The sequence below is a fragment of the Chryseobacterium sp. SN22 genome (assembly GCF_008329705.1).
GTDB lineage: Bacteria > Bacteroidota > Bacteroidia > Flavobacteriales > Weeksellaceae > Chryseobacterium.
In genome coordinates, this window is record NZ_VTSX01000007.1 from 1 (window position 1) to 57,671 (window position 57,671).

Annotated in this window: 49 protein-coding genes, 1 rRNA gene and 1 pseudogene (1 of these 51 running past the window's edge); 20 read left to right on the plus strand and 31 right to left on the minus strand. The window is 41.5% G+C overall.

Annotated elements, in window-relative coordinates; all coding sequences use genetic code 11:
- Nucleotides 1-168 precede the first annotated feature (168 nt).
- Nucleotides 169-277, plus strand: a 5S ribosomal RNA gene (rrf, locus tag FY557_RS05815).
- A gap of 183 nt (nucleotides 278-460) precedes the next feature.
- Here rrf and FY557_RS05820 read toward each other — a convergent pair.
- The 7 genes from FY557_RS05820 to FY557_RS05850 form a co-directional block, all read right to left on the minus strand.
- On the minus strand, nucleotides 461-907 hold the full coding sequence (locus FY557_RS05820) for a hypothetical protein (protein ID WP_149246355.1): 447 nt from the start codon (nucleotides 905-907) through the stop codon (nucleotides 461-463).
- A gap of 261 nt (nucleotides 908-1,168) precedes the next feature.
- A complete protein-coding gene (locus FY557_RS20310) occupies nucleotides 1,169-1,504 on the minus strand; it encodes a hypothetical protein (RefSeq protein ID WP_228451716.1) in 336 nt (111 codons plus the stop codon).
- A 2-nt stretch (nucleotides 1,505-1,506) separates the two neighbouring features.
- Complete coding sequence (locus tag FY557_RS05830; RefSeq protein WP_149246356.1) at nucleotides 1,507-2,490, minus strand: hypothetical protein; 984 nt, start codon at nucleotides 2,488-2,490, stop codon at nucleotides 1,507-1,509.
- Nucleotides 2,477-2,899 (minus strand): hypothetical protein, encoded by a 423-nt coding sequence (locus FY557_RS05835; RefSeq protein ID WP_149246357.1) that lies wholly within the window; start codon nucleotides 2,897-2,899, stop codon nucleotides 2,477-2,479. Before FY557_RS05835 ends, FY557_RS05830 begins: the two co-directional genes overlap by 14 nt.
- A gap of 86 nt (nucleotides 2,900-2,985) precedes the next feature.
- On the minus strand, nucleotides 2,986-3,474 hold the full coding sequence (locus FY557_RS05840) for a hypothetical protein (RefSeq protein WP_228451717.1): 489 nt from the start codon (nucleotides 3,472-3,474) through the stop codon (nucleotides 2,986-2,988).
- Between the two features lie 386 nt (nucleotides 3,475-3,860).
- On the minus strand, nucleotides 3,861-5,465 hold the full coding sequence (locus FY557_RS05845) for a hypothetical protein (protein ID WP_149246358.1): 1,605 nt from the start codon (nucleotides 5,463-5,465) through the stop codon (nucleotides 3,861-3,863).
- A 105-nt stretch (nucleotides 5,466-5,570) separates the two neighbouring features.
- A complete protein-coding gene (locus FY557_RS05850) occupies nucleotides 5,571-6,365 on the minus strand; it encodes an SDR family oxidoreductase (protein ID WP_149246359.1) in 795 nt (264 codons plus the stop codon).
- 227 nt (nucleotides 6,366-6,592) lie between these two features.
- On the opposite strand from FY557_RS05850, the gene FY557_RS05855 reads away from it, so the two are divergent.
- Nucleotides 6,593-6,898: an alkaline phosphatase gene (locus tag FY557_RS05855; RefSeq protein ID WP_262713528.1), complete on the plus strand. Its 306-nt coding sequence runs from the start codon at nucleotides 6,593-6,595 to the stop codon at nucleotides 6,896-6,898.
- A 103-nt stretch (nucleotides 6,899-7,001) separates the two neighbouring features.
- On the opposite strand, the gene FY557_RS05860 is transcribed toward FY557_RS05855, so the two are convergent.
- The 3 genes from FY557_RS05860 to FY557_RS05870 form a co-directional block, all read right to left on the minus strand.
- The gene (locus FY557_RS05860; protein WP_149246360.1) at nucleotides 7,002-8,234 is read right to left on the minus strand and encodes a 3-phosphoshikimate 1-carboxyvinyltransferase; all 1,233 of its coding nucleotides are present in this window, start codon (nucleotides 8,232-8,234) and stop codon (nucleotides 7,002-7,004) included.
- Nucleotides 8,235-8,286: 52 nt separating this feature from the next.
- Nucleotides 8,287-8,613, minus strand: coding sequence for a nucleotide pyrophosphohydrolase (locus FY557_RS05865; protein ID WP_149246361.1), 327 nt, complete (start codon nucleotides 8,611-8,613; stop codon nucleotides 8,287-8,289).
- A 202-nt stretch (nucleotides 8,614-8,815) separates the two neighbouring features.
- Nucleotides 8,816-10,228 (minus strand): hypothetical protein, encoded by a 1,413-nt coding sequence (locus FY557_RS05870; protein ID WP_149246362.1) that lies wholly within the window; start codon nucleotides 10,226-10,228, stop codon nucleotides 8,816-8,818.
- A gap of 180 nt (nucleotides 10,229-10,408) precedes the next feature.
- Here FY557_RS05870 and FY557_RS05875 point away from each other — a divergent pair, with 180 nt between their 5' ends.
- Together FY557_RS05875 and FY557_RS05880 are read left to right on the plus strand one after the other, a co-directional pair.
- Nucleotides 10,409-10,660: a type B 50S ribosomal protein L31 gene (locus FY557_RS05875; protein ID WP_146943240.1), complete on the plus strand. Its 252-nt coding sequence runs from the start codon at nucleotides 10,409-10,411 to the stop codon at nucleotides 10,658-10,660.
- 108 nt (nucleotides 10,661-10,768) lie between these two features.
- Nucleotides 10,769-11,929, plus strand: a complete 1,161-nt coding sequence (locus FY557_RS05880) for a GlmU family protein (protein ID WP_149246363.1) — start codon at nucleotides 10,769-10,771, stop codon at nucleotides 11,927-11,929.
- Between the two features lie 41 nt (nucleotides 11,930-11,970).
- Here the strand turns inward: FY557_RS05880 and FY557_RS05885 are convergent, their stop codons facing one another.
- Complete coding sequence (locus FY557_RS05885; RefSeq protein WP_149246364.1) at nucleotides 11,971-12,759, minus strand: DUF6438 domain-containing protein; 789 nt, start codon at nucleotides 12,757-12,759, stop codon at nucleotides 11,971-11,973.
- Nucleotides 12,760-12,779: 20 nt separating this feature from the next.
- The gene (locus FY557_RS05890; protein ID WP_149246365.1) at nucleotides 12,780-14,060 is read right to left on the minus strand and encodes a SprT-like domain-containing protein; all 1,281 of its coding nucleotides are present in this window, start codon (nucleotides 14,058-14,060) and stop codon (nucleotides 12,780-12,782) included.
- Between the two features lie 229 nt (nucleotides 14,061-14,289).
- Between FY557_RS05890 and FY557_RS20580 the strand changes: the two are divergent.
- The 8 genes and pseudogenes from FY557_RS20580 to FY557_RS05925 form a co-directional block, all read left to right on the plus strand.
- Nucleotides 14,290-14,337: pseudogene (locus tag FY557_RS20580) on the plus strand (hypothetical protein); the annotation flags it as partial.
- Nucleotides 14,338-14,355: 18 nt separating this feature from the next.
- Nucleotides 14,356-14,568: a hypothetical protein gene (locus FY557_RS20585; RefSeq protein ID WP_410495724.1), complete on the plus strand. Its 213-nt coding sequence runs from the start codon at nucleotides 14,356-14,358 to the stop codon at nucleotides 14,566-14,568.
- A gap of 84 nt (nucleotides 14,569-14,652) precedes the next feature.
- Nucleotides 14,653-15,162: an RNA polymerase sigma factor gene (locus FY557_RS05900; RefSeq protein WP_149246367.1), complete on the plus strand. Its 510-nt coding sequence runs from the start codon at nucleotides 14,653-14,655 to the stop codon at nucleotides 15,160-15,162.
- Entirely contained in the window at nucleotides 15,137-15,805 is a 669-nt protein-coding gene (locus tag FY557_RS05905; protein WP_149246368.1) for a hypothetical protein, read from the plus strand. Before FY557_RS05900 ends, FY557_RS05905 begins: the two co-directional genes overlap by 26 nt.
- A gap of 60 nt (nucleotides 15,806-15,865) precedes the next feature.
- Entirely contained in the window at nucleotides 15,866-17,134 is a 1,269-nt protein-coding gene (locus FY557_RS05910) for a DUF4252 domain-containing protein (protein WP_149246369.1), read from the plus strand.
- A 19-nt stretch (nucleotides 17,135-17,153) separates the two neighbouring features.
- Complete coding sequence (locus tag FY557_RS05915) at nucleotides 17,154-17,660, plus strand: DUF4252 domain-containing protein (RefSeq protein ID WP_149246370.1); 507 nt, start codon at nucleotides 17,154-17,156, stop codon at nucleotides 17,658-17,660.
- Between the two features lie 212 nt (nucleotides 17,661-17,872).
- Nucleotides 17,873-19,333 carry an IMP dehydrogenase gene (gene guaB, locus FY557_RS05920; RefSeq protein WP_149246371.1) on the plus strand — a complete coding sequence of 487 codons (1,461 nt, stop codon included), beginning with the start codon at nucleotides 17,873-17,875 and terminating at the stop codon, nucleotides 19,331-19,333.
- A gap of 305 nt (nucleotides 19,334-19,638) precedes the next feature.
- Nucleotides 19,639-21,519 (plus strand): GEVED domain-containing protein, encoded by a 1,881-nt coding sequence (locus FY557_RS05925; protein WP_149246372.1) that lies wholly within the window; start codon nucleotides 19,639-19,641, stop codon nucleotides 21,517-21,519.
- A 273-nt stretch (nucleotides 21,520-21,792) separates the two neighbouring features.
- On the opposite strand, the gene FY557_RS05930 is transcribed toward FY557_RS05925, so the two are convergent.
- Both FY557_RS05930 and FY557_RS05935 read right to left on the minus strand, forming a co-directional pair.
- On the minus strand, nucleotides 21,793-21,990 hold the full coding sequence (locus tag FY557_RS05930; RefSeq protein WP_149246373.1) for a KTSC domain-containing protein: 198 nt from the start codon (nucleotides 21,988-21,990) through the stop codon (nucleotides 21,793-21,795).
- Nucleotides 21,991-22,079: 89 nt separating this feature from the next.
- Nucleotides 22,080-23,150 (minus strand): DUF4407 domain-containing protein, encoded by a 1,071-nt coding sequence (locus tag FY557_RS05935; protein ID WP_149246374.1) that lies wholly within the window; start codon nucleotides 23,148-23,150, stop codon nucleotides 22,080-22,082.
- Between the two features lie 169 nt (nucleotides 23,151-23,319).
- On the opposite strand from FY557_RS05935, the gene FY557_RS05940 reads away from it, so the two are divergent.
- Entirely contained in the window at nucleotides 23,320-23,730 is a 411-nt protein-coding gene (locus FY557_RS05940) for a hypothetical protein (protein WP_149246375.1), read from the plus strand.
- Nucleotides 23,731-23,781: 51 nt separating this feature from the next.
- Here the strand turns inward: FY557_RS05940 and ruvC are convergent, their stop codons facing one another.
- The gene (ruvC, locus tag FY557_RS05945; RefSeq protein WP_149246376.1) at nucleotides 23,782-24,336 is read right to left on the minus strand and encodes a crossover junction endodeoxyribonuclease RuvC; all 555 of its coding nucleotides are present in this window, start codon (nucleotides 24,334-24,336) and stop codon (nucleotides 23,782-23,784) included.
- Between the two features lie 149 nt (nucleotides 24,337-24,485).
- Here ruvC and FY557_RS05950 point away from each other — a divergent pair, with 149 nt between their 5' ends.
- From FY557_RS05950 to FY557_RS05960, 3 genes are read left to right on the plus strand one after another with little or no spacing between them, the layout of a single operon-like run.
- On the plus strand, nucleotides 24,486-24,809 hold the full coding sequence (locus tag FY557_RS05950) for a PadR family transcriptional regulator (RefSeq protein WP_149246377.1): 324 nt from the start codon (nucleotides 24,486-24,488) through the stop codon (nucleotides 24,807-24,809).
- Nucleotides 24,806-25,423, plus strand: coding sequence for a hypothetical protein (locus FY557_RS05955; protein ID WP_149246378.1), 618 nt, complete (start codon nucleotides 24,806-24,808; stop codon nucleotides 25,421-25,423). The genes FY557_RS05950 and FY557_RS05955 overlap by 4 nt, the downstream gene beginning before the upstream one ends.
- Before the next feature lie 19 nt (nucleotides 25,424-25,442).
- Nucleotides 25,443-26,162 carry a hypothetical protein gene (locus FY557_RS05960; RefSeq protein WP_149246379.1) on the plus strand — a complete coding sequence of 240 codons (720 nt, stop codon included), beginning with the start codon at nucleotides 25,443-25,445 and terminating at the stop codon, nucleotides 26,160-26,162.
- 1 nt (nucleotide 26,163) lies between these two features.
- Here FY557_RS05960 and FY557_RS05965 read toward each other — a convergent pair whose 3' ends face one another.
- The 4 genes from FY557_RS05965 to FY557_RS05980 form a co-directional block, all read right to left on the minus strand.
- A complete protein-coding gene (locus tag FY557_RS05965; protein WP_228451718.1) occupies nucleotides 26,164-27,216 on the minus strand; it encodes a serine hydrolase domain-containing protein in 1,053 nt (350 codons plus the stop codon).
- Nucleotides 27,217-27,376: 160 nt separating this feature from the next.
- Nucleotides 27,377-28,087, minus strand: a complete 711-nt coding sequence (locus tag FY557_RS05970) for a diphthine--ammonia ligase (RefSeq protein WP_149246381.1) — start codon at nucleotides 28,085-28,087, stop codon at nucleotides 27,377-27,379.
- 74 nt (nucleotides 28,088-28,161) lie between these two features.
- Nucleotides 28,162-28,827 carry a hypothetical protein gene (locus FY557_RS05975; protein ID WP_149246382.1) on the minus strand — a complete coding sequence of 222 codons (666 nt, stop codon included), beginning with the start codon at nucleotides 28,825-28,827 and terminating at the stop codon, nucleotides 28,162-28,164.
- Nucleotides 28,828-28,992: 165 nt separating this feature from the next.
- Nucleotides 28,993-32,340, minus strand: a complete 3,348-nt coding sequence (locus FY557_RS05980) for a methylmalonyl-CoA mutase family protein (RefSeq protein WP_149246383.1) — start codon at nucleotides 32,338-32,340, stop codon at nucleotides 28,993-28,995.
- Between the two features lie 232 nt (nucleotides 32,341-32,572).
- On the opposite strand from FY557_RS05980, the gene FY557_RS05985 reads away from it, so the two are divergent.
- The 4 genes from FY557_RS05985 (at nucleotide 32,573) to rpsB (ending at nucleotide 34,953) form a co-directional block, all read left to right on the plus strand.
- Nucleotides 32,573-32,905, plus strand: coding sequence for a hypothetical protein (locus FY557_RS05985; RefSeq protein WP_149246384.1), 333 nt, complete (start codon nucleotides 32,573-32,575; stop codon nucleotides 32,903-32,905).
- 228 nt (nucleotides 32,906-33,133) lie between these two features.
- The gene (gene rplM, locus FY557_RS05990; RefSeq protein ID WP_056075141.1) at nucleotides 33,134-33,589 is read left to right on the plus strand and encodes a 50S ribosomal protein L13; all 456 of its coding nucleotides are present in this window, start codon (nucleotides 33,134-33,136) and stop codon (nucleotides 33,587-33,589) included.
- A gap of 7 nt (nucleotides 33,590-33,596) precedes the next feature.
- The gene (gene rpsI, locus FY557_RS05995; RefSeq protein ID WP_034678948.1) at nucleotides 33,597-33,983 is read left to right on the plus strand and encodes a 30S ribosomal protein S9; all 387 of its coding nucleotides are present in this window, start codon (nucleotides 33,597-33,599) and stop codon (nucleotides 33,981-33,983) included.
- A gap of 208 nt (nucleotides 33,984-34,191) precedes the next feature.
- Nucleotides 34,192-34,953, plus strand: a complete 762-nt coding sequence (rpsB, locus tag FY557_RS06000; RefSeq protein ID WP_040997639.1) for a 30S ribosomal protein S2 — start codon at nucleotides 34,192-34,194, stop codon at nucleotides 34,951-34,953.
- Between the two features lie 70 nt (nucleotides 34,954-35,023).
- On the opposite strand, the gene FY557_RS06005 is transcribed toward rpsB, so the two are convergent.
- From FY557_RS06005 to FY557_RS06060, 12 genes are all read right to left on the minus strand, one after another.
- On the minus strand, nucleotides 35,024-35,209 hold the full coding sequence (locus FY557_RS06005; protein WP_149246385.1) for a bacteriocin-like protein: 186 nt from the start codon (nucleotides 35,207-35,209) through the stop codon (nucleotides 35,024-35,026).
- A gap of 141 nt (nucleotides 35,210-35,350) precedes the next feature.
- Nucleotides 35,351-35,806, minus strand: coding sequence for a DUF6759 domain-containing protein (locus FY557_RS06010; protein ID WP_149246386.1), 456 nt, complete (start codon nucleotides 35,804-35,806; stop codon nucleotides 35,351-35,353).
- Between the two features lie 42 nt (nucleotides 35,807-35,848).
- Nucleotides 35,849-36,472 (minus strand): DUF6759 domain-containing protein, encoded by a 624-nt coding sequence (locus FY557_RS06015; RefSeq protein WP_185151664.1) that lies wholly within the window; start codon nucleotides 36,470-36,472, stop codon nucleotides 35,849-35,851.
- Nucleotides 36,473-36,633: 161 nt separating this feature from the next.
- Nucleotides 36,634-37,311 (minus strand): tRNA (guanosine(46)-N7)-methyltransferase TrmB, encoded by a 678-nt coding sequence (trmB, locus tag FY557_RS06020; protein ID WP_149246387.1) that lies wholly within the window; start codon nucleotides 37,309-37,311, stop codon nucleotides 36,634-36,636.
- Between the two features lie 83 nt (nucleotides 37,312-37,394).
- Nucleotides 37,395-38,177, minus strand: a complete 783-nt coding sequence (locus FY557_RS06025) for a DUF6759 domain-containing protein (protein ID WP_149246388.1) — start codon at nucleotides 38,175-38,177, stop codon at nucleotides 37,395-37,397.
- Between the two features lie 208 nt (nucleotides 38,178-38,385).
- Nucleotides 38,386-39,174: a hypothetical protein gene (locus tag FY557_RS06030; RefSeq protein WP_149246389.1), complete on the minus strand. Its 789-nt coding sequence runs from the start codon at nucleotides 39,172-39,174 to the stop codon at nucleotides 38,386-38,388.
- A gap of 159 nt (nucleotides 39,175-39,333) precedes the next feature.
- A complete protein-coding gene (locus FY557_RS06035; RefSeq protein WP_149246390.1) occupies nucleotides 39,334-42,735 on the minus strand; it encodes a T9SS type B sorting domain-containing protein in 3,402 nt (1,133 codons plus the stop codon).
- A 108-nt stretch (nucleotides 42,736-42,843) separates the two neighbouring features.
- A complete protein-coding gene (locus tag FY557_RS06040; protein WP_149246391.1) occupies nucleotides 42,844-45,684 on the minus strand; it encodes a T9SS type B sorting domain-containing protein in 2,841 nt (946 codons plus the stop codon).
- Between the two features lie 110 nt (nucleotides 45,685-45,794).
- Complete coding sequence (locus FY557_RS06045) at nucleotides 45,795-48,641, minus strand: T9SS type B sorting domain-containing protein (protein ID WP_149246392.1); 2,847 nt, start codon at nucleotides 48,639-48,641, stop codon at nucleotides 45,795-45,797.
- 134 nt (nucleotides 48,642-48,775) lie between these two features.
- Entirely contained in the window at nucleotides 48,776-51,868 is a 3,093-nt protein-coding gene (locus tag FY557_RS06050) for a gliding motility-associated C-terminal domain-containing protein (protein WP_149246393.1), read from the minus strand.
- A gap of 77 nt (nucleotides 51,869-51,945) precedes the next feature.
- A complete protein-coding gene (locus FY557_RS06055; protein ID WP_149246394.1) occupies nucleotides 51,946-56,049 on the minus strand; it encodes a T9SS type B sorting domain-containing protein in 4,104 nt (1,367 codons plus the stop codon).
- Nucleotides 56,050-56,246: 197 nt separating this feature from the next.
- Nucleotides 56,247-57,671 carry the final stretch of a T9SS type B sorting domain-containing protein gene (locus FY557_RS06060; protein WP_185151665.1) on the minus strand. It continues 2,613 nt past the right edge of the window, so only the last 1,425 of its 4,038 coding nucleotides appear in the window; its start codon lies beyond the right edge, outside the window; its stop codon occupies nucleotides 56,247-56,249.

Here is a 57,671-nt window from a genome sequence, read left to right on the forward strand (position 1 = left end):
AGATTTATTGCCTATTGGTTCTCAATAAAGCCTTATAAGTGCAACCAAGGTTTTGCCTTTGTGATGATATTTACCGATAAATTATGTAAAATGTACCAAAGTACAAGGTATCAAAGTAAAATACTTTGTACATCATACAACAGTACATCTTACATCATATAAAGCCTTTAGGGTGGTTTTAGCGGTGGGGCTCACCTGTTCCCATTCCGAACACAGAAGTTAAGCCCACCAGCGCCGATGGTACTGCGAATAGCGGGAGAGTAGGTCGCCGCCAGTTTTTATTTTAAACCTCATACAGTAAATGTGTGAGGTTTTTTTATATCCGTACTTCAAGGTTCAATATTCAAGGTTTAAGATTAAGGCCGGTTTTTAAAAGACACCCAAGGCTCTTTAAAAGCCCCCTGTCAACAGCCGTAATTTACCCCTTAGCTATTACCCATGACCGATTGCTCTTACTCATTCAAAGCGCGCTTATGGTAAACACGATGCGGCTGCTGTAGGTAGCGGAGGGAATGGTAACCGATACGCCAGTTAACTGCAGCTGTATTGGAATATTGGTATAGGCTGCTAATGCAAGAACTGCAGTAATCCGGAATAATTCTACATCGGTGGTTAAAGGAATATTGGTATAAGTGGTGCCTCCGGTGATCGTACAGGTTGTACAGGAAGTCGTTCCATTACCGGTACGTCTGGCGTTCAGAAGAAGGCTTGAATTCCATGTGGGATTGGCTTCATAGTGCATACTTACTTTTCCGTTTCCTAATAGCAAGGGAACAGTAGCACTTAACAAGATTTCATTTACAGCACTTTCATAAGTTCCTGCATAATTATTTCCGGCTTCTGTAAGAGCAGGAATGCTTACCACCCAGTTTGTCCCGCTGACAGTTAAGGTTCGTTGTGACTTCATTTCCCAACATATCAGCATATAAACGAATAGAATAATTTTTTTCACATATTTTATTAGAGGTATCTGCATATTATTCAGTTATGGTATAAGTAATAACAATCGGGCTATTGGTTCTGGCTGTTATATTAGCGTATGTATTGGTTGTCAGGGTAATCGAAACCAGATGGCCGTTATTGATACCGTTTCCCGTAAATGCTCCGCCGATACCGTTAATAATAGTCTGTGCCGTTGTCGTTAATGTAATTTGCGACGAAGGACTTCCTAAAATACCTCCGCCGGCTCCTGAAGCTGCAGCTGCCTGGATTCTGATATCGGTTCCCGGTATAACCTGGTTGATCGAAGCGGTAATTCTTTTTGAACTACGAAAGCAGTAATGGCTGAAGTATAATTAATCCATTTTGTCGTATTGGCTGTGGGAACTGCTACAGCATTTCCCGCTTCAGGTGGAGCTGTGTAATTTAAGCTGATCGTACCGGCAGGTTCCACATCCATTAAGGTTACTTCAGGAAGTGTAACTGTAACGGTTCTGTTTCCGGTGGTCTGTGAAAGGATATTGCAGGATAACAACAATCCGACTAGATAAATCAGTTTTATCATGCTTATTTTTGTTTTCTGTTTTGATTGTAACTTACCCGGACGGTTTCCTGCTGATACCTGACTTCGGTCTGTTGTTTTACGACATTGAATATAATCTTCTTGGTTTCAGAAGATTGTAGAAAAAGATCGAAATGCTCAATCGGGATTTTATATTTTTTATCAAGACCATTCCGGTAGATCTTTACTTTCCATTCGACGGGACGGAGATAGGTAAAATCAAAATATCCTCCCAAAGCTACTATTTTCCGGTAGGTATGTTCACCGTCTGATGTTTCTATAATAATATTTTCTTTTTTTCTTTTTTCTTTTGCAGCCGGCACCTGGGCAAAGCCTGTCTGACCGGTTTCAGAATAATCAATCATTCCATAAATTGTTGCAGCTTCCGTAAGTCCGAAATTGAATATATTTTCGTTATCGCATAAATACAGTGCAGCAGGAATCGTTACGTTGGCAATATCATTGATGTTGGTGGTGGATCGGTCAATGTCAAGGACATAATCACCGGGAACAATATTTTTAAATACAAAATTTCCGTGCAGGTCCGTTACCGATAAATGACTTCCCAACATTAGCCGGATGCCTTCCACCTTTTCAACGCCGAGATTACTGATGTTTCCATACAGACTGGTAAATTCTGCCTTTTTCTGGGTAGGTACATTTAAACGTAAGGTATACCGGAGAGAGAGAATGAAATCTTTGCTTCCCATTTCGCCACGCTGCAGGGCATACCTGCCTGAAAGATCAAATTCATGGCCGGGAAAAACCTGCTGGTGAAACAGCAGTTCAAACAGATTCCGGTCTGTATAATATTCTTCAGGCATATAATTATTCTGATAAAACAGGCTGAAACTGGTTTTATCAGAGAAGCGGCTCAGTATTCTTGCGCCATAATAAACCTGCTTCTGCTCCGGCATCTGATAACGTGAAGTAACAGCATAGCTTCCAAATAAATTGAATGTGGTCCTGAATTTCTCAAAACTGATCATCTGGTTTTATTTCTTCTACAGGTTCTACCATAATGACGCTCCAATAGCTTCCGGGACCGGGAATCTGATCCGGAACGGTAATTTCGTAAAAGATTTCTGTTTTTTCTTTCGCTTTAAGGCTCACCAGATTTGTATTCATTCTGATCCATCCGGCATTGGTCCTTATATGGGTGCCCTGCGGCGAATAGTGAATGGTTCCATCCGAGTGATAGGTGAAATCCTGAAGGAAAAGTTTGACGCTCTGCGGTTGTTTCCCGTTGTTTTCTATGGCAATTTTCCCACGGTAGACTTTTCCGTTTTCTACTGTATGGGTATGGGAAAGGCCGTTAAGAACGACAATTCCCGCCTGAAAAAAAGAAAGCGGAAAGAAAAAAATCAGCAACAGCAGGAGATGCTTTATCATATTCATGTAAAGTTGGGGTTTAAATGTTGGCAATAAAAATCCTGAAGAAGCCGGTGGGGCTTTTTCCTTATTCAATCTTAGCTAAAAGATAATTAATTGTCTGAAATAGTATAGGTAACTGTAGTAGCTACCGTCGTGGCCGTTGCCTGCAGATCGGCATAGACGGCAACCCCTCCGGGACCGCTTCCGGGAGCCAGGGAGTACGTAAGGTTGTGGCCGTTATTGGCACCGTTCCCCGTATAGGCACTTCCTATTCCTGAAATGATGGTCTGGTCGGCAGCACTTAGAGTCAACTGGGCTGCCGGAGTTCCTAAAGTCCGGCCTCCTGCGCCGGTAGCGGCAGCTGCTGTCACACGGATGTCCACTCCCGGAACAACGGCATTTAATTTTACGGAAACGTTACGGGTAGGGTCGGCAACGGATTTAATGGAGGAATAATTAAGCCACAGGGTGTTATTGGCAGCGTTTGCTACTACCGGATTACCGGCTTCCGTAGGGGCTGTGAACCCCAGGGTAATGTTTTTGGTGGCAGCTGGTTCTATGTCTACCAGCGCGGCTTCCGGAACGGAAATGGTAATCATGTGATTGTCTGTGTGTCTTGCGCGCTAGCATGGGCGGTTGCACTCAGCGAAAGACAAAGCTAGGGTGAGTTTAAATCTTTAAATTGTGAAATATTTATTGAAATGAAATTAATAAGATTTAGCATTGAAAAAAAGTTTTTTAACATTAAATTATCCTTATTATTTCTTTATCAGTAATATGATTCGAAATTTTATGAATATTACTAATGAATCAACTCATCAAATTATGACTGAAATCAATTGTAAAATGTTTTTCACAGTTTGATGTAAATTTAAGATCTTTTTACCGGATGATAGATCAGATTTTGTTTTCACTTATCAATCGTTCCGGTAAAATTCGGATCAAAAATTAATAATGAACAGGAAGGTTCACCATCAGGAGCCGGTTAAAACCGGCTTAGAATTCCCCAGTGGATTTTAATATCGTTGAATTTAAAAGGATTCCCGAATTCGTTTCCGTTGGATAGCTGGAAGCTCATCAGGCCGATCGGAATAAAGAAATTGAAGCCTAGCCCGACACTGTATAGCTTAGGTTTCACATTGAGCGATTTATTGTTAAGTTGGCCGTATTGCCCGAAAAGATCAAAGAAAGCCTGGCTGCCGATCAGGTACCGGTATTCCAGTCCTCCGTAATAATAGAAATCGGCAGCGAGGGAATTTTCATTGAAGCCCCGCATGGAATTCCATCCTCCGAAGCGGTAAAGCTCATTCGCAGAAAAATCGATTTTGGAATCCATCATGGCACCTTCCGCTTTGATATTGAGGAAATGGTTTCCGTTAATATGATAATTATGCTCCCCGAAAAAGTAAAACTGGTTCTGTGGAGCTTTGATATTATCTTTCGTATAAGTGGTCGTCAGGTAATCGTACCCTCCGTTAATCTTCGTTTTGTAAAGAAAAAGATCAATGTCGGTAGGTTCTACCATTTCAAACCAGATCCCGATTCCTTTTTTATTGTAATCTTTCCCCTGGACATACAAAGTATCGATAATGCTGGAACTTTCAAATGTTCCCCTGAAACCGATTTTGTTCCGGGAATTGATGTGGTAATAAAATGCAGGAAGTGCTTTTACATTGGCAAAGGTAGAATCCTGGCGGAAAATATTTACCTTCATATTCAGGCCGACATTCGATTTGAAAAGATAAGGAATATCCGTTTGCAGATCGAAGGTCTGCCCTTTGTCCGGGTTTCTTTGCCAGTATAAATTCACCGTTTCAAAACCGTTGAAAATATTCCTGAAATTTACATTCAGTGTACCGTTCAACGTGAATTTATCGGTCTTATCGTTTCCAAAACCGATTACCCCGTCGAAGCTGTTCGTTTTTTTCTTTTCCATGAAAAGATAGATGCTCGTAGAATCTTTGGTAAACAAAGTCTGCGGCGGTCGCTCCAGGGTTACAAACTGGTGGCTCTGGAAACTTTTATTAACAGCAATCAGGTTTTTATCGTCGTAGGTCTTTCCCTTGAATTCCTTTTCCAGATTTTTAATAAATCGTTTCGGAACGCTGGTGTACCCTTTTACTACGAAACCGTCGATCGTTCTTTTGTTGTTTTTATTAATGTCCAGCTCTACAATAGGATAGCCGTTTTTCTGGCCTTTGTATTTGGATTTGATCCTGCTGAAGGCAAAACCGTCATTAATGTAGCTTTTATTGATGCTCTTTTTGGTAGAGTCTAAATTTTTTGTGAAAAATTCTTTCTGAATCTTTGTTTTCTGTACAATGGAATCCGAAAGGCTGACATAGGTCTGGTTAAAATTCTTTCCTTTATCGTAAATAATTTCCGTGCTGTCACCTTTTTTACGGACCTCTTTAAGCTGTGTAAAAAAATAATTGGTCTGAGCCAGGGAATCCAGGAATTTCACAGCAGACGCAGAGTCTTTTACCTTCTTTTTTACTTTTGTTTCCAGATCGGTAAGGAAATAATGCTTCTTCTGCGCCTGAACGAAAACGCAAAACAGTACAAAAAATATTTTCAGAAACAGTTTCAAACTTTAAATTTTTAAACCATTAAGTTATTTCTGAGCATTAGTTAAACTTACCGGTAGCCTGATGGTTTAAAATCATTGGGATTATATTTGTTTAAATAACTGAATTTACACCAGTTTATTATATTTCTTCATTAAATTCTCATAAGTTTCCTGTGGAAGAATCCATTTCAGGGGAACGCCAATTTTCTGTGCGAATTTACCGAAATAATAATGGGCCTTCCAACTCTTCTTCGCTAAAAGCTGATCCACATATTCCGCCACTTCGAGGGGTTCTGTTCCATCGCCGACATGGGAGTTCATCAGGGCATATACTTTATCAAAAACGTTTTTATAGGGTTCGGAAACTTTCGTGCGCACCCGGTTTTCCGTGATATTGGTTTTAATATCGCCTAAGTGTAGTGAGCACACATGGATGTTCCACGGATAGACTTCATAACGCATGGCTTCCGTCACTTTATCCAATGCTGATTTCGAAGCTGAATAGAATCCTCGGAATGGCAGTCCCATTTCGCTTCCGATGCTGGAAACATTGATGATCTGTCCGAATTTATTTTCCCGCATTTTCGGCATCACGGCACTCATCATCTGCACCGCACCTACCAGATTCAGATTAAACAGTTTTAAAATATCCTCTTTCGAAGAATCTTCCACGGCACCTACCATCCCCATTCCGGCATTGTTGATCAGGACATCGATTCTGCTTTCTGATTCCAGCACTTCGGCAATGGCATGCTGTACGGCATCGTTATCCGTAACATCCGTCGGAATTGATGTGAAATGAGAACTTTCGGTGTGCTTTCTGCTCAGCCCGTAAACCTTATGGCCTTTCTTTCCGAAATATTCGGCCAGTACAAATCCGATTCCTGATGAAGTTCCTGTAATGATGATAGTCTTTGACATGATTAATTTAAATATTGATCTGAATAGGGATAAACGAATTGTTCCCGGTTTAAATTATTAATTATAAGCTGAATTCAAACAAAATCCAGATTTGGCAAATGTAAAAAAAGAAAACGGAACTCCTTCATTTATTAATCCTGAAATATTTTAGTCTAGATACTCGGTCGGATAATAACCTGAAAATAAATTGGATCTTGATGATTTGAAAACCAAAGAAAAAGGTTTTCATGATGGTTGAAGCTTCCAAGACCGACGGAGGCGGGCATAATAGCACCATCGGGCCGCTGATGACTGAATTGCAGGATTTCGATAAGATAGTCGGAAAGGCTATGAAATTCCCTGATGAAGATAAAGAAACTCTTGTAGCTGTGTTAGGTGATTATGAGACCAGGAAGCTCAGCCTGCTGGATGGAAGCCTGGAAGAAAGCGGGGTGTTCGGAATTTCGGCACCAATGTCCTTGTCATCCAGTTTTTTACTTATAGCCCAAATTCAAAACAATTTACAGGGTCTCTGGAAATACGAAAATTTTTAACAAATACTGGCGGCCTACGGTATTCAGAAATAGAAAGCTGATTATTTTTATAGGAAAGGCTGACTTGTGATGGGCAGCCTTTCATTTATTTTAATTCAGGATTTTAATTGTTGTGGCTGATCAGGATTTTTCCAAGATCCTCCCAGAATATCGGATACGATTTTTCCACAACATTCTCGTCTTCAATATTCAATTCTTTGATCAGGCAGAACGGTGCAAAACTCATTGCCATCCGGTGATCCTGATAGGTTTTGATGGAAATATTTTCCTGCGGCTCACCGAAGCCGACCGATTGAATGGTTGAATCGGTGATTTCGGTTTCCGTTCCCAGCTTTTGCAATTCGTTGTACAAAGCCAGCAGCCGGTCGGTTTCTTTTACCCTCAGGGTTCCGAGTCCTGAAATTTCAAAAGGGATCCTCAGAGCCGAAGCCGTTACACAAAGAGTTTGGGCAATGTCTGGACAGTTGTTCATGTCCAGAACGATTTTCTCCGGAAACCTGAAATCAGGATCAGGCTGAAGCGTAAGGGCATGCTGATCTTCGGTATAAGTTGTTTTAATCCCAAAAAATGTTTCATAGATCTGCACAATGGCAGAATCCCCCTGGGTAGATGCTTTATAAAAACTTTTCAGGTGCAGGGTTTTCCTTCCCAATGCGGCCAGCGAGTAGAAATAAGAGGCAGAACTCCAGTCGCTTTCCACTTCATAAGTGACGATTGACGACTGATGATCGGTAAATGGCTCAACCCTGATGGTATTTCCGGTAAAGCCGTTTTTAATTCCGAATTTCGTCAAAATATCCAACGTCATTTCGATATAGGATCTTGATGTAATTTCACCGACAAGATTAATCTCCAGTCCGTTTTCCAGCTTTCCGGCAATCAGCAGGAGAGAAGTAATAAACTGGCTTGAAATATTGGCCGGAACATCTACGCTTTTCTCCGTGATTTTCCTTCCTGTAATTTTCAAAGGCGGAAATCCTTCATTTTCCAGGTATTCGATTTCTACGCCCAGTTTTTGCAAAGCGGTAACCAGATTTTTGATCGGCCTTTCTTTCATTCTCTTAGATCCGGTAAGAACCGTTGTCTTTCCTTCCTGAATGGAATAATAAGACGTCAGGAACCGCATGGCCGTTCCTGCATGGTGAATATCCACGGTTTCAGTGTTTCCTGAAAGGGCCTTTTTCAATAACTGCGTATCCTGCGAATTGGAAAGGTTCCCGATCTGTATATTACTAAACAGGCTTTCCAAAATCAACAAACGATTCGAAATACTCTTCGAACCGCTGATCTGTATCGTCTGGTCTGCTTTTAATTCTGATTTTTTAAGCTTCTTCATTGTTCTTCTGGGTTGGAAGTTGGAAATTATTTACAGTATAAAACTTCCGGCATTATTTTAATTTCTCATTATTCTGATGGCGGTCTCTGTCGCGATCGGTTTTGATCTTCATCTTTTTATCGAAAGCTTCCTGGAGGTTCACTCCGGTCTGGTTGGCCAGACACAATGTCACAAACAGGACGTCGGCCAGCTCTTCTCCAAGATCCTTGGTTTTATCGCTTTCCTTTTCGCTCTGTTCACCGTATCTTCTGGCAATAATTCTCGCCACTTCGCCGACTTCTTCTGTCAGCATCGCCATATTGGTCAGTTCATTAAAATAACGGACGCCGATCGTACTGATCCATTCGTCCACTTGCTGCTGGAGATTTGTAATTTCCATTAAGGTTTATGTTTTAGCTGTTCTTCGAGAACAGCGACTTTAGATTTTAAAAGATTTAACTCGTTGTCCTGATGAGCTGTATTCCCAATATTTTCAGTAAAATCAGCAAATTTTTGAAAAGCTTTCTCACGATAAGGTATACTGCAACCAATATGATAAAAGCACCTGTTTTAAAAAGATCGAAATCCATTTTTATATGTTTTTAGAAATACTGATATGCCCCAAGGGTCGGATTAGATGTTCTAGAAACATTGGCAATATCCGTAGGAACAGTTACTGCAACCGTTGTACTTCCTTTACCAATGGCCGGGGAGTTCTGTTTCACCCGCATATTCATTTTCGCTGCAAAATAATTAACGAACAGCGGATCCTGGTTTTTAAGCGATTGAATGACATTGGTATTGGTATCGAAATTGAAACCGGCTTCCGAAGTTCCGGAATATTTGATCAGGCAGTTCTGGAGCGTAAAATTGAATTGCTGCCCCGGCGTCTGCTCAAAGCTCACCGAATTATCACGGTCCGAATACACGATGCTGTTCCTTACATTAAGAATCAGAGCGCCCTGTTCCTTCGTTCCGGATTCGTTGGTCCATTCGTTGCTGGCGTACAATCCGTTCCTGTTGTAGGAATGCAGCAGATCCGAATAATTGGCAACGGTACAATGCGTCAGGTCATAATTTCCTCCTTTAAAGATGCCGATTGCCGATTCGCCGCAGTTGTTCATCACTAAATTTTTGGCATTGATCGTCGAAGCCACCGAGTAGATCCCGTATTCCTGAAAGGTGTGGATGAAGGAATTGTTGATCGTAGCGTTGGTCTGCTTCAGCTCAAGACCTCTGGAACCCCCGAACAAACGGGTATAGTTCATATTTAAGGTAGATCCGGCACTCATTTTAATGGAATTCCAGTTTTTAGGAATCGTATCATACGCCGGATCGTTCCGGTCGCCACGAAGGGTCACATTATTGGCCAGGGTACCGTTGATATTCAGGGTTGCTCCGGAAAGCACCTTCATCCCGCTGTTTTTATGGAAATACACTTTTGTGCCCTGCTGGATATTCAAAACTGCATTCTGATCGATCGTAAGATCCCCATAAATAATTTTAGCCTTATTGCTGGTCCAGTTGGTCGTGGAAGTAAGGACGTTAGGGTTGGTTGGGGTCTTAATAAAGAACTCCGCATCCTGTACCACGGAGAATAAAACTACCTGCTGCTGCCCGGCCGGGCTCTGGAACAGGACCTTGTCTTCGGCAATTGCCTGCGGTCCCGCAGCTTCCGGTGCAATTTCTACGAAAATATACAGGCTGTCTTTTTTTCTTAAAGGGACATCTTTAAAATCGTAGCCCGGTTTTCCGTCTACATTGATCTTATATAAAGAGGTCGCGCCTTTTTCCAGATGAATTCTCGGGATCAGGATGTCCTTGTCTTCGTTATTATATACTTTTACGGCGTAGGTTTCGGAGCGGACCTGGTGATATACCGTATCACAGAAAACCGTGTCCCTTGAAAAGCTCAGCTCCTGCGACGGTGCATCGAAACTGATGTCGTCTTTATTACAAGAGACCGCCATGACAAGCATCCAGAAAGAAAAAGCCAGTAATAATTTGAATTTCATCGAAATTAAAGTTTAAATAGATTTCAAATTTAACGAAAATACTTTAAATTTCTTATGAAGAAAAAATTATTGCGTCTTATTTGCAATTTCAAAAAAATATTGTATTTTTGCACCCTAAAATTAGCAGAGAAATACCATTACTATTTCGAAAGCAAACTTTAATTTTTTAAAAATTGTATTATGAAAAAAGGAATCCACCCAGAAAATTATAGACTTGTTGTTTTCAAAGATATGAGTAACGACGAAGTATTTCTTTCAAAGTCTACAGCAGAAACAAAAGACACCATCGAGTACGAAGGACAAGAGTATCCTTTGATCAAAATGGAAATCTCCTCAACTTCTCACCCTTTCTACACTGGTAAAGTGAAGTTGGTGGACACTGCAGGTAGAGTTGATAAGTTCATGAACAAATACAAAAAATTCGCTAAGTAATTTTTTGAGATTAAATATAAAAAAGTCTTCCGGATTCCGGAAGACTTTTTTATTTGTATTTTTGTTACACCTTAAATTTGAATATTAAACTTTAAACTATACTGAACGATGCAATTGGTATTTTCAGACGCCCAATACTGGGAAGATTTTCTTCCGCTTACTTTTACCCGTCCCGTAGCAGAAATGCGTTGCGGAATCCTGACTTTTTCCGAAAGATGGCAGAAAATTTTAGAGAATACGGAGGTTTCTTTCTTTACGGAAATGTACCTGCAGGGAAAATTCCCGGAACCTGAAAAAAAAGAGAGCCTTTTCCTGGTCGCCAACTTTTTACCGAGTGAAACCGTTATTCAGCAGATCAAAGACCTGAAGCAAGGGGAAGCATTGGTCTATGAAGATGAACTGATTGCTGCCAGGATCAATATGGATGGTTTCTCCCTCCAGCAGATTGAAAAAATGACCGATATTAAAGAAGAACTGGTATTCTTTAAAAAGCCAACGGATTTATTTACCTATAACCAAAAAGCAATCGATTTCGATTTTGAACTGCTGACCAAAGGCAGAACTTCTCAGGAGCTTTCTTCCACCAACGGGTTTCTGGGAGATCAAAAAGACCTGTTCATCGAAGAAGGTGCACAAATTGAATTTTCTACCCTCAATACCAGAACCGGAAAGATCTATATCGGGAAAAATGCGGAGGTGATGGAAGGCTGTATGCTGCGGGGTCCGATTGCGCTTGGAGAATCGTCTAAATTCAATTTAGGATCAAAAATATATGGAGCCACGACCATCGGCCCCCATTGTAAAGTAGGCGGCGAGGTGAACAACATCATTATTTTCGGGTATTCCAATAAAGGACACGAAGGATTTATCGGAAATTCCGTAATCGGGGAGTGGTGCAATTTCGGGGCAGACTCCAATTCGTCCAATATGAAAAACAACTACGGAAACGTCAGGCTGTGGAACTACCGGACGAAAGCCTTTGAAGACACCGGCCTTCAGTTTGCCGGCCTGATCATGGGCGACCATTCTAAAACCGCGATCAATACCCAGCTTAATACCGGAACTGTCATTGGGGTTGCCTCCAATATTTTCAGAGAAGGTTTCCCGCCGAACCTCGTGGAAAACTTTTCCTGGGGCGGTTTCAAAGACGACGAAAAATTTAAACTGGATAAAGCCTATGAAGTAGCCGGAAGAGCCATGGCCAGAAGGAATGTGGTGCTACAGGAGGAGGATAAGGCGATTTTGAAGCATGTTTTTGATACGTATTAAAATATAAAACCTCAGTATTTTCTGAGGTTTTTAGTGAATTTCTAATATTCAATTTGTTTTTCTTTATCGGTTCGGATAAGCTCCGTCTTTTCCCCTATTTGGTATAACAGATTTATTAATTGTTGGCTGATAGCAGGAGGGAACATCGATTTGAAATATTTTCTTTTACCATTATAATAAATGATTAATGTTGTTGTGGGCGCATCATGGCCTTCTTTTTTTGGAAAAGTCCACATTTTCAAATTAGATGTTTGTAAAATCTTTATCAATTGATTATATGAGTTTTCAGAAAGTATTCCTGTGAAATTTCCGGAATTAATCTTATCGTTAAATAGCTCCCGATGTATAAAAATATTTCTATTCTTATCTATTTCTAAATTAATTACAGAACAATCACCATAGCATGGTGTGGTACGGTAGATTAACTTTTCAAACGAAATCGAGTTGTCCAGGTTAAATTCCTGTTTTGTAAAAATAATCTCCTTCCTATTTCTGAAAAAATCTTTAGATAATTCAGAGGTGGGAATAAGGGTCAATTTACTTTCTGTCATCTTTTTTATGTTAAAATTATATTCAGAAACATAAGTTTTATCAGAGCCAGCCTTGGTATATTGAGTATAAAAACTTAAAGAGTCTTTGGATATCTTTAAATTTAATTGCTCCTGAGTTTCATTAGTAGACAAAACATTAGATCTGTCTCCACCCTCATTTATTTTAATAACATCGTTGTTGTTTGAAATCCATATTCCCTGAAGATGCTTATTTTGTCCATGAATATGTATTGATAGGCACAATATGATTATGTAAATTATATAAATATGATTTTTCATTCTGATTTTATTATTAATTATCAAGGGCATTTGGTTCCTTTATGATTTCCTAAGGTAGTATTTTTTTCATTACTATTTAGTTGGTATTGTGCCTGTGTTGTTGTGGCGATGCCAGTTCTTGCCATTGCTACAACTACATCATGAGGAAGATTAGGGTTATATGCTGACAATATGTTTTGTAAGGTAGTAAGAAATGGGATAAGCTGTTGATGTCCATCAATATAGGTATATCTGTTAACAACAGTACCATCTGCAGTATAGTCATATCCAACAATGACACCAGGATACTGGTCTTGAAAGGCAGTGTCACCAAGTCTAAATTTTTCGTAATCTAAAAATGCATGGATAACTTCGTGATACATTGTCACTAAGATATATTCTTTAGTCGCATTTGTCAAAACTTGATCATTTAAGCTTATAATTGCTGTAAATCCTTCTGTATTACTATGAGAAGTAAAAGTTACACCATCTATATTACCCATATTACTTCTTGATCTAAATGTAATGTTATAGTTTTCATTATTTTGAAAAATTTGTCGCATTGCATTTGCTAATTCATTATCTAGATTAGGTAGTTGCTGAACTAAACTCTCAGCACATGGATAATTTTGTAATTGACTTATTATATTATCTTCCTCGTTATTTCCCTCATCCCCACCGCCGGAATAATCGTATCCTTCGTTTCCGCCTCCCATTTCGCAGACGCCGTTTGCATTCACTATGCCTACACAGTTGTCGATAAGCTGTATACATTTGATGTAGGATCTGGTGGACCAGTGGCCGGAACCCGACGAAGGATCAGGGCTGCTTTCATTATCCGGGATCCATACCGCGATCGACTGCCTGGTACAGGAGGTTCTTTCACTTTGGGCATAAGAAGCATCCGCTTTAGCCGCCTTTTTCGTCCTGGCAAAAACAAGTCCCTGGAAAAATTCAATGTCCTGCGGATCGTTGGTGTAATAGAAGTATACTTTCCGGCCATGTCTCGGTATCTTCAGTACGGAAGTTACCCTGTCGCCGCTTACGATGGGTACGGCTACAAAGCTTTCGTCAAAGCTTTCGGACGTAGTGGCATAGTTCCAGAGCGGGGTTCCGCCGGATTTCCTGATCTCATCCTCGTTCTCTGCATAGATTTTCATTACATTCTTGATGTATTTCTCATCCTGCTTCCAGAGCGAAAGGTTGGTATATTCGTTTGATACCGGTTGACCCGATGAAGACATCTCATCATGAACACAGGAATTAAGGGTAAAAAGAAAGACCGCCATACAGGCCAGCCATGAAACAATTTTTCTCGTCATAGTCATTTTGTTTTTAATGGGTTAAATATATAAATCTTTTAATTACTCAACAAAAGTGTGAAAAACAAATGGAGAAAATACAGTAAAAATTTACTGCTTTCCGTTCTTTTTTTCTAAAAGAATTTTTTATGTACTTTTGAAGGAAATACTTTTATGCTATGACGTTAGGTGAAAAATAAAAAAAGCAAGACTTGGTAAAAACTTCACGCAGGAATACCTTGCCGAAGTCCTGCATGTTTCCCAGAAAACCTATTCCAATTTTGAGAATGATAAAACCAAACCGGATTTTCATCAGGTGGAGGATATTGCAAAGACACTTGAAATAAGTGTTCTTGATTTTTTAAGCGGAGATAGTATAACTATTAATCAGAATAACAATGAAATTGCCGTAGCTCAGAATTATGCGCCCATCACATTATCTGAAAAACTTATCGAACAATACGAGCAAAGGCTGAAGGATAAAGACACGGAGATCGAATTCCTCAAGCTGCTTCTCGGTAAAAAATAGAAACTTCAAAAATTTTGAAGTTTTTTTGTTTTTTCATGTAATGAAATGTAAAAACCGGTTGTCTTACTTATAGAAACAAAACTTATGACTCAGGAAACCTTCAGGGATACGGTATTCAGTCTCAAAAATGAGATGTATCGCTTTGCGAAAAGGTTTGTGATGAGCAGTGATGAAGCGGAAGATGTGGTGCAGGACCTGATGATCAGGTTCTGGCAGAAAAAAGAAGAGCTGGCTCAATTCGGGCACTTAAAGTCCTATGCACTGAAAGCGGTAAGAAACGAATGCCTGAATCGGCTGAAGCATCACGAGGTGAAGACTGGATTCGCCGATATGCAGCTTCACCGGTCAGAGCTTTACAGTATGGAGGTGAATAACCTGAAGGAGTACATCATCGGTTTTATCAATGAGCTTCCGGAGAAACAAAAGACGGTGATCCATTTAAAGGATGTAGAGGAATATGAAGTTTCGGAGATTGCCGGAATGCTGGAAATGGAAGAAAACGCAGTACGGGTAAACCTGATGCGGGCAAGACAAAAGGTAAAAGAGCAAATTTCACAATTGATGAATTATGAGCAAAGACAAATTTCAAGATAAATACAACGAAATCTTCCGGGACATAAAGGAAGAAAAAATGGACTGGGATTTTGAAGATTTCCTGAAGAAAGCGGAAGGCAAAAAAGATGAGGCCCAGGAAAATCAGGAAACACCCATCATCCCGATCAGTATAAAAGCAAGACCTTCATTCCCAAAATGGTTTTGGATGGCGGCCAGTGTAATCGTATTGTTGAGTGTAGGTTTTATTTTTAATATGAATCAACATTCTCAGATTGAAGACCAGGCGAAACTGGTGGAAAACCGGATCAGACAGCAGAAAAACAATTTCATCGAAGAAAACAGCGAACATCAGGAACAGGTGGCTGTAAACCCTACAAATGATTCCCTTTCCGGAGCGAAGAAAGATTCAATCTTTGAAGGTGGCAAAATAGCGGAAAAAGATGTCTTGGATGAAATCCTGCCGAAAAGGGGAAGGTTGAAAAAAGAAAGAAAGCCGAAATATGTTTATCATTCCTCAAAAGCCGATTCTACGGGCTATAAAGATTCTTACGTGATCGTAAACGGGAAAAGAATCGACAATGTGGAAGAAGCCATTAACGTGACTAAATATTCATTTCAAATATTTGCAAATAACGTCAGTGAAAAATTAGTACAGCCTAAAGTCGTTGACGACGATTATTAATTAACCTTAACCAAGATTATGCACCTGATCAGGCATCTGTAATCAAATAAAAATTGACTCATGAAAAAAGTATTCATCATATTCGCATTGGCCTTTACCCATTTTTTCAATGTGTACGGGCAGAAAGATAAAGTAGACCAGCTTTTTGATAAATATCAGGAAGTGGAGGGCGTAACGACCATTAAGATTGCCAAACCGATGTTCGGGATGCTGAGCAGTCTGGACCTGGGAGATGCAGAGCTGGACCAGATCAAGCCGCTGCTGTCTAAAATCAACGGATTAAAAGTTTTTATCGCTGAAAAACCTCAGGAGGGAAGTTCGGCAAAGAAGCAGGAGCTGGCGCAGATCAATAAAGACATCAAATCGTTCCTGAGCAACCTGAACTACAGTGAAATCATGTCCATGAACAGCAATGGGGCAAAAATTAAATTTCTTTCCGCAGAAGAAAAGAACGGCGTGCTGGATGACCTGTTGCTCAGCATCGATAACGGCGGGGAAGAAAATATCCTGATCAAGCTGGACGGAAAACTGTCGATGAACGATATCAACAAGATCATCAACTCTACTGAAACCAGGATCAACCCGGTAACCAACTCCAGAAACAACACGATTTCCGAAAATACCTCATCTTACCTGAACGGGGAAAACCGGAATGTGGCAGAGTTCTCAGGAATCCAGGTAAGCACAGGCGTGAATCTGGTTTTCAAACAGGAAGGTTCTACAAGCGTGAAGGTCATCGCCGATGCCGATAAGCTTCAGTACATCATCACCAAAGTGGAGAATGGGGTGCTGAAAGTATATGTCGATAACAAAGGACAGAAAGATTTAAAGTTCAAAAACATCAGCGTTAACGTATCGTCACCGAGGATGAATAATCTCAAAGCATCTTCCGGGGCGCTCTTCACAACCATCAGTCCGGTCCGGGAAAATAACCTGAGTATCGATGCTTCTTCCGGGGCTATGGTCAAAGGAATGTTTGATGTGGCAAATAATGCCAGGGTGGAAGCATCTTCAGGAACAAACATTAAAGTTGAGGTGAAGGCTAAAAATATGACTTTTAAAGGTTCAAGCGGTTCCGATACCAGTATTGCGGGAGAGGCGGAAACAGCAGCCTTTGACATCAGCAGCGGCGCACTCTGCAAAGGAGAGAATTTCAAGGCAGATCATGTAGAAGCAGAATCTACTTCCGGCGCAAGTCTATCGGTAAATGCATCGGATACCCTGAAAGCTAAGGCATCTTCAGGCGGTATGATCCGGTACCGGGGAAATCCTCAGATTACGTCTGATATCAGTAAAATATCCGGTGGTACTTTAAAGCAGATCAATTAATTTTTAAATACAGTTTACCATGAAAATAATAAGAACCATTTTTCTGATGCTTTGCACCATGCTGATGATGCAGTCCTGCATCGTATCTCACGGAAAAGCGAATAGGTCGTATTTTTCAGATTCCGGAAAGGAATTCAAAGGCGCAAAATTTACAAGCATCAACCTGCCGATGTTCCTCGCCAAACCGGTCATCAAAAAAGCATTGCGGGAAGACGGTGAAGACCATGAGGATGTTATCCGGATCATCAAAAAGATTTCAAAAGTGAAAGTGCTGACGGTAGAAAACGGAGACAAAGATATGCTGAGGGATTTTGCATCTTATTTAAATGACAATAATTATGAAGACTGGGCGACGATTATGCATGACGGCGACCGGATCAATATCCGGGTAAAGCAGAAAGGGGATGCCATTAAAAATATGCTGATCACCATCAATTCAAAAGAAGAGCTTTTATTCGTAGACGTAAAGGGAAACTTTACCACCGGTGATATCTCTAAAATGATTGCATCGGCATCGGATAAATAATCTTATTTGTTGATATTCAAATAAAGATCAATTGCCAAAAAAATGACTGAAACGGTGAACCATCGTCTTGAAAAGAATAAATTATTTTGTTAAGAACCATTCCGCAAGGAGTGGTTTTTTGATTTAAATCATTGATTATTAAGTTTTATTTAAACTATTAAAATGAATTTTCGTATTCCGATAAAATACCTTAATTTTGCAAGAAAGTAAAGATGTCTATTCATAACAAAATTGTAGAGACAGCCATCACTTTCGATGACGTGCTTCTAGTCCCTTCTTATTCAGAAGTTTTACCTAACCAGGTTTCCTTAAAATCAAGACTTACCGACAAAATTACGCTGAATGTTCCGATTGTTTCCGCTGCAATGGATACGGTAACGGAAGCTGAACTGGCGATTGCCCTGGCAAGAGTGGGAGGCTTAGGTTTCATCCATAAAAATATGACCATTGCCGAACAGGCTGCCCAGGTAAACCGGGTAAAACGTTCCGAAAACGGAATGATTTCCGATCCTGTAACGCTTTCCAAAGAAGCTACCCTGGGAGAAGCGAAGGAGCTTATGGCAAAATACAAGATTTCAGGACTGCCGGTAGTGGATGCTGAAAATGTATTGATTGGGATCATTACCAACCGGGATGTAAAATACCAGGAAAACCTTGGAATGAAGGTGGAAGAGATCATGACCAAAGAAAACCTGATCACTTCCGATAAAAATACCAATCTTGAGAAAGCCAAGGAAATCCTTCTTAAAAACAGAGTGGAAAAGCTTCCGATCGTGGATGCTGAAAATAAGCTGGTAGGTTTAATTACCATCAAAGATATTGATAACCAGCTTGAATATCCGAATGCCAATAAAGATCAGAACGGAAGACTGATCGTTGGAGCAGGAGTTGGGGTTGGAGAGGATACTTTGGAAAGAATTGAAGCCCTGGTAAAAGCCGGCGTGGACATCATCGGTATCGATTCGGCGCATGGGCATTCCAAAGGCGTTTTAGATAAAATTTCAGAAATCAGAAAAGCCTATCCGGATCTGGATATCGTAGGCGGAAATATTGTAACGGCTGAAGCGGCTAAAGACCTGATTGAAGCCGGTGCAAACGTTCTTAAAGTGGGAGTCGGACCTGGTTCTATCTGTACGACAAGAGTAGTAGCAGGTGTAGGGGTTCCCCAGCTGTCTGCGATTTACAACGTGTACGAATATGCCAAAACCAAAAATGTTGCGGTCATTGCTGACGGAGGAATCAAGCTTTCCGGAGATATTGTAAAAGCGATTGCGAGCGGGGCAGGTGCAGTGATGTTGGGATCACTTCTGGCAGGAACGGATGAGGCCCCGGGAGAAGAAATTATTTTCCAGGGTAGAAAATTCAAAACCTATCAGGGAATGGGAAGTCTTTCTGCGATGAAGAGAGGCGGAAAAGAAAGGTATTTCCAGAGTGAGGCTAAAAAATTCGTTCCGGAAGGAATTGAAGGGAGAGTACCGAGCAAAGGAAAGCTGGAAGACGTTATTTTCCAGTTAACCGGAGGCCTGAGAGCCGGAATGGGATACTGTGGTGCTAAAGATGTGGAAGCATTACAGACAGAAACCAAAATGGTGATGATTACCGGAAGCGGATTAAAAGAATCCCATCCTCACGATGTGATCATCACACAGGAAGCTCCAAATTATTCTTTGTAAATTATATTTTAAAATATATCGTAAAGCTGTTCAATAAATAATTGAGCAGCTTTTTTTATTTCCTATTGTAATTCATTCATAGCCTACATTAGTAGTTTGTTAATTAATAGTTGATTCAATTAGTCTTACATAATATCATGACTAAAAATATATAATAATAAAGATTCACAAAATAAATTCTAGGGATATATCGTTTAAAAGTTTATTAATTCGTTATAATGAAAAGTGATTAATTAAAGAATAATAAAAAACGAATAATAGTATATAATAATTTGTAAATTTGACAACTTAAAATATTAAGAAAAATGAAGAGAACATTACTTTATGGCCTTATGCTCTTTTCTTTATCACTAACTGCCCAACAGAAAAATAAAATCTGTGGTTTTGATGAAGAAGTAGCTTTACAGGACAGGCAGAATCCTGGCATGAGAGAGGCATTTGAAAAAATTGTTAACAGAATTAAAGCAGAAAAGAAAAACAATCCTTCTGCTGAATCGGCTAAACTTGTGAATGGAGTTTATGAAATTCCGGTAGTCGTTCATGTTATTTATCCTAATGGTGCTTCAGTTGGAAGTGCTTATAACAAATCTGATGCTCAGATACAGACATGGATAGAGAATGCAAATAAAATGTATGCTGGAACTTATCCTTGGCCAGCTAACGGAGTACCTGCTGACTTTGGTCAATCTGCTGTATTTCCGATCAAACTTGTTTTAGCCAAAAGGACACCAGACTGTCAGCCTACTAACGGAATTGTCAGATATAATGGAGGGTCATTGACTAACTATAATACTTATGGTATGGCCTATCAGACAACTAATGGAGCAAGCAGAGCTTCTATTAAAGGTTTAGCTCCTCACTGGCCTGAAGCCTCGTATTTTAATATCTATGTCATCAGTACTTTTGATGGAAGTACGTCGCCAAATTCTGGTCTGATGGGATTTGCTGCTTTTCCTAATAATTTTGATTCGAACTATGAGTCTTTCATGAAATCAGGAGTTGTTACCAATGCACATGATACAACATTCGCTCATGAATTCGGTCATGCTATGGGATTATACCATACTTTCGATGGAGGAAATTATGCTGCTGTTCCCGGTGATGTAGATTATTGTCCACCAACTACCGGGGTATGTGAAAATGATGATGATGGTATCTGTGACACAGAATGGGCAGGAAGCGGCTATACGCTTTGGCCGGTACCATCAAATTCTGAAATTAATCCTTGTACAGGCACTAACTACCAGGGAGTACAGTATAATATGATGAATTATTCTAATTCACTTGCACAAAAATTCACGGCTGGGCAGGGTGAAAATATTGATAACTTTTTCATGCTGTTTAGAGGAAGCCTAACAACTTCGAAAGGAGCAACTGCTTTACCCACTAACGCTGCTCCTTCTATTGTACCGGTTGCATCTGCATGTAATCCTACAGGGATGACAAGTGCTGGAAACTATCTTGCAGGTCCTACAGCTGTTAAATTGGGACAAATTAATAATGAATCGCCAGGATATTGGCAGGCTCATGCGAACTATTATGTAGACTACACTTTGAACGGTTGTCTTGCTAATGCTCATACTTCTTTAGTAATAAATCAACAGCAGACTGTTACTGTAGAATTTGTAAAATTAACAAATGCTAATCAATCAATCAGAGTATGGATCGATTATAACAATAACGGAACATTTGAAACTTCGGAATTGGTAGCGTCAGGAAATAATGTGGCTGCCGGAGCTAGTGGCTTCGGAAGTTTTACAGCTAATTTTACACCACCGTCAACTGCTGTAATGAATACTCCTCTTCGTATGAGAGTGTTAGCTGATATGAACAGTACAAGCTCATACTCACCTTGCGGACAACTTGGATCCGGTCAAATTGAAGATTATGCCGTAACCTTAATTTCATCTGCGCTTGCTACTAATGAAACTAAAGCAGATAATGATGATTTGGTAATTTACCCGAATCCTGTTGTAAGTGGAGATAACGTATTTGTTAAAGCAAAAAATGGAAAGGACCTTAAAATTTCTATTTCCGATATATCCGGTAGATTAATTGCTAATCCGTCTGTAACCGGAGAAGGAAAAGATCTTTATAAAATCAATCAGCATCTTGAAAAAGGAGTGTACATGATCCAGATTTCAAATGGTAAGAACAGTAAAACCTCCAAACTGATCGTTAAATAATATATTGTTGATTATTACAGATGCTTAATCAAGCAATAATGTAGAAACAAGCTTCACAGCAGAATTCGGTAATGTTAAAAGAATTTGTTTCTATACAGGCATTCATTTCACGATGTGATCATATGCGTAAAGTTTCGAATTATTCTTTGTAATAATTGATCAATAAATAGAACTAAGGCTGTTTCATTTGAAGCAGCCTTAGTTATTTTCAATTGGATCAGCCATAAGCTGACCGAGTAATTATAATGATTTTTCAGAAAGGATTCAGGCTCATCATTTAATCTTCCGGTATCTGAATTTCTGTTTGATAACGTAGTTTAAAAACCTTCCTTTGGACTGTACGGTTCTGAACCGTTCAAAAATATCCTCCGGCACCTCCAGGTAATCGTACGCCGCTCCTGACTGATATGTAATTCTCAAAGTCTCAGTTTGCGGAAAATAGACATACGTATGGATTACTGATGAGGGCATACTGGATCCGGTACAAAAAATATTCCTTTATCAATAAATAACCACCGCCAGACAGCGATGGTTATAATGCACTGCTTTAAGAAACTTATTTATTTACCCAAATGATCCTTGAAATCATCAATCCGGAAATCGGTTAGGGCATTTCCTTTTTCTACCTTTTCCTTGGCGTACAGGCGGAAATCGTTTTCTGTCTTTTCCAGGAGATAATCGTAAGGCCCGACGTGGGAAATCAGTTTTACCAGCACCGGCGAAATTTCAAGGCAGATGAAAAGCCCCATGATAAAAGTGGCTGCCAGTCCGATGATGGCAGAATTTTTACCCAGTTCGTCTAGTGCCTGCAGTCTTGCGGCAAAACCATTGAATCGATCTTCAAACGTTTCTGTAGATTTTCTCTCTGTTTCCAGATTGGTATAGACTTTTGAAATTTCCTTATCCAGATATTCCAGGCGGGGCGCGGCCTGTTGCCTGTAATTTTCAAGATCCTGTCTTCTCTGTTCTTTCAGCTCCTGCTTACGCTTGGCATTCGGGCCGAAACCTTCTTTACCGCTGGTTAAGCCGGATTGTTTTCCCAGGATTTCTTTTTCCAGCTCTACTGATGCAGAGTCATATGATTTCTGGTAACCGGCAATCTTGTCGGCAATCTGTTTCTTCTCGGTTTCGAAAGGGCCGCTTTGCTGAAGGATCCTTCCGCTCATTTCGCCCTGAAGCTGTTTTTTATTCCTTTGGATAATGGTGTTCAGCTGTTTGTTCACTTCTTTTTCAAAAATTTTAAGCTCCAAAGGTTTAGAAATGATAATCCCCAAGAAAGTAGCCAGGACTAATCTTGGAATAGCCATTAATACCTGGTTCCACCAGGTTCCTGTTTTTTTGATGGAAGAAACGATGTAACGGTCCAGGTTGAAGATCATCAGCCCCCATAAAACTCCGAAACCGATGGCGGTCCAGATGTCATCAAATACCGTATACATCGCATACCCTGCAGATAGTGTAGCGAAAACAGCAGTGAAAAGGACGATGCCGCCGATGCCTGCGAATTTATTCCATTCGCTGGGCGTTTTTCTTAAAATATGAATGTTTCCTCCGGAGCAGACCATCAGGAACTTCTGGAACCAATTGATGTTATGATTCGATTGATTTATAGTTTGTTGGTTGTTTTTCATGACAGAAAATTTATACAAAGGTACTACTAAAATCCATACCAATGTAAAAGATAGTATTATGTTTTACCAAGTATATCTTTCAAATATGTTATTTCATTGTCAGTCAGAAAGTTAAATTTATTAAAGAAAATATTCTTATCTTTAAATAACAATCATTAAAAATTTAAATATGAAAAATGCAATCAGTTTTTCCCTGGTATGCCTTACACTGGCTTTAACTTCATGTAAAAAAGAGAACAAAATTGATGATGATCTAAAAGAAGTAGCAGCCAATATTAACAAAACGACGCCACAGGTTCTGGCCGACGGTGTCCGTCTTGACAGTGTTTCGGCACAGCCCGGTAAAATTTTCAGGTACAATTATACTTTAACGGATGATGCAAGGGAAGGAGTAAGCCCTGAGCAGATCGAAGTTTTCAAGACTTCAGCCAAAGAGGGTGCTTTGAGGGTAATCAAAACATCTCCTGAGATTAAGGAATTCCGTGACAATGATGTGACGATGGTCTACACTTATTATGATAAAAGCGGTAAGAAGACCGCAGACTTTAAAATCACGCCGGAAGAATATAAAACGAAATAAATTCTGAAGGAGAGTAAAAATCCCGCAAATAGTATATTCTGCGGGATCTTTTTATTTTAAACGTTCGGGGTTCTGCTTCAGGAAACTTTCCCAGCCCGTGTAGGATTTGGTATCGGCAATCGTTCCTGAATTGAAATGGTGACAGACCGCTACGGCCAGACCATCGGAGGCATCAAGGTATTTGGTTGGGAATTCTTTCAGCTTAAAAAGGTTCTGCAGCATTCCGGCCACCTGCTCTTTGCTGGCATTTCCGTTTCCGGTAATGGCCATCTTTATTTTTTTCGGGGAATATTCAGTAATCGGAATATTCCGGTAAAGGCTGGCAGCCATCGCCACGCCCTGAGCCCGTCCCAACTTCAGCATACTTTGGACGTTTTTACCGAAGAAAGGAGCTTCCAGGGCCACTTCATCCGGATGAAATTCATCAATCAGTGCCAGGGTCTTATCAAAAATATATTTAAGCTTGGTTTCGTGGTTGGGATATTTATGAAGCAACAGTTCATGGATAGATACCATTTCCATTTTGCCTTTTTTCACGGAAATAATTCCAAAACCCATAACCGTCGTTCCCGGGTCGATTCCTAAAATAATCTTCTCTGCAATCATTGCGTCAAAGATAAGGCTTTCTGCATTTCTTTATCAGAATATTTTCAACTAAGAAATTAGTTCCTCAATTTAATCATCATTAAAGATCAAACAAATTTACATACATAAGAAAATTATGCATATATTTACAAGGTATAAAAGTTGTGATATTGAAAAAGAACAGTCTTTATAAAGGGACGCTGCAAAACATTATTCTGAAGCTGCTGGCAAAAGAAGTAAAGATGTATGGATATCAGATTACCCAGCGGGCAAAGGAACTTACCCAGGGTGAACTGGAAATGACGGAAGGTGCCTTATATCCACTTCTTCATAAGCTAGAAGCGGAAGGAATGATTACTTCCGAAATCCAGAAAATCAATGGGAGAGACCGGAAATATTACCTTCTAACCGACAAAGGAAAAAGGCAGCAGGCGGTACAGGAGGAGGAAATGAAAAGTTATCTCATTCATCTCAATACAATTTTTAATATATGATATCATCAGACCAGGAAAACCAGATTACCGTCTATCTTATGTCAAGAAGATTATCTCCGCAAATTCTTATGGAGGTTAAGGATCATTTTATGATGCAGATTACCGGTTTAATGGAAGACAGTAATATCAACTTTCAGGAAGCCTTTTTAACAGCCCGGATGAGCTGGCAGAAAGAACTTGAAATGGTAAAGGCAGACTTTTTTTCATTCAGGAAAATAGCGAGGATAGAGAAGGCGCTTTTGCAGAAAAGATTTAATAAAATTACCTTTACCGCATTACTCGTTTCAGTTATCTTGGCAGGTGTTTATGTATTGTCAGGTGAAACTTATTTTTATTTCCAGATTTCCGCCTTGCTTGCGTTTTTTGCGATCGTCCTGTTTGGAATTCTTTCAGGGAAAGTAAAATTCATTGAATATCAGCGAATCAGTTTTCATCCCTTAATTATAAGAAACATGCTCCTGGGTATGCTCATATTTCCGGTAGGATGTTATTTTTCAGGAGAATTTGAATTCTGGAAACCGGTCTGCAACCAGCTGGTTATTTTTTATTCGCTGACGATACAGATTCAGCTGCTTTATTTCAGGATCAAAAAAATCAATGTTCTTGTTCAATAAATTTTAAACACCATTACATATGTTTTCAGAACAACAGGAACAGGCCGTAACCGATTATTTAATTCTTCATAAACTTCCGCTGGATATCCTGCTGGAAGTAAAAGATCATATGATTTCCCAGGTTGCAGAAATTCAGGCTGAAGAAAATAAGAGTTTTGAAGAAGCTTTCCATCAGACGCAGAAATTGTGGGAAAGCGAATTCCGGATGACAAAATATCCCGTTTTCTACGCGGAGGAGATTCCGGTCATTGTTAAAAAAATTGTTAAGACAAGAAATACTCACCTTCTTAAAAAATCGCTTCTTATAGGATTGGTCTCGTTAGCCATCAGCTTTGTTTTGATTTACCTGGCCAATGATGTAGATCAATATACAGATCTTTTCAGAATACAAAACGGTTTGTTTATAGTTATTCCTGTCATAGTTTGGGCTATCAACTATAAAATGCTGAATTACATCAGATACGATCATAAATATGAGGGGAAACTGTTCTACACGATGTATCAGCAAAATGCAGCCCTTACCTTGTCAATGATCGGACTGATGGCGCAGATTATTGTGAAAGAAGGAAAATATCCGTACTTGTTTTTCAGGGAGCATAATGATGATGAAATAGGATACGTATTGGTAACGTTGCTTTTGCCTTATATTGTGCAGGTAATGATTATCTTTGTGATGTTGAGTTTCTTTGAGCATAAAAAATCACTGGTCCGGATAGAGCGGTTTCTTAACGCCGGATAAATCACATTTTCATTTGTTCTTCTTCATTCATTGATGATAGGGTGTTTTCAAGATCATCCGTAATTCTTTTAATTTCTGAATGGGGTCTGAAGATATATCCTTTGCCTTTTTCTTCATCTGCAATATTTGATAAAATGATAACTGAAGTTTTTGTTTTGGGATAAAAAATATTTAGCGACGGGGATCCTTTGATGTAGCCGCTGTGGAAAAATGCATCAGGTTTCCCTGTATTGGCCATGATCCCATAACCATAACCCATCTTTCCGAAAATAGGGTGGTGTCTTTCAGCGCTCTTGGTTTCAAATTTTCTGATGGTTTCAGCATTCAGGATTTTTCCACTGTATAAAGCATTGTTCCATTGGTGGAGGTCCTCAATGGTCGATAAAACCCCGCCTGCAGGAATTCCGATGGCCTTGCTGCCCAGCCTTTCGGGCATATTCTTTACCTTCTCATATACTTTGCCATTACCCAGGTAAGCTCCGGCAAATTTTTTTTCCGTATTTTTAAACGATGTTCCTGTAAAAGAATGATCCATGCCTGCCTTCTTAAACAATTCAGACATATTTTTGTCAAACGGCTTCCCCGTAACTTTTTCTACAATTTTCCCCAAAGCATTAAATCCGTCATTGGAATAGAGAAAATCCGTACCGCTTTTAAAGCGGAGCTTCTCACCCATTATATTCAGTCCCGAAGTATGATTTAAAAGCTGGTGAATGGTAATGTTTTTATAAGTATTGTTCTGAAATTCATGCAGATATTTTGAAACTTTATCCTCCAGCCTCAACTTTCCCTGTTCCATCTGAAGCAGGATAAGAACGGCCGTAAACTGTTTGCTCACGGATCCGATGGCAAAAACCGTTCGGTCATCAATTTTAACCTGATTTCTGAAGTCGGAAAATCCCTGATCTTTCCGGTACAGTTCTACGGAATCTTTAAAGACTGCCACACTTCCGTTGAACTGATGTTTTTTAAAAACCGAATCGATTTGATTTTTAAGAAGGTTTTTCTCAAAAGCAATAACCGTGCTGTCAATAATTGCTTTTTTATCGACCATTCTGGTAGTGATTTCCTGCTGGCTTTGCTGACAGGAAATTAAATGGAAGAGTAAACCGACTATTAAAAAGACAGAAAAGGATTTTTTAGGCATTTATTGTTTTCCATTTTTAAGCAAGATGCATGCCTTCAGGAAATCCATTTTGGGTTTATGTATCTCGTTATTTTGCTTTCAGATCACAGAACCAGAAAATATAGTCTTCATTATCTTCATCGTCACCGGATTTAGGTTTCGGGTAGGTCTTCTTCACCGTTTCTCCGATTTCAAAACCAATTGGATTTTTAAAAACAGGCCCGTCAAAAGTGAAGGTATGGAATTCACCGTTTTCACCGCAGGGATCGATATCTGCCGGCAGATCCCGCAAAAAGTCCTTATCGATAATCCGTCCCGCAAAACTTTTGTTGAGATAGCTTTCATTCACGCAGGTAACAATAGTTTTAAAGCCCAGATCCAGGAATTCATGAATGAGGTCTGTCGTATTGATTTTCCATAAAGGAAAAACACCTTGCATCCCGATAGACTGCAGCTGATCTTCCCGGTATTGCCTTAAATCTTCCAGAAAAATATCGCCGAAGACCGAATGGGTAATGCCCTGATTTTTAAATTTACTCATAGTCCTAAACAAGAGCTCCTGGTATTCTTCCATCGAAGGTTCGGCCGGAAGTTCCAGTTTAACAAGCGGCAATCCTAAGCTTTCCGCCTGTTTTTCCAGTAGCGAAACGTGAACCCCATGCATGGAGATTCTCTGAAATTCTTTATTAACGCTGGTCAGAAGGGAAGTAATTTCAACCCGGTTTTCCTGTAAAATCCTGTAGAGGGCCAGGGCAGAATCTTTGCCGCTGCTCCAGTTAAAAATGGCTTTAGGGTTCATGTCTTAAACTTGGAAAATGTTAAATAAAAATCCCGGAACAAATTTATGTTCCGAGATTTTATATTTTTTAAATTTTATTTTAAATGTACATTCTTTTCTTCCTCTTTGGCTTTATCTAAAGCTTTCCTTACACCTTGTACTGAGTTCTCATAATTATTATCTTTCCATTTTTTAAGTACTTCATTTTTCATATTCATATCAGATAGGACGAGACTTTGATCTGTTAAATTGATTAGGCTTGTATTTAAAAGGACATGTGCCATTTTTCCGGTTTCAATCATTCCATAATATGAAATCATGAAGCCATAGCTGACATCTGTTATTAATAGCTCGTCCACATTATATTTGTTTTTAAAGCTGCTAAAATCATAACGTGAATATTTTTTACCTTCGGTTTTCGGTCCTTCAAATTTAGGAGCTGTTTTCGGATCAAATACTTCATCAATAATCACAACTTCTTTACCTCTTGATTTCAATATCTCAGAATATAAACTAATTAATTCTTCTTTAGGTTTAATTCTTTCTCCAATTACATTCAGCCCTTCCTGATATTTGTCTCCCGAAGTAACAGCCATATCTAAAAGCCCTTGAGATCCTTCTTTATATTTTGCCGGAGCTCCTGAATTAATTAAAATACCAACTTTCGACGGTTGACTCCAATATTCCGGTGTCAAAGCTACTTTTGGAAGACAGCTTGTTAGTAAAGTTAATGCTGCAAAAACAAGAAATAATTTTTTCATAGTTATTTTAAATTTGGCGCAAAACTATAAAAAACTCTTGAAGGAAAACAGGCTTTGTAAAAAATTAACCTTTTAATAAACAAAAAACCTCAAAGAAAATTCTCTGAGGTTTACTTTATAATTTTTAAAACAGTTAGTTGTAAAAATTGCCTGTCCGGCTACGGACTACATATTTCTTCTGTACTTACCGCCTACTTCAAACAAAGCATTGGTAATCTGCCCGAGCGAACAGTATTTCACGGCATCCATCATCACTTCAAATAAATTCTGCTGGTTGATGGCGGCGTGCTGCAGGGTTTTCAGGGCTGCTTCCGACTGATCGGCATTGGATTTCTGGAAGTTATGGAGCATTTCGATCTGGGCCTGCTTTTCTTCTTCGGTAGAACGGATGACTTCTCCCGGGCGGACCGTCGGCGAACCGTCTTTTCCTAAGAAGGTATTCACCCCGATGATCGGGTATTCACCGGTATGCTTCAGCCATTCGTAATGCATGGATTCCTCCTGGATCTTGGAACGCTGGTACATGGTTTCCATTGCTCCCAGAACACCGCCTCTTTCGGTAATACGGTCGAATTCTGCGTAAACGGCTTCTTCTACCAGATCCGTCAGTTCTTCGATGATGAAGGAACCCTGAAGCGGATTCTCATTTTTCGCCAGCCCTAATTCTTTATTGATAATCAACTGAATCGCCATGGCTCTTCTTACAGACTGTTCCGTAGGAGTGGTAATCGCTTCATCATAAGCATTGGTGTGGAGTGAGTTACAGTTGTCGTAAATCGCATACAAGGCCTGTAAAGTCGTCCGGATATCGTTGAAATCAATTTCCTGCGCGTGAAGCGAACGTCCGGAAGTCTGGATGTGGTATTTCAGCATCTGGCTTCTTTCGTCAGCTCCGTATTTCAGCTTCATGGCTTTGGCCCAGATTCTTCTGGCCACACGCCCGATCACCGAATATTCAGGATCGATCCCGTTGGAGAAGAAGAAAGAAAGGTTAGGAGCAAAGTCATTGATGTCCATTCCTCTGGAGAGGTAATATTCCACATACGTAAACCCATTGGCTAAGGTGAACGCCAGCTGGGAGACCGGGTTGGCTCCTGCTTCTGCGATGTGATAACCGGAAATGGAAACCGAATAGAAGTTTCTTACTTTTTCTGTAATGAAATATTCCTGAACGTCGCCCATTAATCTTAAGGCAAATTCAGTAGAGAAAATACAGGTATTCTGTGCCTGGTCTTCCTTTAAAATATCAGCCTGAACGGTTCCACGAACGGTGGCAATGGTTTTGGCCTTGATTTCGGCGTATATTTCGGCAGGAATAATTTCATCACCAGTGATTCCCAAAAGTTTTAAGCCCAACCCGTTGTTGGAAGGCGGCAATTCGCCGTTGTATTTCGGCCTTTCCAGTCCTTTGTCATCAAATTTCTCCTTAAGCTTAGCCTCAACCTTAGATTCAAGATTGTTTTCAATAATGTATTTTTCAACATTCTGGTCGATAGCTGCATTCATGAAGAAAGCGAGGAGCATCGGGGCCGGACCGTTAATCGTCATGGATACGGAAGTCAGTGCATTCACGAGATCAAACCCGGAATACAACTTTTTAGCATCATCCAGAGTTGCAATTGAAACCCCAGCATTCCCGATTTTACCGTAAATATCCGGCGGCAGGGCAGGGTCCTGGCCATAAAGCGTTACCGAGTCGAAAGCGGTGGACAGGCGTTTGGCCGGCATTTCCGCAGATACATAATGGAATCGCCGGTTGGTTCTTTCCGGGCCGCCTTCTCCGGCAAACATCCTTGTCGGATCTTCTCCGGTTCTTTTGAAAGGATAAATTCCTGCGGTGTAAGGGAAGCCTCCCGGAAGGTTTTCCTGGCCTTTCCATTTGATCAAATCACCCCAGTCGGTATATTTCGGCAAAGCGATTTTCGGAATTCTAAGATGCGATAAAGATTCGGTTGAGGTTTCCACCTTGATTTCTTTTCCTCTTACAAAGTAAGAATAAAATTCTTCATGGAATGCTTTTTTGGTATCTTCCCAGCTATTCAGGAAGTCAATGTTTTCCTGTTGCAGCTCTTTTTCAGCTTTCTGGTATTCTGCGTCCAAAGCTTCACTGGAAATAATTTTTTTTACGCCTTCGATATGATACATCGTTCTGGCCAGTGCAGCCTGTTTCTCAACATTCGCATCGTACTGCCTGTTATTTTCAACAATTTCAGAAAGGTAACGTACTCTTTTCGGCGGGATAATCGTTACTTCATCTGTAATTTCCTGTTCCACAAAACCCTGTAGATTTAACTCAGAATATTTCTCATTAACTTTTTCAACCAATCTGTTGTACAACTCGGTTGTTCCATGGTCATTGAACTGCGAAGCTTTTGTAGCGTAAACCGGCATTTCGTCCAGCGGCTGTTCCCAGAGCAAATGGTTTCTCTGAAACTGTTTTCTCACCGCCTGAAGGGCATCCAGAGCACCGCGTTTGTCGGATTTATTTAAAGCAACCAGATCGGCGTAGTCCAGCATGTCGATTTTTTCCAGCTGCGTGGACGCTCCGTATTCAGGCGTCATCACGTACATGGAAACATCCGCAAAATCCGAAACTTCCGATCCCGATTGTCCGATCCCCGAAGTTTCCAGGATAATAACGTCAGGATGAGCCAGTTTAAGTACGTTCAGGGCCGATTGGATGAATGGGGAAACGGAAACGTTGTTTTCCCTGGTGGCCATTGAACGCATATAAACCCTCGGATCGTTAATGGCGTTCATCCGGATCCGGTCACCCAAAAGGGCACCTCCCGTTTTCTTCTTGGAAGGGTCGATGGAAATAATGGCAATTTTTTTATCCGGGTTTGAACGCAGGAAACGTCTTACCAATTCGTCGGTTAATGAAGATTTTCCTGCTCCGCCGGTTCCGGTAATCCCGATGATCGGGATATTCAGGTCTTTTGATTTTTCATCAATCGCCTGTACCAGTTCAGGTTTTTCTTCAGAGAAGTTTTCCACTGCTGAAATAATTTTAGCAATGCTGGTAGGGTTATCGAAGCTGATGGCATCAAGATCCTGAGCCGCTGTTTCTTTTCCGGTAGCGAAATCCGATCTCTGAACCAGATCGTCGATCATCCCCTGAAGGCCAAGCTCACGGCCGTCATCCGGGGAATAGATCCGGTCGATTCCGTAATCCATCAGTTCTTTGATCTCTTCCGGCAGGATCACCCCGCCGCCGCCGCCGAAGATTTTAATCTGTGGGGAATTTTTTTCGCGTAGAAGATCATAGATGTATTTAAAATATTCATTGTGCCCGCCCTGATAAGAGGTTAGGGCAATGGCATTGGCATCTTCCTGAATGGCGGTATTCACCACTTCCTCAGCCGATTTATCGTGTCCGAGGTGAATTACTTCGCATCCTGTTCCCTGGATCACACGGCGCATGATATTGATTGCTGCATCGTGGCCGTCGAACAACGAAGCAGCCGTCACGATTCTTACTTTATTGTTTGGAGTATATTTTTGGGTTTCCATAAAAATCTAGAAAATTTCTGAATTTTCAAATATAATAATAAAATAGAAACCGGGTGTTTAATAATAACAATCTGTATTTCAGTTAATTAATTTAAATCGATTAATTAATGGGCCAACCATTAAACTAACATTTGTTAGAAACCATCAGAGTTCAAAGAGGTTACGTGAATTTCATCCGGATCGTTTATGATTTCAAATTAAAAATTCTACTTTTGCATCTTATTATCAGGATATGAAAAAGGCACTGCTGTATTTTGCACTGGGAACGGTTTTAAGTTTTTTAATCAATTATCTTTTTTACAGTTCGAAAAACATCGGCCTGGATATTTTTTATGCGCTTGCCTTTGGTTTTGCCTGGGGCGTGGCCTACTACCTGGATACCCCTGAATTTACACTGCCTCAGAAACTGGGGTTGTCTTTTTTGGCGATGGGCCTGCTGGTTCTTATCGGCACTCTGATCTTTACCCTCGAACTGGCGATTCCTTCGATCCTTAAGTTTTCAACAGTATTCGTAGCCTATTATCTTATTGCAAGCTTCAGGGCGAATAAGACGCTCCGCCGTTAATTTCCATTCTGATTTCTTATGTAAAGTATAAACTGTAGGCTAGGCTATATATTCCTTACTTCCAATTTGTCCAGTTGATCAATTCTAACGATCTTTTTTTCAATTAATAATACCCGTTAAAAGGAAATGTGCTGAGATTAAATAAAATATGTTTTTGCGTTCCGGAAATAATTTGTACCTTTGCACACCCTTTTAGGGGAAATTATGTTTAATCTTTAACTAAAACGTGTGAATACATTAAGTTACAAAACTGTTTCAGCGAACAAAGCTACTGCTAATAAAGAATGGGTTGTGGTAGACGCTGAAGGACAGCCGTTAGGAAGACTAGCTTCTACGGTTGCAAAGATTTTGAGAGGTAAGCACAAAACGAATTACACACCTCACGTAGATTGTGGTGATAACGTAATCGTTTTGAATGCTGGGAAAGTTACTCTTTCCGGAAACAAGTGGAACGATAAGACGTACATCTGGCATACCGGTTATCCTGGTGGACAGAAGTCTATGACAGCTCTTGAACTTCAGAAAAAAGATTCTTTAAAAGTATTGGAAAAATCCGTAAAAGGGATGCTTCCGAAAAACAGATTAGGATCTGCATTGCTTAAAAACCTTTATTTGTATGAAGGAACTGAGCACAAGCACGAAGCTCAACAGCCGAAAACAATTAATGTTAACGAATTTAAATAATTAAATTATGTCTATAGTTCACAAAATCGGAAGAAGAAAAACTTCTGTAGCCAGAGTTTATGTAAAGCCAGGAACTGGTAACATTACAGTAAACGGTAAAGATGCTGCAACTTATTTCTCTACAGACGTGATGGTTTACAAATTGAACCAGCCGTTTATCCTTTCTGAAACTGTTGGTCAGTATGACGTTACCGTAAATGTTTTCGGTGGTGGGAATACAGGTCAGGCAGAAGCTATCAGATTAGGTATTTCAAGAGCTTTATGCGAAATCAATGCTGAGTTCAGATTGGCTTTGAAACCTGCAGGTTTACTTACGAGAGACGCAAGAATGGTGGAAAGAAAGAAGCCAGGTCAGAAAAAAGCAAGAAAGAGATTCCAATTCTCAAAACGTTAAGATTTGCTGTTGGCGAATGGCTTTTAGCCGTTGGCTTCAGGAATTTATTAAATTTTATTTAAACTTAATCTTGGTGAAAAGCCAATTGCTATAAGCAAGAAGCCAGACGCCCTATTGCCCGTTACGTTTAGCATCCAAACGCTTCTCCCATCTAAAGAAGTTGTTGATTGTTTAAAAGACGGAAAGTAAACTAACAAAAACAGAAAACATGGCAAAAGCAAATGTAAAAGACCTTCTAGAGGCTGGCGTACACTTCGGTCACATGACCAGAAAGTGGAATCCAAATATGGCTCCATACATTTTTATGGAGAAAAACGGTATTCACATTGTAGACTTACATAAAACAGCTGTTAAATTGGATGAAGCGTGCAGCGCTTTGGAAAAATTAACTTCTGCAGGTAAAAAAGTTCTTTTCGTAGCGACTAAGAAGCAGGCGAAAGAAGTAGTGGCAAAACACGCTGCTGAACTGAATATGCCTTATATTACAGAAAGATGGCCGGGAGGTATGTTGACGAATTTCGTTACCATCAGAAAGGCTGTAAAGAAAATGAACTCTATCGACAAAATGAAAAAAGACGGTACGTTCGAAACTTTATCTAAAAAAGAAAGACTACAGGTAGACAGACAAAGAGCTAACCTTGAGAAAAACTTAGGTTCTATCTCAGACATGGTTCGTCTTCCTTCTGCAATCTTCGTTGTAGATATCATGAGAGAACATATCGCTGTAACGGAAGCTAAGAAATTAGGCATCCCGGTTTTCGGTATTGTTGATACCAACTCTGACCCAAGAAAAGTAGACTTCGTAATCCCAGGAAACGATGATGCTTCAAAATCTATCGATATGATCTTAAACATCGTTTCAGATTCTATTAAAGAAGGTCAGTCTCAGAGAAAAGCTGATAAAGAAAAATCTAAAGAAGAAGGAGAAGTGGTATCTGCTGATAAAGATGCTGATTTCGACGCTGAATAATTAAAGATTTTCTTTAAAATATAAAACCCGCTGAATCTCAGATTCAGCGGGTTTTTGTTTATATGAAATATTATTTCTTGGGACATACGGTGAATTCAGGGAAATCAGGATCGCCGGTTGGAACAACCACTCCTATTCTGCATACACCGCCACAACACATTTCTCCAAATTCGATATTACAGCCGTCCATACAACTTCTGTATCCTCCTTTAATAGTTCTCAACTCATTTCTTGAAATTTTTTTTAAGTTTTTCATAGCTTTTGTTTTATAATTTTCCTACTCTGTTCGCTTTTCGGATTCCGCAATAATTATTCAAATATAATAAATTATTAATTACATCACTTAGTTTTGAAAAATATTTAATCAGCGGTTGGTGCGTTCTTTTAATTATAATAATTAGTTCCAAATCGTTGTCCGGTAGGGTTCTGATATAAATTTTGTTCTCTGATAAACAGCACTGCAAACCATTCCCGAAAGATTGTAATTCTGATTTTTGGGAACCATGACGGCCCCGATCTTACCCGCCGCGATCGGAACTTTCTTGAAATAATTATTCCCGCTGATCGTCAGTACCATATTGCAACGGGATTTGTTTTCCACTGTAACAGGTGCCTTGCTCTGATCTTCAGAACCATTAAGAATAGCCGTTACAACTGCCGCTGTTTCCGATTTATAGGTTTTGCTTAATGTCTGATACTCCGTTTCCGTCTGATTGACAGGTGGTGTCCTGATCACGGTGCCGGAAGCATTAGGACTTCTTCGTACAGGCGTTGCGGTAGTTTTGTGATGGGTTGCTTCACAGCTGTTCAGAATAACAAACGCTAAAGCAGGGAAGTAAAAAAGACTTTTCATTAAGGCCGTATTTTAGCTGTAAATGTAATCTTTTTATCCTTTTTAAGGAAGAATTTTATTGCCGCTGGAAACCGGATTATTAATTGTTAAAAACAGGCTTTTGCTGATTTCTTTCTTTGAACTGTAGATAATATCACATACATTGCTGGTCAGGACATAGCTTCCTTTATTGATGACCATAAAATTTTCATTTTTGGCCGGTACCGCCAGATTATAAAAATGTTTCCCCTGAATTCTCACAATCATATTGCAGTCCGAATTATTCCTGAGAAGCAGAATCACTTCTTTACTGCTGATATCTTCATTGAACATGGCATTGAGAAGCTTAACGGTCTTGTCGGAATGCTCTTTGGTTGTTGAAGCAATAAGCCGTTTAAATTCTTCTGCTTCCACCGAATTGGAATTCTTTAAAAGATGTCCGGGAATTTCGGAAATAACGGGCCTGGCGTTTTTGCCGCTTTTCATCCATTCGGAATTCTTCAGGGCAATTAATTTGGACTTCATAACATTTCTTTTCGGATCATCGGGGTGGCAGGTTTTCAGGAAACGTTCTATTTCCGTAATATTTTTGCTTTCCAGGATGTTTTGAAAGCCTTTTTCAGAAGGTTTTACCTTACAGGATGCCAGGAAGAAGCCTGCTGAAATGATCAGGATAATATTTTTCATGGTAAGTTTTATGTTTGTATATGACGATACAAGGATATAAGTGTTACAGCCTTATCGCATTTGGTCGGGTTTAAAAATATTTACCTAAAAATTACCGTTGACTCCGGAATATAGTGTGTTTCGAAATAATAATGTTTTCATTATAAGCTTTCATGGTTTTTTTAGTTGATTTTAAATTTGATATAGGTAATCGTTTTGCCTTTTGCCGAAAAAAGCTCTTCGTAATACGTACGGATGTCTTTCAGGTGAGGCGTGTCCGGATTGTATTCCACCGCTCCGTAGATGTCATGGTGGGCGGTAAGGATTTCATATCCTGCTCCCTGCAGATAGCCTAAAGTATAGCCATGAAGGAACTCGGAATCGGTTTTCAGGTGAACAATTCCACCGGGTTTAAGGAATTTTTTATACCGTTCTAAAAAGTCGGGGTGGGTAAGCCGGTGCTTTGTCCGTTTGTATTTGATCTGAGGATCGGGGAAAGTGATCCAGATTTCGTCCACTTCATTTTCGCCGAAGAAATAATCAACCAGTTCAATCTGGGTTCTGAGGAAAGCTACATTATGCATTCCGTTATCAACCGCTTCCTTCGCCCCGAACCAGAACCGGGCCCCTTTGATATCAACGCCTATAAAGTTCTTGTCGGTAAATGTTTTGGCAAGACCTACAGTATATTCCCCCTTTCCGCAGCCCAGTTCCAAAACGATAGGATTTTCATTCTTAAAAAAATCCGTTCTCCATTTTCCTTTCAGGTCAAAGCCGCTTAAAGCTTCTTCCCTTGTCGGCTGGATGACGTTTGGCAATATTTTGTTTTCTGCGAATCTTGCTAGTTTATTTTTACCCATGAGAAATTTATAAAATCCCGCAAAAATAGCGAATTTTACACAAATGCCTCTTTTTTAGAGGTAAAAATAATGCTAAGAGATCTTTATTTCTTCGACGAACTTCCGAGGGCAACCATCAGCGGTTTCTGAATCGTTTTCTGCGAAGCGTACTGCGCACCGCATACGATGCTTGTGAAAAGGTAATCCCCTTTATCCACCACAATAGAATTGTCGCCGTGAGAAGGCACGGGAAGCCTGTACTTGGTGGTACCGATTCCTTCTATTCTCACAATGATGTTGCAGTCGGATTTATTTTCGATCATGATAATGCACTCTTTCGCATTCGGATCATTATCAAAAAGAGAGTTTAATATTTTTACGGTCTTATTTTTGTGTTCCACGGGGTTTTCGGCCATCAGCATATTGAATTCTGCTGCTTCAGCATCCGGAAGGGCAGAAACGGCAGCCGTTGTTACGGAAGGGGCAATATAGACATTCTTCGGATTACTCGGGGTATAGACTACCGCTGCCTGGCCTACCTGCAGCTCTTTCTGGTATTTGGCAATCTGCTTTTGCTTAATGATGGCATTCATCTCATCAAAAGATATTTTTGTGGAAGGGCGTCTTTTCAGCATTGCCAGCCAGTCCTGCATCTGTTTTACCTTTACGTCTCCGGGTTTGGCGTTTTTGATGTATTCCTTCATCATTTCCATCACGCGCGGTTTCAGAACGGACCTCCTGGGATCATCAGGATGAGCATCACGCAAAAACGCATTGATCTCGTATATGTTTTTGCTTTGCAGAATATCGCTGTAATCTTTACCTTTCGACTGGGCGGAAAGATGTATAGAAAGCAGAACACTGAAAAATAGAAGTAATTTTTTCATTTTACTAATATTTAGGATTAAAAAGATAGGTGTTATTTCCCTCTTTTAATAAGCTTTCAGGTTATTGGTGTATCATTGCATCCTTCATTTCCCGGCTGATATAAACGCTTAAATTTATGCTAAAAATAAACATTATTTGAATAAAACAAAAAATGTATACTGCATTTTGCAATATACATTTTTTTTATTTTATTGTTGGACCCCTCAATTATTTTACAACATCCTGAAGATGAGAGTTTCTCAGTCTCCGCTGATAAATCGGCAGATACTTTTCGATAGGGATTTTTATCGCTTCGAAGTTTCCTGCCAGTACGTAAGGCTCAATATTTTCCGAAGTATATACAAACTGTAGGAAGTTATCGATCAGGTTTTCAGGAATTTTAAACCTGGTGAAGTAATCTTTCCCCAAATAATTTTTGATCTGGCTGATGGAGCCGTTCATTCTTTCATATGCTACATAACGCTGCTTTTTCTTCCGTTCCCCGGAAAGAATATCATAAATGCTCTCCAGGCTGAATGTAAGTCCGCCATCCCTCAATCCGGCCACCGGCAGTTGAGGAGAGGTTCCGTCGCCTTTAGGTTCCGGCAGGCCGATTACCTTTTTAATGGCTAATGCTTTATCCTCTTTCCGGATCGAGTTGATGTCATACCTTAAGTTTCCCGTCGGCCTGAAGCGGCTGATGACTACTTCCTGAATATCATGATAGGCAATTTTCAGCTCCACTAAATTTCTCTGCTCCATCATCTGCTGCGTCAGCCTAATGTCTTTCCGTTCCGTCACAATAGAAGTAAAACGGATAACGTCACCCGGATTGGCCGGAATGGAAAAGTCTCCGTTGTAATCGCTCAGCACGGTTTTCAGCGTTGTGAGATTGGTAACATACATCTGGTTGAGATACAATACGGAATTATCCTTCAGGAAGACTTCGCCGGAATAGGTTTGTGCGTTAATTTTTGCCAGAAAAACCAACAGCAGGAGGGTAAATAGCTTATTCATATGATACGGCAAAATTACACAGAAATTGTACCAAGTCATGCCTGGTTCGGCAGTAAAAACAGGTTAAAATTATATTAAACTTTAATTTAAAATTGTTAATGAATGTTATAAGGATTTTATTTGTCTAATATTCCGGACACCTTTGCTTTAGCCTCGCGATTAGTAATTTTTTACCAGCAGCCAGCTCGTGTATTTTACGGTTGTTGTTCCTCCGAATTCCGTCCAGCTGACGAAATACCAGTAGGTGGCAGTATTCACGGGACGCCCTGTTATTTTTCCGTCCCAGATAAATCTGTTGGCAGAAGAACCTCGGAAAACCTCTGCGCCGTACCGGTCGAAAATCCTGAAGATAATATTCTCATTATTCATCAGGGCGGAGTAATCAATCGCATCATTATAACCGTCCAGATTCGGTGTAATGGTATTGATAAGATTAATGATCACAAAGGTTCGGGTGGCTTCCTCGCATCTGTTGGAATCACGTACGTGCATCGTATGGTTTCCCCGCGGTACATTATAGAATACATTGGAACTCTGCCAGCTTGTGCCGTCCAGGGAATATTCATAAGAAGGCGTGCCGCCGCTTACCCCGATGGTTACCGTATTGCCGTTGATTTCGATCATTGTGATCACCGGAAGGGTAGATTCCGTAACGTCTACCGTCTGCCGGTAGGTACATCCGTCAAAAGTAAGATCTACGTAATAGGCTCCGGAAGAAACATTAGAAATTGATTGGGTTGTTGCCCCTGTGCTCCAGTGATAGCTGTCAAATCCCGGCCCTGCATCAAGGGTAGTCAGTGTATTGGGACAAATGGTTTTATTCACCAGTGCCTGCGAATATTTAGGGATCTTGACGGTTATGGTAATGGAAGCAACATTCGGGCAGACACCGGGTTTTTCAAATCTTATATAAACGGTTGTTGAGCCGGTTAAGTTCATGGGATTCGTCAGTATCGCCGTATTATTCTGTGCATCAAGTAAGGTAGGGTGAAAGGTTGCCGTTACCTGCGGATCTGTAGTAAACTGATTGATAAAAGACTGCAGGTCGAGCGATTTGATTCCGTCCAGGTCATCGTCGCACATCGTCATGGTATAGCTTGCTTTAAGCAGAGGCACTTTGGCACCGATTGTAAAAATAAGCGGCCTGATCACCGGCGGGCACCCGTCGGGAGATTCCACTCTGATGTAAATGGTGGTGGTTGTAGTGTAGGACCAGTTGTTAGGCAGCGTATTCGTGCTTCCTGAATTGGCCTCTGTAAGGTTTGCATAATATCTTACGTTGGTAAAATAGGAAGGGTTGCCCAAAACAACAGGTGTAATGCTTGATAGTGTAACATTCACCACCCCATCCAGGTTATCATCGCAGAAGCTTCCCGTATAATTGCTGAGTACGTTTGCAAAAGGATATAAATTAAGGGTGATCTGTGCAATGACCTTGCATCCGATATTGTTCTTCACCACTGCATAAACGATAGTCCCATTGGTGGCGGTATAGGTTGCAGGTGTTGGAATTTCCGTTCCGGCCGTTTCATTCTGTGCATTGAGCAGGGATGTATAATAGGTAATGGTTACCGGTGAATTGGTAGTTACGTTTGCCGTGGTTAAATTGAATACCCCTTGTCCGGAACCGTTGTCGCAGGACTTAAGTGTTGCGTTGTTCACCGTCAGGACCTGAATGTTAATTGTTACCGTTACCGTTTCACAGTCGGGAAAATCAGGATTGTTTCCGCAGAAAGTATAGCTGAATGTATCCGTTCCCGTTGTTCCGGGAGTAGTCACCGTATAAGTAATCGCTCCGGTAGCCGGATTTATGGCTGCGGTTCCTAAGGTAGGAGCTGTAAGGATCGTTACCGTTGAAGGTACCGGGGTCTGGGTAGAATTCGTAAACGCCGGTGCAATGGTTCTGGTTGTACATACGCCGTAAGTGGTACTGGTAAGCCGGGTACAGTTTAACACTTTAAACTGTTCCGTGATCAGGGGCGCACAGCTTCCCATGGTAACGGAGCAGGTATAATAGCCGGGCTGCGCCGGGGTAATCGATGAACCGGTGGCCCCTGGAATCAGAACACCGCCGACATACCATTGGTACGTATCGTAAATAATGGGGTCTACCGTAAGCACGATCCCCGGTATACAGGTTCCGCCGGATCTCAGGATCACCGGCTGCGTCGGGAACCCGGCAAAAAATCCGCCGTAGCCCACGGCATCACTTCCGGCATTAATCCCAGCTGTGATCGCCTTTGAGGAATTGATGGTAATGGTACCGGTGATATTCGGAATGCCGTAGGTAACCCAGTTATTGGTTCCCGTCATATCAAAAGGGCCGGTCGTAGCGGGTGGTACGCCTCCGTTTACGGTGACAACGGCGCCTCTTTCGGTAATCAGGTTCAGCTTTGTAGGAATGTTGAGGATGCCATTCGGATTTCCTTGGGAATAAACAAAATTCTCATTAATAAGACCAAGCTCATTGATCTGTTTCGGAAGGTAGCAGTTGAGCGCAGGAATAAAATTAAAACCACCCGTTGCTACTTCATCTCCTGCAGTGCCGTTACCGGCAAGCACCTGATAAATGTAAGCGTTTTTTGTGGTTTTAATGTACAGGTTATAATGTCCGTTCCCCTGAAGCTGGTATTTGGTACCGGGAATCATGAAGTATTCACCTGTATTCAGCGTGGCAATGGGGGCTAACTCACCGTTTACCCGGATTTCCGTATTGTTCTCGGTGGCAATAACAAGGGCACCTTCCATATTGGCTCCGATGCTTCCGTTGCCTTTTACCAGAGCAAACTCATTTCCCAGTCTTTCCACGGGAACCGCCTGATCCATCAGGATATCAGAACTAAAAGGAAGATTGCCTGCATACTGTCCGTTAAAGTTTCCGTTGGTTACATTTATGTTTTTATTGGCCACGATTTTGGCCCCGATGAAGCCATCGGAATTTCCGGTGTTGCTGCCGCTCCCGTCGATGATGTAAGATTGTCCTTTGTTCAAGGTAAACGTCATGGTTGGGGTAGTGGTTCCTGTCGTTCCGTTCGAAAATTGTACGGAAGGCTTATATCCCGATACGGTAACGGTCGTATTATCATCCGTTGCAAGGATACTCGTCATAAAATTCAGGATCGAATTATTGACGGTAATGGGAGCAGCGGCTGCGTAGAAGAGTTTTCCGGTAGAAGGTATCCCTTTGGAAGTTATAATTTCGGCATGGTTATAAACTGAAAACCTCAGGTTGGCATAAAAAGGGAATTCGGCTTTTACATAAATCCCTTTTGTGGTCGGTGTAAAAAGATCGGTCTGTTGGGTAGTAATGATATAATCTCTCAGGATATCAACTTTCTGAGGATTTCCTTTACTGATGTTTATTGTCGTAATTAAAGTATTGTTGTTGTAAATGCTTACCGGAAACGGGGTTGTACGGTTGGTGGAAAGATACAGTTTTTGATAAGGATTGGGATTTCCCGTACGGTCCACCATAGGGGCAAACCAATGTTCCCTGTCCAGCTGCGCAAATGAAAAGGTGAAAAAATAAAATATAAATAAAAGGGATAAAATTTTCTTCATTTAGGTTACCTTTAACACAAATTTAATAATAAAAAGCATTATCCTGTTAAAAAATTAACAAAAAACCATGATTTCAAAATCATGGTTTTCAGTATTTAATAAGAGGTTTTAATCGATATTTTTCACAAGAACCCAGCCGGAATATTTCATGTGAGTTTGTGCCTTGTTCGGCTCGGTCCAGGTAATTTCATACCAGTATGTGGCAGTAGGAAGTTTCTTGCTATACATGCTTCCGTCCCACTTGTAATTGTTGAATGCATCAGCCTGATGGATCTTATTCCCGTATCGGTCGTAGATATTGAATACCAGGTCTTTCTTATAAGACAATTCCGAATAGTCGATATAGTCATTCTTGTTGTCTCCGTTCGGGGTAATGGCATTCAGCAGGTTGGGTACCGTTACGGTAACATCAATCGGCTCACAGTTGTAAAAATCTTTTACATACACCCGGTTTTCGCCTCTTGGAAGGTTTTCAAAGAAATTTGAATCCTGCCATTTGATGCCGTCCAGTGAGTATCGGTAAGCAGGAGTTCCGCCGTTTACCTGTACTGTAATGGTATTGTTTTTAATATCAACCGATGTAATCACCGGTTGTGCTGCCGGGCTCACTTTTACGGGCTGAAGGGTGTAGCATTCCCCCGATTTCAGGTTTACCCAATAGGTTCCGACACCGGCATTGATGGTTTGGGAGGTTTCACCTGTGCTCCATTCGTAGCCGTCAAATCCCGGCCCGGCATCCAGTACGGCTTTGTTTTCAATGCAGATGGTCTTATCCGTTAATACTGTGGATTTTACCGGAGGAATAACCACCAGCGTGATTTCAGCAATGCTGTAACATCCGTTTGAGTTCGTTACTTTCACATAGATTTTCGTGTCGGATGAAATAAAATTGGATGCCGGCACAATAACGTTTGTTCCGTTATTTAGATCGGCAAGTGTAGGGTAAAAGGTTTTCACCACTCCGATTGCCGTAGTAACGGGTGCAGTTTCCAGATTAAACAGCGCGGTTGTAGGTTTTGCAGCAATATAGCAGGATCTTACGGATACATTTTTTACCACAGGATTGGGATCAACGATCATGGTCATGGTTACCTGTTCGCAGCCTACACCCGTCGCAGGGTCGGCGCAGAAATGATAAACCAGAACGTCATTACCTGCAAATCCGGCATCCGGTGTATAGGTGATGTTTCCTGTTGAGGCTTCGATAGCCGCCGTCCCGTGAGCAGGCGGCGTATCAATCTGCAAGGTACCGGAAACAATCGCCACCGGATGGTTGGTAAATTTCGGAACAATAGTCTTCTGAGCATCGCAGACCACCATGCTTTTGGTAACCTGTTCATAACACGATTCTATCAGGAAAACGGGAGTGGTCGCAAAGCATCCGCCCATTCCTACTTTTACCGTATAATTTCCGGGAAGCAGAGGGTTGAAAGTATGGCTGTTGGCCCCGGCAACAGGATTGGGACCCAGGAACCACTGATACGATTCAAAACCGTCTCCCACTTCCAGGGTGATTCCGGGTATACAATCTCCGGTTTTGCTGATGACCGGTATGGAAGTAAAGCCTGCAAAATAGCCTCCGTATCCTACCACACCGCTTCCTCCGGCGATTCCTGCCGTAACGGCTTTGGTGGAATAGATCGATACATTTCCCGTAACGCCTGTAATGGAGTAGGAAACCCAATCCAGTGTACCCGTTACATCGTAAGGGCCCTGTGCTGCGGTGGGAGCCACCGGTGCTCCGCCGTTAATGCTGTAGGTAACTGCGGCCCCTTTTTCCGTTAAGATATTTAATTTAATCGTATTCGATGTATTGGGCGGAAGTTTTTCAATCATTCCGATTTCATCGATTTTTCTTGGCAGGAGACAATTGAGGGGTGGAATATAATTAAATCCGATCGTTGCGCTGGAAGTCGGGGTGCCGGCAAGAAGCTGGTACACGTATGCATTTTTAGACGTCCTTACATACAGGTTGTAATGATCATTCCCCTGGTTGATGTAATTGGTATTGCTGATTTCGTTGACCCGGTAATGCTGGCCTTCGTTAATGGTAGCAACGGCTACAGGATTGTTATTTACGAAAATCTTGGTGTCGTCTTCTGTAGCAACAATCAAAGCATCTTCCGTAGCAGCAGCTATATTCCCATATCCTTTTACGAGTACGAATTCTTTTCCGAGCCTGTCGGTAGGTACCGACTGATCCATCACAATATCTCCGTTGGTAAGCGGAGTTCCAATATTGTATTCACCCAGGAAATTCCCGTTGGTAATTGAAATCGGTTTGTCTGAAACGATCTTTGCCCCGATGAAGCCTTTCAGGTTTCCCGGCTGGTTTCCGCGGCCTTCCACCATATACGACTGTCCTTTATTCAGGGTAATCGTCATCGCAGGCATGGCGGCTGCGGTAGTCCCGTTTGTAAAAACAACGTTGTTGGCATATCCGGAAATGGTAACCGTGGTATTGTCCTGAGTGGCAAGAATCCCCGTTGTAAAGTTCATAAACCCGCTGGTATTGGTAAGGGGTGCAACCACGGCATAAAACTTTGTGCCGATTCCTGCTTTTCCTTTCGAGGTTAGAATTTCCCCGTGGGCAGGAACGATAAACCGGAATGTTGCGAAAAACGGCTTGCTTCCTTTCAGGTAAAGACCTTTGGTGCCGACACTGAAAAGGTCCGCCGCAACCGACCCGATCATGGTAGCGGCCGTAATATCAAAAAGCTGCGGACTGCCTTTGCTGATGGTAACAGTGCCGATAACAACGTTGTTGTTGTATATATCTACTGCAAACGGTACCAGGGAATCCGTAGAAAGGTAAAGGGCCTGTTTTGCCGTAGTGGGAGAAAAATTGGCTGACGAGAAAGGCGCAAACCAGTGTTCGGTATCTCTCTGTGCCGAAAGATGAATGTATGACAAAACAAAAAGAAGCAGAAAGTACAGGTGTTTTTTCATGGTCGTGAAATTAGCTTTTTGACAAAAATAGATTTTTATTTTTAATTAATGGAAAAAGAATAAAAAAAGCACAGTTATAAAACTGTGCTTAAGATTTGGATTAAATTTTATTAATCTCTGTTTTTAACAACAATCCATCCGGAATATTTGATTGGAGTCTGCTTGCTGTTTGGCTCATTCCAGCTGAGATCGAACCAGTAGTTTCCGGTCGGTACTTTTTTGCCGCCGACACCGCCGTCCCACTTGTATCCGTTGGCTTTATTCCCCTCATGCATTTTTGCTCCGTACCGGTCATAAATATTAAATACAAAATTCGGTTTGTGAGCCAGTGCGGAATAGTCCAGCATATCGTTGACGCCGTCTCCGTTCGGAGTGATGATGTTGATGAGGTTCGGCACGGTAACTTCTACATCAATAGGATCACAGTCATAGGAATCTTTCAGATAGAAGGTATTATTTCCTCTCGGAACATTAGTGAATACATTCGAATCCTGCCATTTGATGTTATCCATAGAATATTGGTAAGGAGTGGTTCCTCCTGCTGCATTTACGATAACGGTATTGTTTGAAATATCGATGCTTGAAATCACAGGCTGCTCCGAAGCATATACTTTCACGGTCTGCCTTGTTATACATTCGCCTGTTTTAAGATCTACCCAATAAGTTCCTACCGTTACATTGTTGATGCTCTGGCTGGTTGCGCCGGTGCTCCATTTGTAAGCCGAGAATCCCGGACCTGCATCTAATGTAGTGGCATCTTCCATACAGATGATTTTGTCTTCAAGAATGCTTGAATATACGGGCGGAAGAACCACCAGGGTAACTTTGGCTATTCTGAAACATCCGTTCGCATTGGTTACCCTTATGAAAACAACACCATTGGGAGCGGTATAATTTACGGGATCTGCAATCTGATTGGTTCCGTTTTGCGCATCGGTAAGCGACGGATAATATTTTTTAGTAACACCCGGCGTACTTGTTACAATAGCATTTGTTAAATTAAACAAAGCCATTGCCGGAGTCGCCGTTATAAAGCAGGATCTTAAAGTGGCTTCATTCACATCCGGACTTGCCGAAACGGTGAAGGTTAAGGTTACCTGCTCGCAGTCTGTAAATTCAGGATCGTTTCCGCAGAATTTATAAACGATCGTATCCGTACCTGCAAATCCGAAGGTTGGGGTATAGATGATAACCCCATTTGGATCAATAACAGCCGTACCGTTTGCCGGAGGTGTTACGATCGTTACGGTACTCGGAACATAAGTTTGTGTAGAGTTGGTAAATGAAGGAACCACGCTCTGAAAGCCTTCACAAACCGTTAATGCTTTTGTGGTCTGATTAAGACAGGTAAATACTTTAAATACCGGAGTCACTACCGGGGCACAGGTTCCTACGATAACCCGTACCGTATAATTTCCTGACAGGGTTGGTGTAAAGGTGTTGGAAGTTGCTCCCGGAATGGCAGTATTATTTCTGAACCACTGGTAAGAATCGAATCCGTCATCCACCTCAAGGATCAGACCCGGAATACAGTCTCCGGCCTGTTTTGCAATTACCGGGATCGAAGAGAACCCTGCAAAATAACCGCCGTATCCCACAACTCCGCTTCCTCCGGAAATACCGGCGGTTACAGCTTTGGTAGAAGTAATCGTCATATTTCCCGTTACATTAAGAACAGAATACGAAACCCAGTTGTTGGTTCCCGTTACGTTATAGGGTCCCTGAGCGGCCGTAGGAGTCGCTCCGTTTACCGTAACGGCAGCTCCTTTTTCGGTAAGGATATTCAGTTTTACATTATTCGTAGTAGGCGGCAGGATGTTGATCATTCCGATTTCATCGATTTTTCTCGGTAAATAGCAGTTCAGCGGCGGGATATAATTGAACCCGATTGTTGCGTTGCTCGAAGCAACCCCTGCCAATAGCTGATATACATATACATTTTTTGTGGTTTTGATGTACATGTTATAATGGTCATTACCCTGATTGATATAATTGGTGTTGCTCACTTCATTTACCCTGTAGCTTTGCCCTTCGTTAAGGACAACGGCCGGGGTAGTGCCTGCATTAATATATACTTCCGTATTATCTTCCGTGGCCACGATCAGGGCATCTTCCATTCTTTTGCTGATGTCCCCGTTTCCTTTTACCACGACGAATTCATTTCCGAGCCTGTCGGTAGGTACAGATTGGTCCATCACGGTATCCGATCCGTCAAAAGAACCTGTAAGCGCAAACTGTCCGTTAAAGTTTCCATTGGTTACCGAAACGGGTTTATTGGCAACGATTTTGGTACCGATGAAGGCTTTTTTATTGGCAGCCGTATTTCCTACCCCCTCTATAAGGTAAGATTGTCCTTTATTTAAGGTAAAGGTTATAGTCGGGTTTGTTATTCCTGTCCATCCATTAGTAAATATGATGTTTGGGGAATATCCGGAAACCGTAACGGTAGTGTTGTCTTCCGTTGCCATGATTCCTGCCATAAAGTTAAGAAGGTTGTTGGAGGCAGATCCGGATACAATGTTTTCAATGGGGGATACCACGGCATAAAATTTTGTGCCGATGCCTGCTTTTCCTTTTGAAGTAAGGATTTCTCCATGGCTGGATACCGAAAAACGGAGCGTTGCATAATAAGGCCTCGTCCCTTTGGTATATAATCCTTTACTGATCGGCGTAAACAGGTCGGTTTCCGCCGAAGTGATGATGGCTGCCAGGGGAACCGCAAATGTCTGAGGGCTTCCTTTACTGATGGTTACCGTACCGATCAGCACATTATTGCTGAATATCTGTACGGGAAAAGGAGTTACGGAGTCCGTAGAAAAATACAAAGCCTGCTGCGGACTCGAGAGCACGGAGCTTCTGGCTGCCATCGGGGCAAACCAGTGGTCGGTATCCCGTTGCGCAAAGACCGTATTGATTCCCAAAAGAATCAATACAAACGATAATAAAATTTTATTCATAATATGGAATATGGATTCTTGCAAAAATAATAGAAAATTCTTTTAAATATTAAATTATTATTAAAATTTATATTCGTGCATAAAAAAAACCACGATCTAAAATCGTGGTTTGAGAATTTTTCTGTAAGGGATCTTTAGTCTATGTTTTTCACCATGATCCAGCCGGTATATTTGATCAGCGTCTTTTCTTTATTCGGTTCATTCCAATTGATGTGGAACCAGTAGGTCCCTGTGGAAATTTTCTTATCGAAATGTCTGCCGTCCCATTTGTAATTGTTGAATTTATCACCGGTGAACACTTTGTTGCCGTATCGGTCGTAGATCGTAAAGCTCAGGTTTTCCTTATAAGCCAGTTCACTGTAATCGATATAGTCATTTTTATTATCACCATTCGGCGTAATGGCATTGACCAGATTCGGTACGGTAATCTCCACCGAAACCGGCGTACAATTGTAAGCATCTTTTACATAAAATATATGCTGTCCTCTTGAAAGCCCTGTAAATACGTTTGAATCCTGCCAGTTTGCAGGGGTATCCACCGCATACTGATAAGGTGCTTTACCGCCTTTTACCCGAACGGTTGCCGTATTGTTGGAAATTTCAATTTCAGAAATTACCGGGTCTTCCGCTTTTTTAACACTTACCAGCTGCTTCACAGAACATCCGTTGTCTTTAAGAATGACCCAATAGTTTCCTACGGATACTCCGGAGATGGACTGTGTCGTAGCTCCTGTGCTCCACAGGTAAGACTGGTAGCCCGGTCCCGCATCAAGATTGGTTCTTGCATCGATACAAATCGTTTTATCTACCAGAACAGGCGATCTTTTCGGTGGAATTACAACAAGGTTTACCTTGGCAATGGCATAACACCCGCTTGAATTAAATACCCTGATGTAAACGTTTCCGTTTCCTGAAATATAAGCTAAAGGATTCAGGATTTCATTGGTCGCGTTGTTGGCATCCACAAAAGTAGGGTAATACTTTTTAGTGATCGGCGTTTGTGTTGAAACATTGGCTAAAGAAAGGTTGAATGAAGCCTTCGTTTCATCCGCTTCAAGGAAACATTCGCTTATAGTCGCTTCAGTCACCACCGGTGTCGGAAGGAAATCCAAAGTGATTTTTGCATTTCCGGTACAGCCTTCATTGGTAGTTACCTTTACATATACAAAGCCGGCTCCTGAGAAATAGTTGGTAAGATTTGTTGTGATTTCATTGGTTCCAGCATTCAGGTCAGCCAGTGTCGGATAGAATTTTTTAACCACAGGATCGTAAGTTGTTACGTTAGCCGCTGTAAGGTCGAAGAATCCTTTTCCATTATATTGGCATGCTTTGATGGTGGTATCCGTTAAGATAAAAGGAACTACTGTCAGGCTTAGGGTGACTTGTTCACAGTCAACAAATTCCGGTGCGTTTCCGCAGAATTTGTATACAATAGTATCAGGTCCTAAATATCCCGGGTTCGGAATATAGGTAATCTGGCCTGATCCATTGATGGTTGCCGTTCCGTGGATAGGCTGGGTAATAATGGTTACGGTGCTGGCCAGCGGTGTCTGTGTGGTCGTAAATGAAAACGCAGGCGTAATGATTTTCGTGGCACAGGCATTAATGTTGGCTGTGGTATTTCTTACGCAGCTGGTTACTTTGTAAACCGGTGTAGTAACGGGTGGGCAGCTCCCGATTGTTACCTTCACGGTGTAGTTTCCTGCAGTTGACGGTGTAATGGTGTTTTGTGTGGCACCGGCAATAGCTACGCCGTTTAGGAACCACTGATACGTCTCATAGCTATCATCTACTTCCAGGATAATCCCCGGAATACAATCCCCGGTCTGCTTAGCGATTACAGGAATAGAAGAAAAGCCTGCAAAATACCCTCCGTACCCGGCGGTGCTGTATCCTCCGTTGATTCCGGCAGTTACTGCTTTTGTAGAGTTAACCGTAACGTTTCCTGAAATTCCTTCGATCGCGTACGTTACCCAGTTGGTGTTTCCTGTAAGAGGATAGGGCCCCTGGGCTGCTGTCGGCGTTGTTGCCGGACCTCCGTTAGAAGTGTAAGTAACGGCTGCGCCAGCTTCCGTCAAAATATTCAATTTTAGGCTGATTCCAGAAACGCTCGGCATTTCATCGATCTTTCCGATCTCGTCTATTTTTTTAGGCAGGAAACAGTTCAACGGCGGGATGTAATTGTATCCTCCTGTGTTGTTTGCCGTACCTACGCCCACCAGCTGGTACAGATATACGTTCTTGGAAGTGGAAACCAGCATATTGAAATGTCCGCTTCCCGGAGTCTGTTCGATATAATTTGTTTCGTTGATCCTGTACCATTGCCCTGCGTTGATGGTTGCTAAAGGGGTGGTTCCGCCGTTCACAAAAATCTGGGTATTGTCTTCCGTTGCAATGACGATTCCTCCTTCCATATTTTCAGCAGGGGCCGTGGACTTCGTTTTTACCATGGCAAATGTGCTGCCTAATCGTTCTACGGGAACCGACTGGTCCATAATCAGGTCGGAACCGGAAGAGCCTAGCGCTCCAAAATTACCGTTAGCACTTCCGTTGGTTAAAGTAATAGGCTTGTCGGAAACAATCTTTGCTCCTATAAATCCTGTGAGATTGGCGTTAGTTGCATTATTCCCGGCCATGATATAGGATTGTCCTTTATTCAGGGTGAAAGACTGGGAATTTCCTGCAGTCGACCCGCCGATGAAAACCAGCCCGGGTGTCGTCCAGGTTACCGTTACCAATGTATTATCTTCAGTCGCTAAAACTCCTGCTGTAAAATTATTGCCTGAACCGGTACCCGCATTGGTGTTGGGCGCGTTGGCTACATAAAATAATTTTCCGATTCCGGCCTTACCTTTAGAGGTAATGATTTCACCGTGAGAGATTTGTGCAGACCTTAGGGTGCAGTAGAAAGGCTTGTCCCCTTTCAGATAAAGTCCTTTTGTAATTACCTGAAGGGCATCAGCTGTCGTTGTCGCAGAAACAAGGCCTGCAGCCACGGTATATGATTGCGGATTTCCTTTGCTGATGGTAACCGTCTGGATCAGGTTGTTATTGTTATAAATTTTTACATCAAAGGGAGTGGTTGAATCAGTTGAAAGATACAACGCATTGGTATATCCCGTTGCGGATGCATAATAAGGTGCGATCCAGTGGTCCGTATCCCTTTGGGCAAAAACGGTATTAAAACTGAGGAGTAATAATACGAAAGATAATAGAAATCTTTTCATGTACAATGATTTAGGATTTCTACAAATTTAATTAATTATCTATATACCGTTAACAAAATGTAAATAAAAATTTAAATTTATTCACGATTTTTAATTAGAATCCATCCGGAATATGAAACCGGCAATTTGGTGTCCGGCTCGTTCCATCGTAATAAATACCAGTAGGTTCCGGTTGGCAATGGTGCTCCGTTTATTTTTCCGTCCCAGGTATAATTTTTATCAGTGGACTTATGAACAATCGCCCCGTAACGGTCTGCAATCTCAATAGAAACGTTCTGTTTAATTCTCAGATCGGAATAATTCAGTACGTCATTATGGCCGTCACCATTCGGCGTTATGGCATTAATCAGATTTAAAACCAAAAACTCTGCGGTTACCGGAGAGCATCCGTCTGCACTGATTACATACACCGTGTGCAAGCCTCGTGAAATCCCGGTGAAGATATTGGAAGACTGATAGTCAATCCCGTTTAATGAATATTTATAAGGCGGAGTACCTCCTGATACGCTAACCGTGGCATTGTAGCCTGAAACCTCAACTTTTGTAATTTTCGGCGCAGGGGCTGTTGTCACATTTACAGACTGACGGTACACACAGCCGTTGAACCCGAGGTCTACATAATAGATTCCCTCCCCAACGTTTACCGTCTGGGTTGTGGCTCCCGTGCTCCACAGGTAGGACGTGAATCCGGGGCCGGCATCCAAAGTGGCCTTATCATTGAGGCAGACTACTTTATCGGTCAGCAGGGTGGATTTTTTAGGCGTTTTTAAAGTGATGGTTAAAATGCCGGTGTTCGGACATGCCGCAGCACTTATAAATCTTACATAAAAGGTCTGGGTTGAGGTAATGCTCTGAACCGAAGAGATGGCATTGGTTCCTGCCTGTGCGTTCGCTAATGTACTGTAAAAGGTTATACTTACCGAAGGATCAGCGGTGAAGAGATTTTTATAATCATTCAGGTTGGCACTTTCCGAGCCGTTCACATCGCTGTCGCAGATTTCAGCATTGCCATTCCCTGAAGTAAGCGTAATCCTGTTGCCGATCTTAAAATTAATCTGTCCGAAAGCAGGAGGACAGCTTCCTGTAAGCGCATCCACCCTTACGTAGACTGTTGTACTTGCCGTATAGGTCCAGTTCGCCGGTAAAGTATTGTTATTCCCTGCAGTGGCATCCGCCTGGTTTGCATAATACCGGACGTTGAAGCTGGCGGAACCCGCTACGATCTGCGGTGTAATGGCGGGAAAATTCACATTTACAATCCCATCGAAATTATCATCGCAAAGGGTTGCGTTATAGTTGTTGGTATTGATATTGGGCAACGGAATAACCGTTAAGGTAATCTGAGCAACCTTTGAGCAGCCTGCCGGTGAGGTTACGTTGACATAAACAACTCCCGAAGGTCCTGAATAAGTTGCCGGGTTGGTAATCTGCCCCGTCAGGTTGGAATTGGTAAAATAGGTAACCGTTATTCCGGGATCGGAGGAAACAGTGGCGGAAGTCAGGTTAAAGGTTCCGTTTCCGTTTGCCCCTGCACAGGCTGTCAACGAACTGTTGGTTACATTAGGCAATGGATTTACCGTCAAAGTAATCTGAGCGGTTTTTGAACATCCTGCCGGTGAAGTTACATTGGCATACACAATTCCCGAAGGCCCGGAGTAGGTTGTTGGATTGGTAATCTGCCCCGTCAGGTTTGCATTGGCAAAATAAGTAACGGTAACTCCGGGATCGGAGGAAACTGTAGCGGAAGTAAGGTTAAAGGTTCCGTTTCCGTTCGTTCCGGCGCAGACCGTCAGAGAACCGTTGGTTACAGTCGGCAGAGGATTCACCGTTAAGGTGATCTGAGCGGTTTTTGAGCATCCTGCCGATGAGGTAACATTGGCATAAATAATTCCTGAAGGTCCTGAATAAGTTGCCGCATTAGTAATCTGCCCGGTTAAGTTTGAATTGGAAAAATAAGTAATGGTTACTCCCGGATCGGAAGAAATATTGGCTGAGGTCAGGTTAAAGGTTCCGTTACCGTTTGTTCCTGCGCAGGCCGTTAATGAAGTATTATTTACTGCCGGTGAAGGAGTGATCGATAAAAGGATCTGAGCCGTTTTTGAACATCCGTACGGAGAAGTTACATTGGCATAAATGGTTCCTGCCGGTCCGGTATAAGCAGCCGGATTGGCAATCGGTGTTCCCGTTAAAGCCGGATTGGTAAAATAGGTAACTGTTATTCCGGGGTCGGAAGAAACATTTACCGAACTGAGATTAAAGGTTCCGTTTCCGGTTGCATCTGCACATGAGTTTAAAGCTCCGTTGGCCGTTTGAAGAACATCCGTATTGATAATAATTTTAAAATACTCAAAATCGGCAGGGCTTCCGTTCCCCTGCACATAATAAATAAATGTATCGGTAGTATCGGCTGTCAGTCCCGGGTTTGGAGTATAGGTAATCTGCCCGGTGGCAGGATTCACGGTAGCTGTTCCCGAAGTCGGCGCCAGAATGATACTTGTATTAACCGGCACAATGGTTTGCCCAGAAGTGGAAAATGCCGGTGAAATTACTTTGGTATTGCAGGATCCTATGTTATAGGTCGTGGTGGTAATGGGAGGACAAAGCGTATAGGTATATGCATTGGTTGTAACGCTTCCGCAATTGTTTTTCGTTACCACACAGGTGTAATTTCCGGCACCGTAGGTTTCCGGATTTATCGAATAGGACGTGGCACCCGGAATAAGATTTCCGTTGAGATACCATTGATAGGTATCATATGAATTATCAACCTGTAGTAAAATCCCCGCATAGCAATCTCCGGTTTTCGAGATGACAGGGACTGATGAAAATCCAGCAAAATAACCGCCATAGCCCACGGCTCCGCTTCCTGCGGCAATTCCCGCCGTTACGGATTTTGTTGAATTCACAGTTACTGTTCCTGTGATATTAGGGACGGTGTAGGTTACCCAGTTCGGATTTCCGTTTACCGGAAAAGGGCCGTTTGCTGTTGCAATCGGGGTTCCGTTTAAGGTAACGGTGGCGCCGGTTTGGGTAATGATATTTAGTCTTGTATTGAAACTCTGACTTCCGATTTTATTGATAAAGCCGATTTCATCCACCTTATTCGGCATATAACAGCTCAACGGTGGGATAAAATTCATGCCGCCGGTAGCATATTCGTTTCCGTTAAGGCTGGAAACTCCTGCCAGCAGCTGATAAACATAAATGTTATTATTCGCCGAAATCCCCATGTTGAAATTGTCCCCGGTTCCGTGCTGGATGTAATTCATACTTGGAACCATGTAATATTGTCCTGCGTTCAGGGTAATTCCGGAAGGAATGCCGTTAATGGTAATATTGGTGCCGTTCTGGGTAGCCACAATCAGTGCTGTTTCCATCTCGGATGCTACGGTTCCGTTTCCTTTTACTACCACAAATTCTTTTCCCAGACGGTCAACCGGTACCGCCTGGTCCATCAGGATGTCGTTGTTGGTAAAATTTAAGCTGGTGTAAATTCCGTTGAAGTTTCCGTTGGTTACGGAAACCGGCTTGGTCGACTGGATCTTGGCGCCGATCAGCCCATCAAGATTATTTACTGAATCGGTGCTTAAAGCATCCAGAATATACGATTGTCCTTTATTTAAAGTAAACGTTTTCGTAGGGCTGGAAGTCCCGTCTGAGAAAACAACATTCGGGTTATAGCCGGAAAGGACTACAGAAGTATTGTCTTCAGTTGCCGTAACGCCTATGGTGGAATTTACATAATTGGCCGTTCCTGTAATCGGGGCCATCCCTACATAAAAAGTGGTTCCGAGACCAGCCAGTCCTTTGGAAGTAATGATCTCCGCATGGTTGGGAACCGAAAACCGGTAGTTGGCAAAAAACTTTTTGCTGCCTTTCAGATAGACTCCCATTGAGTTAGGCGTAAAAAGATCGGATGGGTTATCTGTAATTAAAAAATTATTAGGAATACTTACCTGCGCCGGATTTCCTTTACTTACCTGTACGGTTGCAAAAAGGGAATTGCTGTTGTAAATCTGTACGGAAAAAGGGGTAGCCTCATCCGTAGACAAATATAAAAATCCTTGAAGATTGGCGGTTCCTGCCTTGGATGCCATCGGAGCAAACCAATGATCTGTATCAAGCTGCGCATTGAATAATAAACAAAGAAAAGTACAAATGGTTAGTAAAAGTTTTTTCATATTTCTCAATAGGGGATGCAAATGTAAATATTAAAAATCAATTTTTTACATAAAATTTAATTACACATTTCTCTAATATTTAATATTGTTGAATTTTTAATAATTTTTTAATATTTCAGTGTATTCCATAACCAGGGAAATAAAAATCCCGATGATTCTCTGTCATCGGGATTATTCTGTATTTTTTTTAAATGCTTTTAATCTCTGTTTTTAATCAAAATCCATCCGGAAAGGGAGACCGGCAATTGGGTATCCGGCTCGGTCCATTTCAGGATGTACCAGTAAGTTCCGGTAGGCAGGGTCCTGCCACCGGATTTTCCGTCCCAGGTGTAGTTGTTATTTGAAGATTTATGAACGGAGGCACCGTAACGGTCTGAAATTTCAATAGAGACATTCTGTTTTATCCTTAAATCCGAATAATTCAGGAGGTCATTAATCCCGTCGCCGTTTGGTGTAATGGCATTGATGAGATTCAGAACCAAAAATTCTTTAACGACCGGGGAGCATCCGTCTTTTCCTAAAACATAGGCGGTATGGATGCCTCTGGTAAGACCGGTAAAAGCATTGGAAGCCTGGTAATCGATTCCGTTTAACGAATACTGATAGGGTGGAGTTCCGCCGGCTGCCTGTATGGTGGCAGTCGATCCCGTAACATTGATGCTGGTAATACCCGGAGCCTGGGAAACCGTAACATTTACATACTGGCGGTAAGTACATCCATTGTAGCCGAGATCTACATAATAGCTTCCGGCGCCTGCCTGGATCGTCTGGGAAGTTGCCCCGGTGCTCCATGCATAGGAAGTGAATTCCGGTCCGGCATCCAGCAGTACTTTTTCACTGGAGCAAATCACACGGTCTTTTAAAATGTCCGATTTTTTGGGTGTTTTTAAAGCAATGGTGAGCATTCCCGTATTGGCACATTCCGTTGCGCTGACAAACCGTAGGTAAAATATTTTCGGGGAAGTAATCGGCTGGTTAGGAGAAATGGTATTCGCCCCGTTCTGGGCATCTGCCAGGGTCGCATGGAAAGTTACCGTAACAGCAGGATTGGCGGTGAATGCATTTTTATAATCGTTCAGACTGATATTTTCGTAACCGTTAAGGTCGTTGTCACAAATTTCCGTATTAATAGTGGTAGAAATTAAGGCCGTCCGGTTTCCAATCTTAAAGGCGATCTGTCCGAATGCGGCAGGACAGGTTCCGCTGAGCGCATCCACCCTTACGTAAACCGTTGTGTTTGCCGTATAGGTCCAGTTGGCCGGTAAAGTATTGTTGTTCCCGGCAGTGGCATCTGCCTGGCTTGCATAATAACGCACGTTGAAATTCGCAGCATTAGTAACGATCTGAGGGGTGATGCCCTGAAGGTTTACGTTGATCATTCCATCGAAATTATCATCACACAGACTGGCGTTATAATTTGACGTATTGATATTCGGGGACGGAGTAATGTTTAAGGTGATCTGAGCAGTCTTTGAGCATCCTGCAGGTGACGTTACATTGGCATAGATAATCCCTGAAGGTCCTGAATAAGTTGCCGGGTTGGTAATCTGCCCCGTCAGGTTGGAATTGGTAAAATAAGTTACCGTTACTCCCGGATCGGAAGAAACATTGGCGGAAGTAAG

What these genes read in the sequence shown, in the direction of transcription:
- FY557_RS05860 (WP_149246360.1), bottom strand. Translation starts at nt 8,234, where the DNA reads ATGAAGAAGCTTAAAAAATCAGAATTAAAAGCAGACCAGACGATACAG.
- FY557_RS05940 (WP_149246375.1), top strand. Translation starts at nt 23,320, where the DNA reads ATGAAAAATGCAATCAGTTTTTCCCTGGTATGCCTTACACTGGCTTTA.
- FY557_RS05985 (WP_149246384.1), top strand. Translation starts at nt 32,573, where the DNA reads ATGAAAAAGGCACTGCTGTATTTTGCACTGGGAACGGTTTTAAGTTTT.
- FY557_RS05930 (WP_149246373.1), bottom strand. Translation starts at nt 21,990, where the DNA reads ATGCCCTCATCAGTAATCCATACGTATGTCTATTTTCCGCAAACTGAG.
- FY557_RS05870 (WP_149246362.1), bottom strand. Translation starts at nt 10,228, where the DNA reads ATGAAATTCAAATTATTACTGGCTTTTTCTTTCTGGATGCTTGTCATG.
- FY557_RS05935 (WP_149246374.1), bottom strand. Translation starts at nt 23,150, where the DNA reads ATGAAAAACAACCAACAAACTATAAATCAATCGAATCATAACATCAAT.
- FY557_RS05910 (WP_149246369.1), top strand. Translation starts at nt 15,866, where the DNA reads ATGAAAAAAGTATTCATCATATTCGCATTGGCCTTTACCCATTTTTTC.
- FY557_RS06015 (WP_185151664.1), bottom strand. Translation starts at nt 36,472, where the DNA reads ATGAAAAATATTATCCTGATCATTTCAGCAGGCTTCTTCCTGGCATCC.
- trmB (WP_149246387.1), bottom strand. Translation starts at nt 37,311, where the DNA reads ATGGGTAAAAATAAACTAGCAAGATTCGCAGAAAACAAAATATTGCCA.
- FY557_RS05875 (WP_146943240.1), top strand. Translation starts at nt 10,409, where the DNA reads ATGAAAAAAGGAATCCACCCAGAAAATTATAGACTTGTTGTTTTCAAA.
- FY557_RS05890 (WP_149246365.1), bottom strand. Translation starts at nt 14,060, where the DNA reads ATGACGAGAAAAATTGTTTCATGGCTGGCCTGTATGGCGGTCTTTCTT.
- rpsB (WP_040997639.1), top strand. Translation starts at nt 34,192, where the DNA reads ATGGCAAAAGCAAATGTAAAAGACCTTCTAGAGGCTGGCGTACACTTC.
- FY557_RS05915 (WP_149246370.1), top strand. Translation starts at nt 17,154, where the DNA reads ATGAAAATAATAAGAACCATTTTTCTGATGCTTTGCACCATGCTGATG.
- FY557_RS05880 (WP_149246363.1), top strand. Translation starts at nt 10,769, where the DNA reads ATGCAATTGGTATTTTCAGACGCCCAATACTGGGAAGATTTTCTTCCG.
- FY557_RS06045 (WP_149246392.1), bottom strand. Translation starts at nt 48,641, where the DNA reads ATGAATAAAATTTTATTATCGTTTGTATTGATTCTTTTGGGAATCAAT.
- FY557_RS06010 (WP_149246386.1), bottom strand. Translation starts at nt 35,806, where the DNA reads ATGAAAAGTCTTTTTTACTTCCCTGCTTTAGCGTTTGTTATTCTGAAC.
- FY557_RS06025 (WP_149246388.1), bottom strand. Translation starts at nt 38,177, where the DNA reads ATGAAAAAATTACTTCTATTTTTCAGTGTTCTGCTTTCTATACATCTT.
- FY557_RS05885 (WP_149246364.1), bottom strand. Translation starts at nt 12,759, where the DNA reads ATGAAAAATCATATTTATATAATTTACATAATCATATTGTGCCTATCA.
- FY557_RS05855 (WP_262713528.1), top strand. Translation starts at nt 6,593, where the DNA reads ATGATGGTTGAAGCTTCCAAGACCGACGGAGGCGGGCATAATAGCACC.
- FY557_RS05840 (WP_228451717.1), bottom strand. Translation starts at nt 3,474, where the DNA reads ATGATTACCATTTCCGTTCCGGAAGCCGCGCTGGTAGACATAGAACCA.
- FY557_RS05975 (WP_149246382.1), bottom strand. Translation starts at nt 28,827, where the DNA reads ATGAAAAAATTATTTCTTGTTTTTGCAGCATTAACTTTACTAACAAGC.
- FY557_RS06005 (WP_149246385.1), bottom strand. Translation starts at nt 35,209, where the DNA reads ATGAAAAACTTAAAAAAAATTTCAAGAAATGAGTTGAGAACTATTAAA.
- FY557_RS05965 (WP_228451718.1), bottom strand. Translation starts at nt 27,216, where the DNA reads ATGGTCGATAAAAAAGCAATTATTGACAGCACGGTTATTGCTTTTGAG.
- FY557_RS05955 (WP_149246378.1), top strand. Translation starts at nt 24,806, where the DNA reads ATGATATCATCAGACCAGGAAAACCAGATTACCGTCTATCTTATGTCA.
- FY557_RS20310 (WP_228451716.1), bottom strand. Translation starts at nt 1,504, where the DNA reads ATGATAAAACTGATTTATCTAGTCGGATTGTTGTTATCCTGCAATATC.
- FY557_RS05865 (WP_149246361.1), bottom strand. Translation starts at nt 8,613, where the DNA reads ATGGAAATTACAAATCTCCAGCAGCAAGTGGACGAATGGATCAGTACG.
- FY557_RS06035 (WP_149246390.1), bottom strand. Translation starts at nt 42,735, where the DNA reads ATGAAGAAAATTTTATCCCTTTTATTTATATTTTATTTTTTCACCTTT.
- FY557_RS05830 (WP_149246356.1), bottom strand. Translation starts at nt 2,490, where the DNA reads ATGATCAGTTTTGAGAAATTCAGGACCACATTCAATTTATTTGGAAGC.
- FY557_RS05980 (WP_149246383.1), bottom strand. Translation starts at nt 32,340, where the DNA reads ATGGAAACCCAAAAATATACTCCAAACAATAAAGTAAGAATCGTGACG.
- FY557_RS05820 (WP_149246355.1), bottom strand. Translation starts at nt 907, where the DNA reads ATGAAGTCACAACGAACCTTAACTGTCAGCGGGACAAACTGGGTGGTA.
- FY557_RS06040 (WP_149246391.1), bottom strand. Translation starts at nt 45,684, where the DNA reads ATGAAAAAACACCTGTACTTTCTGCTTCTTTTTGTTTTGTCATACATT.
- FY557_RS05960 (WP_149246379.1), top strand. Translation starts at nt 25,443, where the DNA reads ATGTTTTCAGAACAACAGGAACAGGCCGTAACCGATTATTTAATTCTT.
- FY557_RS06050 (WP_149246393.1), bottom strand. Translation starts at nt 51,868, where the DNA reads ATGAAAAGATTTCTATTATCTTTCGTATTATTACTCCTCAGTTTTAAT.
- ruvC (WP_149246376.1), bottom strand. Translation starts at nt 24,336, where the DNA reads ATGATTGCAGAGAAGATTATTTTAGGAATCGACCCGGGAACGACGGTT.
- FY557_RS05850 (WP_149246359.1), bottom strand. Translation starts at nt 6,365, where the DNA reads ATGTCAAAGACTATCATCATTACAGGAACTTCATCAGGAATCGGATTT.
- FY557_RS06030 (WP_149246389.1), bottom strand. Translation starts at nt 39,174, where the DNA reads ATGAATAAGCTATTTACCCTCCTGCTGTTGGTTTTTCTGGCAAAAATT.
- FY557_RS05925 (WP_149246372.1), top strand. Translation starts at nt 19,639, where the DNA reads ATGAAGAGAACATTACTTTATGGCCTTATGCTCTTTTCTTTATCACTA.
- FY557_RS06055 (WP_149246394.1), bottom strand. Translation starts at nt 56,049, where the DNA reads ATGAAAAAACTTTTACTAACCATTTGTACTTTTCTTTGTTTATTATTC.
- FY557_RS05900 (WP_149246367.1), top strand. Translation starts at nt 14,653, where the DNA reads ATGACTCAGGAAACCTTCAGGGATACGGTATTCAGTCTCAAAAATGAG.
- rpsI (WP_034678948.1), top strand. Translation starts at nt 33,597, where the DNA reads ATGTCTATAGTTCACAAAATCGGAAGAAGAAAAACTTCTGTAGCCAGA.
- FY557_RS05970 (WP_149246381.1), bottom strand. Translation starts at nt 28,087, where the DNA reads ATGAACCCTAAAGCCATTTTTAACTGGAGCAGCGGCAAAGATTCTGCC.
- FY557_RS05905 (WP_149246368.1), top strand. Translation starts at nt 15,137, where the DNA reads ATGAGCAAAGACAAATTTCAAGATAAATACAACGAAATCTTCCGGGAC.
- FY557_RS05835 (WP_149246357.1), bottom strand. Translation starts at nt 2,899, where the DNA reads ATGAATATGATAAAGCATCTCCTGCTGTTGCTGATTTTTTTCTTTCCG.
- guaB (WP_149246371.1), top strand. Translation starts at nt 17,873, where the DNA reads ATGTCTATTCATAACAAAATTGTAGAGACAGCCATCACTTTCGATGAC.